Below are 56,499 nucleotides of genomic sequence, written 5' to 3'. Positions count from 1 at the left end.
TCCTTCACATCACCGGCTTTGTCCCCGAAGATGGCTCTCAAGAGTTTCTCCTCTGGCGTTGGATCAGTTTCTCCTTTAGGAGTGATCTTACCAATAAGAATATCACCTTCTTTCACCTCGGCGCCAATGCGGATGATACCGTTCTCATCCAGGTTACGAACGGCTTCTTCGCTCACGTTCGGGATTTCAGAGGTTAACTCCTCCTCACCGCGCTTCGTCTCGCGAACTTCCAGCTCAAACTCTTCAATGTGGATAGAGGTGAACACGTCATCTCTTACCACTCGCTCAGAGATTACGATCGCATCCTCAAAGTTGTATCCTTGCCAAGGCATGAACGCTACTTGTAAGTTACGTCCAAGCGCAAGCTCTCCTTGGTTTGTAGCGTATCCTTCGCACAGTGGCTGTCCTTTGGTTACCCGCTCATTCTTCTTAACTAAAGGAGTTAAGTTGATACAGGTATCTTGGTTCGTGCGGCGGAATTTGATCAGGTCATACGTCACGTACTCAGCGTCAAAGCTCACCAGCTTCTGCTCCTCAGAGAGGTCATAACGGATGATGATCTTATCTGCATCAACGAAGTGAACGTAACCATCACCTTCTGCTCTCACCAATGCTCTTGAGTCGAGAGCGGCTCTCAGTTCAAGACCAGTACCTACAATTGGAGCCTGTGGCTTCACCAACGGCACTGCCTGGCGCTGCATGTTAGATCCCATCAAGGCACGGTTCGCATCATCATGCTCCAGGAATGGAATCAACGAAGCAGCTACCGATACAATTTGGTTAGGCGCAACGTCCATATATGTATAGCGCTCTGGCTCTACTACCGGGAAGTCACCTTCAAAACGACCTTTTACTTTATCGTTGATGAAGTTACCGTTCTCATCAATGATGGCGTTCGCCTGCGCGATGTGGTGGGTATCTTCTTCTTCAGCAGTCAGGTACTTCACCTGGTGGGTTACATCTACTTTACCTTCCACTACATTGCGGTAAGGAGTTTCAATGAAGCCCATGCTGTTCACGCGGGCGTGCACACACAGAGAAGAGATCAGACCGATGTTTGGTCCCTCTGGTGTTTCAATCGTACACAGACGACCATAGTGGGTATAGTGAACGTCACGAACCTCGAAACCAGCACGCTCACGGGAAAGACCTCCTGGCCCTAATGCAGATACACGGCGTTTGTGCGTGATCTCTGCCAGCGGGTTGGTTTGGTCCATGAACTGAGACAACTGGTTTGTCCCAAAGAACGAGTTGATCACAGAAGAAAGCGTACGCGCGTTGATCAAGTCAACCGGTTTGAATTCCTCATTATCACGCACGTTCATACGCTCTTTGATGGTTCTGGCCATACGGGCAAGACCTACACCAAACTGCGCATACAACTGCTCCCCTACTGTTCTTACACGGCGGTTGCTCAAGTGGTCAATATCATCCACCACGGCTCTTGAGTTGATCAGACCAATCAGGTATTTCACAATCAGAACAATGTCCTCATTGGTTAATACTTTGGCATCCCAGTTTTTGTCAAGGCCCAGTTTCTTGTTGATTCTGTAGCGTCCTACATCACCCAGGTCGTAACGCTTATCACTGAAGAACAACTTCTGAATAATGTCACGGGCAGTTTCCACATCCGGCGCTTCTGTGTTACGCAGCTGACGGTAGATTTGCTCCACGGCTTCCTGCTCAGAGTTAGAGTTATCTTTCTGCAGGGTGTTGTAGATGATGTTGTAGTCGGCGATGTTTACGTTCTCACGGTGCAGGATGATAGACTTCACCCCTGAGTCAATGATCACATCTAAGTCATCTTCGCTCACCTCAGAGTCACGCTCCAACAAAACCTCGTTACGGTCAATAGATACCACTTCACCGGTATCCTCATCCACGAAGTCTTCTGTCCAGGTGCGCAGAACCCTTGCAGCCAGCTTTCTGCCAACCACGCCTTTCAGGGTTTTCTTATCGGCCTTCACTTCTTCAGACAACCCAAACAGGTCCAGGATGTCTTTATCCGTTCCGTAACCAATTGCACGCAACAAAGTAGTTACCGGGAATTTCTTCTTACGGTCAATGTACGCGTACATCACGTTGTTCACGTCTGTCGCGAACTCAATCCAAGATCCTTTGAAAGGGATAATTCTGGCAGAGTATAATTTGGTACCATTGGTGTGCTTGCTTTGGGCAAAGAACACCCCTGGTGAACGGTGCAACTGTGATACAATTACGCGCTCGGCGCCATTGATTACAAATGAACCCTTCTCAGTCATATAAGGAATATTTCCTAAGAAAACTTCCTGTTCAATAGTCTCAAAGTCTTCGTTATCCGTATCATTACAGATCAAACGAAGCTTTGCCTTTAAGGGAACTGAATAAGTCAACCCGCGGTCAATGCACTCATCAACTGAGTACTTGGGTGGGTCAACATGGTAATCTACGAATTCCAGAACGAAATTCTCTCTTGAGTCAGAGATCGGGAAGTTTTCAGCAAAAACTTTGAATAGACCTTCTTCCGTGCGGTTCTCGGCAGCGGTTTCCAACTGGAAAAAGTCTTGGAAAGATTGTAGCTGAACGTCCAGAAAGTCTGGGTAATCAATTACCGACTTAATGGACGCAAAGTTGATCCGCTCTGTCGTTTTACTTGTAGCCAAAGTTGTCTGATTTTAACGTTTAAACTTTGTCGTGTCGGGAAACAGCCTTTTCTCCGACAGAATATTCTAGAAAATCATTTCTAGGTACAAACAGGAAAAGACCTGACGAAATTGCCAGGTCTAACCCTTAGTGGTAATGGAAGGTAGTGTGGGATTACTTAACCTCCACTTCAGCACCAGCTTCTTCCAATTGCTTTTTCAATGAATCTGCTTCATCTTTAGCAACACCTTCTTTCAATGGTTTTGGAGCACCATCAACCAATTCTTTCGCTTCTTTCAAGCCAAGACCGGTAAGTTCTTTCACTAGCTTCACAACTGCTAGTTTAGAGGCACCTGCTGACTTAAGGATTACATCAAAAGAAGTTTTCTCCTCAGCAGCGGCTCCAGCGTCTCCACCGGCAGCACCAGCTACCATTACAGGAGCAGCAGCTGCTGGCTCAATACCGTACTCATCCTTAAGAATAGTAGCAAGTTCATTAACTTCTTTAACAGTTAAGTTAACCAACTGCTCAGCGAATGCTTTCAAATCTGCCATTTTTATTAGTAATTAAAGTTGTTTTAAAATTGAAATGTTATTGTTCTCTCTCTGATAAAGTTTTAAGCACACCAGCCAAAGTATTGCCACCGCTCTGAAGGGCAGAAATAACGTTTTTGGCAGGAGATTGAAGTAAGCCGATGATTTCACCAACCAATTCTTCTTTGGACTTGATCTTGCTTAGGGCGTCTAATTGATCGTCACCTACGTAGATGCTGCTGTCAATGTAAGCTCCTTTCAAGAGTGGCTTCTTAGCGCCAGTCTTGCGGAAATCAAGTAATAATTTTGCTGGAGCGTTACCAGTAGTAGCTTCAAATAGGATTCCTGAAGAACCTTTCAAAGCCACATCCAAAGCAGATGTATCTGTGTCTAAGGTATCAAGCGCCTTACGAATCAGAGTGTTCTTGTATACTTTGTACTCAATGCCTCTATCAAAGCAAAGTCTTCTGAATCTGTTGATAGTAGCAACGGTCAATTCTGAAGCGTCTGTGATGTAGACGAAGGAGTTTTGAGCTAATTTCTCACTCAGGTCACGTACAATGATTTCTTTCTCTTCCCGTGTCATCTCTTCTCGTTAAATTGAGGTTTTGTCAACTACTACACCAGGACTCATTGTGCTTGACAATGTGATGCTCTTAATATAAGTTCCTTTTGCAGAAGAAGGCTTTAAACGGTTAAGGGTAGCAATTACCTCAGAAGCGTTGGCAGCAATTTGATCTGGCCCGAAGGAAACTTTACCAATGCTAGTGTGGATGATACCGGTTTTATCAACTTTAAAGTCAATTTTACCAGCTTTCACTTCTTTCACCGCTTTGGCTACGTCTGTAGTTACAGTACCAGCTTTAGGGTTTGGCATTAAGTTACGAGGTCCTAAGATACGGCCCAGTCTACCTACTTTCGCCATTACAGCCGGCATGGTGATGATCACATCAACATCTGTCCAGCCTTTTTCAATCTTCTGAATATAGTCATCCAGACCTACGAAGTCAGCACCTGCGGCTTTCGCTTCATCTTCCTTGTCAGGAGTGCAAAGCACCAACACACGTACGTCTTTACCAGTTCCGTGGGGAAGCGTAACCACGCCTCTCACCATTTGATCAGCCTTGCGCGGATCAACACCTAAACGCACATCAATGTCAACGGAGGCATCAAACTTAGTGAAAGTGATTTCTTTAACTACGCCTGCTGCATCTAACAGAGAGTACTCTTTTTTAGGGTCGTACTTTGCTAAGACTGCTTTTCTGTTTTTAGAAATTCTAGCCATTTGCTTTTTAATTACTCACTCCAAGGAGCAGTTCCTTTTACTGTGATACCCATGCTACGTGCGGTACCAGCTACCAAACGCATTGCAGCCTCAACTTTGAACGCATTCAGGTCAGGCATTTTGATTTCAGCGATCTCGCGAATCTGATCCCAAGTCACAGAACCCACTTTGTTACGGTTAGGCTCTTTAGATCCGGATTTGATTTTCGCAGCATCCATCAACAATACTGGAGCGGGAGGAGTTTTAATTACGAAGTCAAATGACTTGTCTGTGTACATTGTAATCAAAACTGGGCATACTTGGCCGGCCTTATCCTGGGTTCTAGCGTTGAACTGCTTGCAGAACTCCATAATGTTAAGACCTTTAGATCCAAGTGCAGGTCCTATCGGCGGTGCTGGATTCGCGGCGCCTCCCTTTACCTGAAGTTTCAGATAACCTTTTATTTCTTTTGCCATTATTATTTATTACTACTGTTCTTTTTCTACTTGCATGTAGTTCAGCTCTACCGGGGTATTCCGCCCGAAGATCTTCACCATTACATTTAGCTTGCGACGCTCTTCAAACACCTCTTCTACTGTACCAGAGAAACCGTTGAATGGACCGTCCATTACTTTCACAGTCTCGCCAACAATAAAAGGAGTCTCTAAAGTTTCCACCTGCTCATCTGTTTCGTCAACCTTTCCTAAGATGCGGTTAACCTCTGACATGCGTAATGGAACCGGTTTCTCGTCTGCTCTACCGTTGCCAGAACCCAGGAAGCCAATTACGCCCGGAGTGCTGGTAATCAAGTGCTCTACCTCACCGTTGGAGATGTCTGCAAAGATCAACACATAACCAGGAAAAAAGCTGCGCTCTCTCACGCGTTTCTTCCCGTTCCGCATTTCATATACTTTCTCAGACGGAATGAGTACCTGAGGCACCATCTCCGTTAAATTATGACGCGCAACTTCATTCTCAAGATAAGACTTTGCTTTCTTCTCCTGGCCTGAAACCGCCCGCACTACGTACCATTTTAAATCTGCCATTTTCTCCAGCTTAAATTAGAATTGGTTGTAAAACCAATTCAGGGTGGAGTCGTAAACGAAATCCATAGCACCTACAATGATGGCGAACACAATAGAGCCAACCAATACCAACATAGAGCTTTTCTGAAGCTCTGAGTAAGTTGGCCAGGTAACCTTGTGCTGCATCTCTTCTACAGCGTCATTGAAAAATCTTGTCAGCTTTGCCATTCCTGATGCTATTAACTCTATTTGCACGGGAGGTAGGACTCGAACCTACAACCAATGGTTTTGGAGACCACTACTCTACCAATTGAGCTACTCCCGTAAAAAAATGCACGCCATTCATTCAAATGGAGTGCAAATGTATTATTCTTTTTTTAAAAAAACAAGTCCGCCCTACATTTTCAGCAAGGCGGACTTATGATTTTAATAACTAGTCAAGGATCTCAGTTACCTGACCGGCACCTACAGTTCTACCACCCTCACGGATAGCGAAACGCAGACCTTTTTCCATCGCTACTTTGTTGATCAGGTCAACAGTGATAGTGATGTTATCACCAGGCATAACCATCTCAACACCTTCTGGCAACGTGATGATACCAGTTACGTCAGTAGTTCTCAAGTAGAATTGTGGACGGTAGTTGTTGAAGAATGGAGTGTGACGTCCACCTTCTTCTTTAGAAAGAACGTAAACCTCAGCTTTGAACTTCATGTGAGGAGTTACTGAACCTGGCTTGCAGATAACCATACCACGACGGATATCGGTTTTCTCAATACCACGCAGCAACAGACCTACGTTGTCACCAGCTTCACCTCTGTCAAGGATCTTACGGAACATCTCAACACCAGTTACTGTAGACTTCAGGCCTTCAGCACCCATACCCAAGATGTCCACTTGCTCACCAGAGTTGATGATACCACGCTCGATACGGCCAGTAGCTACTGTACCACGACCAGTGATAGAGAACACGTCCTCAACTGGCATCAAGAATGGAAGGTCAGTCAAACGAGCAGGAATTGGAATGTAGCTATCTACTGCATCCATCAATTCTTCAATGGTTTTAACCCATTTCTCGTCGCCGTTCAAGCCACCAAGAGCTGAACCTTGGATAACTGGGATGTTATCGCCGTCGAAATCGTAGAAAGAAAGAAGCTCTCTGATTTCCATTTCAACCAGCTCTAACAATTCTGGATCGTCTACCATGTCCACTTTGTTCATGAACACAACAAGGGCAGGAACACCTACCTGACGAGCCAAAAGGATGTGCTCACGAGTTTGTGGCATTGGACCATCCGTAGCAGCAACTACCAGGATAGCACCGTCCATCTGAGCAGCACCGGTAACCATGTTTTTCACGTAGTCAGCGTGACCTGGGCAGTCAACGTGCGCGTAGTGACGTTTCTCAGTTGCATACTCAACGTGAGAAGTATTAATAGTGATACCACGCTCTTTTTCTTCTGGAGCGTTATCAATTGAGGAGAAATCTCTCTTTGCGGCTAGACCTTTGCCCGCTAAAACCTGAGTAATAGCAGCAGTCAAGGTTGTTTTGCCGTGGTCAACGTGCCCAATTGTACCGATGTTTACGTGCGGTTTGGAGCGATCAAAATTTTCTTTAGCCATTTTAGAAAGTATTTAGTTCTTAGGTGAAACGGTGTATTGATTATAGAAATTAATACCGCTTGAGCCAACGATGGGAATTGAACCCACGACCCCTTCCTTACCAAGGAAGTACTCTACCCCTGAGCTACGTCGGCAAAATAAAAGAATGCAGCTTTCGCTGCATTGCTCTCTTAAAAGAGCGGGAGACGAGGTTCGAACCCGCGACCTACAGCTTGGAAGGCTGTCGCTCTACCAGCTGAGCTACTCCCGCTTGTTACTGGTAACATCAGAAATCTTCGCGAAACAACCTGTAACCTTGTCTCAATTTCTGACCATTGTAAGTGTGGGGAGAGAAGGATTCGAACCTTCGAAAGCTTACGCTAACGGAGTTACAGTCCGTCCCATTTGGCCACTCTGGAATCTCCCCAATACTGTTTCAAAGAACCCTAAAACCTAGTTGCGTTGCCGTTTTCGTTCTTAGGAGCTGCAAAACTAGTGGGTTTTTCTTCCATGTCAAATATTTCTGCAAATATTTTTTTCAATCAATTCATTTGAGGGCTTACCAAGGAAGCTAATTTGGGGTCTTTTGCGGCTAATTCCTGCACCTTTTGGCGACGCTCGTCGGTCTCTGCCATGAGCGTAAGCATTTGAAACGCTGCTTGTTTTGCCTCGGCCAGGGTCTCCTTTTCCACTATGCCCACCAGGGCCTGCCAGCCCCTCTCCTGCCGGTCAATATTTTTTTTCAACAGGAACGCCCCGAAGCTCTGCACGAAGTAATACAAGTCACCGCCACGCAATTTTGAGGCATTTTTCAAATACCAGGCGTAAAGCTCTTCCTCGTCATTGGTGGTAAACGCCGAAGCCAGGGCATTTACTACATCGGGGTTCTTGTACTGAAGTAATGGCTTTAATCGGGCCAAGTCATGGTTCCCTTTGGTCCAAGCGAAGATCGCGGCACTCACCACCTGGTAAGAGGAATCATTCAACCGGGCTTCTATGATCTCCTGGGGTAATCCGTTCAAGGTACTCAGCACATAGGTGGCCGTGGCCCTTACCGCACTGTGGGGATCCGTCTCAGCCATCCGCTGGACCTGATTCTGCATGCGTGGGTTCTGCATAGATTCTTTAGACACCAACAGCTCAAGGCCAGTGGCTCTTATTTTCCAGAAGGGGTCCTGCATGGCCTTTTCCAGCACCGGGTCAATCTGCGTGACAGCGGTATCTCTCAGATGCTCCAGGGCATTAGCTTTCGCGGCAAAGGCAGTGCTGTTCAGGAACTGGGCCGACCACTCAGGCACCGATTTCTCATGGTCTATATTGGCCAGCAGCTTCTGCGCGGGGTCCACTACCACTGCCTGCGGCGCGGCTTGAAGAGGAAAGGTGAATGCCTGGCTGGCTTTCTCTAGTTGTACCTGCTCTTCCTGCCATTTCCCGTTCTGGAGCAGGGCAACAGTCAGCGGCATCTTGTACACCGTGGTACGGAGGGTATCCTGGGTTTGGTTCACCTGCAAGGTAAAGGTTCCATTCTGATAGGCATGGCTTACTTTCAGCTCGGGGTGGCCCGGGGTTAGGAACCATTGTTTGAAAAACGGCCGCAAATCGCGCCCGGTGATTTCCTCAAAAGCCAAACGCAGTTTGTCTATCTCTACCGGTGTGTACTTGTTCTGGGTAAGGTACAGGTGCAGCGCGGCGAAAAAAGCCTCCTCTCCTACCTCCTGCCGGAGCATGTGCAATACCCGCCCGCCTTTGGCGTAGGAGTGGCTGTCAAACATGTCTTCTTTGTCCAGGTAGTTGAAACGGATCAAGGGTTCTTGTTTAGTCCGAGCCTCGGCCAGGTACTCCAGCAAAGCGGTCTGGTGCGTGAGGGCGGCCTCGTCTGGGCCGTACTGGTGTTCGGCCCATAGGTATTCTGAGTAGTCGGCGAAGGATTCGTTCAAAGGAAGGTTGGCCCAGGATTCCGTGGTGACCAGGTCTCCGAACCATTGGTGGAACAGTTCATGCGCGATGATATGGTCCCAGTTCTTGTCCAGCAGCTCGCGGCGGTCCTGCTGCACAGATTCCATGAAGGTGGAGGCGGAGGTATTCTCCATGGCTCCCGAGACGAAGTTACGGACTACTACCTGCGCGTATTTATCCCAGGGGAACGCCACGCCTAGTTTCTGGGAGAAGAACTCTAGCATGGCCGGCGTCCGCCCGAAGGTGGCTTTGGCAGTAGCGGCGTACTCCGGTTCCACCCAGTAACTTACCTCTTTGTTCCGCCATTTGTCTTTGATCACGGAGAACTCCCCAATCGCCATCATCACCAGGTAAGGCGCGTGCGGCTGGGTCATGCGCCAGTGATCGGTTTTAAGCCCGTTTTTCAGATTCTTGCTAGAAACCAGCGTTCCGTTAGACAGCGTCTTGAACTTGCTCTCCACCGTGATGAAAATGTCCTGGATCATGCGCTCATTGGGCTTGTCAATGGTAGGGAACCAGGCCGAGTTCGCCTCGGTCTCGCCTTGCGTCCAGATCTGCTGGGGCACGCCTTCCTCTTGGCCCAGCGGGTTGATGAAGTACAAGCCTTTGTCTGACTGAATGGCCTGGCTGCCGTGCGCCTCCAGCTCATTGGGCTTAGCAGTGTAGGAAATGGAAACCTGAAGCGTATCGGTGCGGGAGTAGGTTTTGTCCAGCTTCAGCGTCAGTTTCTGCCGGTCATAGTCAAAGGTCAGCGGCAGGGCTTGCTTTCCTTTGCGCAACGTCACTTTATGGATGTCAAACCCCTTGGCGTCCAGCACCACCTGTTGCTGCGGGTAGAAGTAGGGCTTCAACGTCAAGGTGGCCTCGCCCAGCAGGTGCTGCTTGACCCAGTCAAACCGCACGTTCAGGCTGGTGTGCAGCAGGTCCATGAGCCGCTCAGCAGAAGGCTGGTAGGGTCCGCGGCTCGTGTGGGGCATCTCCGTGATAACGGAATCTAAGGCTACGGCAGCGGTTTCAGAGGCGACAGCGGGGGCGGCTGGCTTCTTCACGGTACAGCCTGCGGCCGAACCGCACAGCAGAATGAACAAGAAGCCACGGGAAAGGATGTGATTCATGTAATGATTTATTAACTTTGGGAACTCAAGTTGTGAATTTATTTCACACGTACGGTAAATTACTGTCTCTAACCCCGCCAACATGCTACAGGTAAAATCGGCTGCTGCCACCTGGCAAGTAGTTCTGGAGAAAAACCAGATTCTTCTCAACGATGCTCCTTTTACCTGGGATTTGCTTCCCCTCAGCCCTACTTCCTTCCACATTCTGAAAGACGGCCGCTCCTACACCGCCGAGCTGTTGCAGGCTGACCCGGAAACCAAAACCTTCCAGATCAAGATCAACGGCAATGTGCATACGTTACAGGTGCAGGATCGGATGGATCTGCTGCTGGAGAGTCTGGGCATGGGCCAGGCACTGGCACACAAGGTCAATGATATCAAGGCACCTATGCCGGGCCTCATCATTGACATTAAGGTACAGCCAGGCCAGGAAGTGAAGAAAGGCGACCCTATCTTGATCCTGGAAGCCATGAAGATGGAGAACATCATCAAGTCTCCCGGCGATGGCGTGGTGTCTGAGGTGAAGGTTACCACCAGGCAGAACGTAGAGAAAAACCAGGTATTGATCGTATTTTAAGGAAACTCCTTTTTGGGCCTGTTTTGTGAAAAGCGGGCCCAAAACGTGTATAGACCCGTGTCACTAACTATTACTATTTTATAAGCATGCGATTCAAAAGAATTCTATTGAAGCTCAGCGGAGAGTCCTTGATGGGCGACCAGCAATATGGGATTGACACCAACATGCTGGTGCAGTACGCCGAAGAGATTAAATCTGCCGTAGATCTTGGCGCCGAGGTGGCCGTGGTGATTGGCGGAGGAAACATTTTCAGGGGCGTGCAAGCCGAGTCTGTTGGTTTGGACCGCGTGCAGGGCGATTACATGGGTATGCTGGCCACGGTAATCAACAGCATGGCGCTGCAGAGCGCGCTGGAGAAAGTGGGCATCTTCACCCGTCTCTTGTCTGGTATCAACATCCAGCAGGTATGTGAGCCGTACATCCGCCGCCGCGCCATGCGCCACCTGGAGAAAGGCCGCGTAGTGATTTTCGGGGCCGGTACCGGTAACCCGTACTTCACCACCGACTCTGCCGCCTCCCTGCGGGCCATTGAGATTGAGGCCGATGTAGTATTGAAAGGCACCCGCGTAGACGGCATCTACTCCGCTGACCCAGAGAAAGACGCTTCTGCCGTGCGGTACCAGGACATCACCTTTGAGGAGGTTTTTGAAAAAGGCCTCAACGTAATGGACATGACTGCGTTTACCCTTTGCAAGGAAAACAACTTGCCTATTGTGGTGTTTGACATCAACAAAAAGGGCAACCTGGCCAAACTCATCAATGGCGAGCAGGTAGGAACCTTGGTTTCCATGTAAATAAAGGTCTTGCTGCCCCGGCAGTGGATTTTACAGAATTAAATCAGAAATTTGTGCCGCCCTTTGGCGTTTGCTACGGTGGTACCGTTTAGTCATCTTTCTAAATCAGAAAACCCAATGACCGAAGAAATTAACTTTTATTTGAGCGAAGCCGAGGAGTCCATGCAGAAATCGGTGCAGCACACTAGTGTAGAATTAACCAAAATCAGAGCCGGCAAAGCGTCTCCTGCCATGGTAGAGGACCTGCGCGTAGATTACTACGGCACGCCTACCCCCATCTCGCAGGTGGCCAACATCATGACTCCAGACGCCCGTACGCTCATGATCAAGCCATGGGAAAAAGGCATGGTGGCCGAGATCGGCAAAGCCATCAAAAACAGCGATCTGGGCCTGAACCCCATGACCGAGGCAGACGGCATCCGCCTGAACATCCCGGCCCTGACCGAGGAGCGTCGCCGAGACCTGGTGAAACAAGCCAAGAACGAAACCGAGAGCGGCAAGATCCGCGTGCGTAACATCCGCAAAGACGTGAACGACTCCCTGCGCAAACTGCAGAAAGAAGGCACCTCTGAAGACGCCGTGAAAGACGCCGAAGGCAAAGTACAGAAACTCACCGATTCTTACATTGTGAAACTGGACGAACTTCTGTCTAAGAAGGAAGCCGAAATCATGACCATCTAAGAAACGGCGTTTCAAGCCTGTTTCATAGAAATCAGGGTATAAACAGAAGGCCCCGCACTGGCAAGTGCGGGGCCTTCTGTTTTTATGGAAACTTTTGAGAGTACGCAGGGTTTACGCCGGAATGGCCGCAAGCCACCGCTGGGCCTCTCCTATGCTATCGAACACTTCTATACCAGTGGTATCATAGGTAAACCGCAGGGATTTGTCTGTGGACAACCGGCTGAACATGCTGGGCGAATACACCCAGGCAAAAGACACCATGCCCGCTTGCCGCATACGCGGAAACCAGTCTGAGCCCACCCACTCCGCCGCGCTGGACCAGATTCCCTCTACATGAGTGTTATCGTTAAGGACTTTGTAGCAATGGAATTCCGCCATGGCCTCCAGAATACGCTCGCAACCATCCTGCACAGATTGTTTAGTCTGGAAACCGATCCAATCTGCATTGATGTATTGCTGTTTCTGGTCGTAGGTGATGGAGATATAGGTATCTTGGAAGATGGCGGTAATACTCATTTGACTGGGGTAGTCCTTCAGTTTGTCTGTCTGGGAATTAAAAGCAAATTACGCTACTTCCCTGAGGTAACCAAGCATTTATACATCAAAAAACTGGATTATTCCATTGTCCAATCAAGCATAATTTAGTTTAAACGCACTTAAAAATAAAAGGTTTTCTCTTTTTATCCACAAGCCTGAAAATAGTTAAAAGTAAGTAGCCCTGTAGAAACAACTAAGGGAATTGGTCTGCCTTACCCCTTGCAGTCATTCCATCAGGCCAAGAATTTACTCCTCTGTTATAAGATGTACAGGTTACAGGAAGGCTGCAAAACAAAACCGGCGTTTTAGGCGCCTTTTAGAAAAAGGGTGCCTAAAACGCCGGTTCATGCTAGCTGATCTCTTTTGCTACATATACAGCTTCTTAGCCTGTATGTACTCCTGCACTTCCTCCTGCAACAGGTAGCGGGTAGATTTTCCCTCCTTGAGGCATTTACGGATGAAGGTAGCCGAGATGTCCAGCAGCGGAGCAGGCACTACCGTTATCTTAGCGTGGCCCTGCAGTGCTTCGGGAACCTTGGCGCTTCCTGGCCGAGGATAAACCAGCACTTCGTAGAGATCCAGAATCTGCTCGTAGTTCTTCCACTTGGGCAAGGTAGCTAGGTTGTCTTCGCCCATGATGAGCACAAACTGGTAGGTAGGATACTTTTCCCGGAGGTAAGTGAGCGTATCTATGGTGTAGCTGGGTTTGGGCATCCGAAACTCAATGTCGGTTACGCCCAGATCAGCGTTGTCGGCAATGGCCAGACGCACCATGTGCAGGCGGTCAAACTCATGCAACAGGCTGCTGCTGGGCTTGAACGGGTTCTGCGGGCTCACCACAAGCCAAACCGTATCTAAGGTGGTATTAGCGGCCATATAATTGGCCAGGATCAGGTGCCCTATATGGATGGGGTTGAAGGATCCGAACAGCAATCCTACCCGCATGGCTACAAAATAGGTTCCTCTGGATAGATAAAGTCCCGCACCAGCTTCTCGGCACGGGCAAAGGCTTCTTCCAGGTTCTCATTCACGATCACCTCATCAAACTGGTCTTCAAAGCTCAACTCGAATTTAGCCTTGAACACGCGGCTGGAGATGCTAGAGGCAGAATCTGTGTTGCGGGCCACCAAGCGCTTGGAAAGCTCCTCAATGGAAGGTGGTTTCACAAAGATGGCCAGGGCGCGGTCTTTGTAGAAGTGTTTCACGCTCAGGCCTCCTTTGACGTCCACGTCCAGGATGGCGTGTTTGCCCTCAGACCAGATGCGCTCTATTTCAGATTTGAGGGTTCCGTAAAAAGCACCCTCATATACTTCTTCCCATTCTACGAACTCATCGTTCCCTATCTTCTCCCTGAACTCTTCGGGGGTAATGAAGTAGTAATCCTTTCCGTTGATTTCAGAGCGGCCCCGGCGGTCGCGGGTACAGGCTGAGATAGAAAAACTTAGCTCTGGGAGTACGTTAACTAAATGACGGACAATTGTGGTTTTGCCGGCCCCTGAGGGAGCCGAAAAAATAATGATTTTACCTTGCATCCAGGGTAGGAAAGCTTAATACTAAGCTGTTTGGTGGATTTTTGATTTGATGGAGTCTACTAATGTAGCAGGAGTGCCTGGTCTGCGCAAAGAGGCGTTCAGGAACTTCACAAACAACCGTTGTTTGTCAACGCTCTCAAAGCAAGGAGAGCATTCGTCGGCTTTCTCAGATAGAAAAGCCTCGTCCTCTTTTGTAGCTACACCTTCCAGCCACTTCTCAAAAACGCCTTGCACCTTCTCACAGTCTGGTTCATGGCTCTCATCTGAGGCGCTTGCGCCCATCAATTCATCTGTCATAGTAGTAGTCCCCATCATATTAATTTCTATTTAGCCGTTATAGCCCATTGACTTCGCGTATTTTTCCAACTTCTCCTTCAGAAAGTGCCGGGCCCTGTGCAGGCGGCTTCTTACGGTACCTATGGGAATGTCCAGGATCTTGGCCATCTCCTCGTAGGTGAACCCTTCCAGGTCACACAAGATGATTACGGTCCGGAAGTCTACCGGCAGTGAGTTCAAGGCACCAGCCACCTCATCGCCAATCAGGTCCTGCACACTTTCCATGCGCAGGTCTGTAGTACCGCCAGAACTGTCTCCCTCTGCGTCCACGTCCTCGGAATTGTAGTAACCTTCCACCTCAGAGTAGTCTACTTTGGCGGGCTGTTTGCTCTTTTTCCGGAAGTCGTTTATGAACGAGTTCTTTAGGATGCGGAACAGCCAGGCCTTGGCATTAGTTCCGGGTTCGAAATAATCGAAGAAACGATACGCCTTGAGGTAGGTCTCCTGTACCAGGTCATTGGCGTCATCTTCATCCAGGGTTAGACGGTACGCGAAGTTGTAGAGAGGCGAAATAACCGGCATCAACTCGGCCTCAAACCGGGCGTCTTTCTCCTCTTTTGTCATTGAATTCGCTCTCTGTTCGCTCATTGGTCTTGATTTTGTACTTTTACACTTGGGATAAAAATACCTATACGCAAATATAGAAATTAAATATACATAGGTACATACGAATATTAGGGCAGATGTTTACATTAACCCTCCCTAAGGTCGTTTTTCGGGAATTCCTCCCTCCTCTTTTTTTGTTTCCGCGCTGCATGCCTCAACCTATTTCTGTTACCATACTCGCTAAAAACAGCCAGGAGTTGCTGCCGCAATGCCTTAAGGCGCTGGCCCGGTTCCCGGAGGTTATCCTGCTGGACAACGGCTCCACGGATGCCACCGTGTCCATTGCCGGCCAGTTCCCCAACGTGAAGGTGTTCCATTCGCCCTTCATCGGGTTTGGCCCGCTCAAGAACCTGGCGGCCTCCCACGCCTCGCATGACTGGGTGCTTTCCATTGACAGCGATGAGGTCCTGACGCCGGAACTAACCCAGGTCATCCTCAGCCACCCCTTAGATAACGCCAAAGCCTACCGCTTTCTGCGCCACAATTTCTATGGGAAACGTTTAATTAACGCCTGTGGTTGGGAGAATGATTATGTGCTACGCCTTTTTAACCGCAAAGTTACCTCCTTCACAGACCGCGAGGTGCACGAAGGAATCAAGACCGAAGGCTTGGCCATAGAGACCCTGCCGGGCATCCTGAACCATTATTCCTTCAAGAACACCGACGAGCTGCTGAGGAAACTGAACCAGTACACCACGCTTTTCGCCCAAGAGCACCGGTTCCGGAAATCTTCCTCAGCCTTCAAGGCCACTTACAAAGGTTTCTGGACCTTCCTGCGCAACTACTTCCTGAAGCGGGGGTTCCTGTACGGGTTTGAGGGATTCCTCATCTCGGCCTGCAACGCCAACGGGGCTTTCTACAAGTACATGAAACTGCACGAGGCCAACCGCCCCCTGACCACCAGCCTCATCATCTCCACCTACAACTGGCCAGATGCGCTGGAAGTGGTGCTAAAGAGCGTGGCCCAGCAAAATGAACTGCCCGATGAGGTGATCATTGCCGATGACGGCTCCCGCGAAGAAACCCGAGCGGTGATAGAGCGTTTTCAGCAGAACTTTCCGGTACCGCTACGCCATTGCTGGCATGAGGACACCGGCTTCCGGTTGGCCGCCATCCGAAACAAAGCCATGGCCATGGCCACTGGCGAGTACCTGCTCTCCATTGACGGCGATATGGTGCTGCACCCAAACTTCGTCAAGAGCCACAAACGCATGGCCCGCGCCAACACCTTCATCCAGGGCAAGCGCGTGCTGCTGCAACCCGAGCTCACCAAGCAGATCCTGCAAAGCAAAAAGTGGCACATCACGCCATTCTCCTCTGGCATTATCAACCGTTTTAATGCCGTTTCCTCAGAAACGCTCGCAAAACTCGGCTCCAAAAAACGCCCTGACATCAAAGCCATCCGCGGCTGCAACATGGCTTTCTGGCGCGCCGATGTGCTTCGCATCAATGGTTTCAACGAGAACATCCAAGGCTGGGGCCGCGAGGACAGCGAATTTGCCATTAGAATGCTGAACGCGGGCGTAGAGCGCCGCAACCTGCCCTTCGGTGGCGTAGGCTACCACCTGTATCATCCTGAGAATGCCCGCACCTCCCTCCCGGAGAATGACAAGATCCTCGCCTATGCCATCGCCCAGAAAGCCAAATGGTGCGAGAACGGGATAGATAAGTTTTTAAGGTAGTTTCATCAACTCCACACAAATAGCATGTTTCAACTAAACGCACATGTTTTACCTTCCATTGACTCAAGCCAGTTTGGCAAGGCGAAAGGTGCTTATGCAATAATTTTCATTAATTATGCAGACATAGATGGTGCGTATGCGCTAGCTAAATTTTACATTGAAGAGGATGGTTGGGTGATTGATGAGATAGAGGATGAATACCTCTTGTTTACCTCAGCGGAAGATGTATCAGACGAGTATCAGCAGTACTATCATGAAGCTTTAGAAACTGGATACTCCATGTTGTTTAACTGTTATGAGAAGGATGATCTTGTAGATTAAGTCCCTTGCTTGATCAAGTACAACCCAAACAAAAACGCCCGGCCTCTTTACAGAAGCCGGGCGTTTTTATGTTCATTTTCGGAAAACAGGCCGGAAACGGATATGCTTAGTAGCGGTAGTACTCTGGTTTGAACGGACCTTGAACCTCCACGCCAATGTAGGCAGCTTGCTCAGGAGACAGTTCATCCAGTTCCACCCCGATTTTGGCTAAGTGCAGACGAGCTACTTTCTCATCCAGGTGCTTAGGCAGGGTGTAAACTTTGTTCTCGTAGGCTTCAGCGTTGGTCCACAATTCAATCTGGGCCAAAGTCTGATTAGAGAAAGAGTTGGACATCACAAACGATGGGTGACCAGTAGCGCAACCCAGGTTCACCAAACGGCCTTCAGCTAAGATGATGATGTCTTTGCCTTCCAGGGTGTAAAGGTCTACCTGTGGTTTCACGGTGTCTTTGGTGTGGCCGTAGTTCTCGTTCAACCACGCCATGTCAATCTCGTTGTCAAAGTGACCGATGTTGCAGACAATGGCTTTGTCTTTCATGGCCAGGAAGTGCTCACTGCGGATGATGTTGAAGTTACCGGTAGCGGTTACCACAATGTCAGCCTCAGGAATGGCATTCTCCATTTTACGAACAGCGAAACCGTCCATCGCAGCCTGCAACGCACAGATCGGGTCAATTTCGGTAACGATCACGCGGGCACCGGCACCACGCAACGAGGCGGCAGAACCTTTTCCTACGTCACCGTAACCAGCCACCACGGCTACTTTACCGGCCATCATCACGTCCGTAGCTCTTCTGATAGAGTCTACCAATGATTCTTTACAGCCGTACTTGTTGTCGAATTTGGATTTAGTCACGGAGTCGTTCACGTTGATGGCGGGCATCAACAAGGTGCCGTTCTTCATACGCTCGTACAGACGGTGCACACCCGTGGTCGTCTCTTCAGACAAACCTTTGATGCCGGCAGCCAGCTCTGGGTATTTGTCAAACACCATGTTGGTCAGGTCACCACCATCGTCCAGGATCATGTTCAATGGTTTGCGGTCCTCCCCGAAGAACAAAGTCTGCTCAATGCACCAGTCAAACTCCTCGGCGTTCATGCCTTTCCAGGCGAACACCGGGATACCGGCAGCAGCGATAGCGGCCGCGGCGTGGTCCTGGGTTGAGAAGATGTTGCAGGAAGACCAGGTCACCTCAGCGCCCAAAGCCACCAAGGTCTCAATCAACACAGCCGTCTGGATGGTCATGTGCAAGCAACCCGCGATACGGGCACCCGCTAATGGCTGGCTTGCGCCGTACTCCTCACGGATGGCCATCAAACCTGGCATCTCCGCCTCGGCCAGTTTAATTTCTTTTCTTCCCCACTCAGCCAGGGAAATATCTTTTACTTTGTACTTCAGATAGGTTTCTACCATTGTAGTTCAGGTTTTACAGAAGAACCGCAAAGGTACACAAATAGTTTATCACTCTCAACACATGGGTTTGGTCGTGTGTTTTCGGGCTACTTTTAATGAATCTGGCGTAAAACAAGGCAAAGCCAAGACCCACCGCGCTCATTCTGCAACATCCTTACTCTATGCCGCTACCCCTTACCCCCGCTGAACGGGCCTTTGTAGAAGAAAACCTGTCTGTCGATCCGGCGCAACTGGTGCTGCAGGCCAAGCGTTGGCCCCAGTTGGATGTGCCTAAACTGGCGCAGCAGATCCGGGCCCGGCAGAAGGCGAAAAGCAAAATCCCTACCTGGACGGCCAACCTGGACCTGCTGTTCCCTGCCAACCTCTCCGTGGAGCAGAGTTCCTCTGACCTGACCGCTACTTTCAAAGCCAACCTGGTGTCTGGCGAGACCCTGGCCGACCTGACGGGCGGTTTCGGGGTGGACGCGTACCATTTCGCGCAACAGTTCCGGCACGTTACCTACGTGGAGCGGCAACCAGACCTGGCCGGCATTGCCGGCTTCAACTTCACCCAATTGGAGATGAAGAACATCACCGTGGAAGTCACCGAGGCCGAGGCTTTCCTGCATGCTTTGGAAGAACCCGTGGATGTGATTTTCCTAGATCCCGCCCGGCGCGGCCAAAGCCAGGAGCGCGTGCACCTGCTGCAGGACTGCGAGCCAGATGTATTGGGCCTGTTGCCGATGCTGCTGCAGAAAAGCAAAGCCGTCCTACTCAAGACCGCGCCCATGCTGGACATTGACCTGGCACTGCAGCAATTGAGTCACGTGGCGCAGGTGTGGGTGATTGCCGTGCAAAATGAATGCAAAGAGGTTTTGTATTTGCTCAAACCCGAGGCTACGGGAGGCCCGCTCCTCACCGCTGTCCACCTAAGACCCGAGCACCCCGAGGAGCCGCTCACTTTCACCAAGGAGGAAGAGGAGAACGCCCTCGTTGCCTACGCAGAGCCCCAGCGGTTTTTGTATGAGCCCAACACCGCCTTACTGAAAGCAGGGGCCTATAAATGGTTGTCTCAGCGCTACGGCCTACACAAGCTGCACCGCAACAGCCACCTGTACACCTCCCAGGAACTACAAGAGGCGTTTCCGGGCCGGATTTTCGAAATCATTGCCCAACCAAAGGCCAGCGCCAAAGAGCTGCAGCAACTCCTGCCTGGCAAAAAGGCAAACATCACTGCCCGAAATTATCCGCTCACCGTGGCGCAGCTCCGGGAGAAAATCAAACTGAAAGAAGGTGGAGACCATTATCTTTTCGCCACTACTGATCTGCACAACAAACCCATTCTGCTCCTCTGCCGGAAAGCTGTTTAATTGTTAATTGCTTATTGTTGATTGTTTGAGCAATTAACAACAAGCAATCAATTATGAATAGTTTGGCTTGGCCTTGCTCACCCATCGGCTGCCTTTGAGGCTGAAGCGCCAAGGAAGCAGCGCATCGGCCCCGGCGTAAGCCACGCCCACCCGCGGACCGGCAATGATCTGGTCCTCCGGCACGGTGACGCCCCGGTCTTCAAACCAGATCTCGTTTCCAGATAAATCGGTGCCGTTGTGCTGGGTGGAGATGCCCAGCGCCTGTGTTAAAAGGCCAGGGCCTGCGGTAAGGCGAGATTCTACCTTAGCCAGCCCTCGGCGGAGCCGCATCTCCTCTATTCCTTCCAAGGGTTCAATAGCCCTGATGAGCACGGCATCGGCGGTGCCTTCCACGTTGGTCACGATGTTGAACAGGGAGTAGATGCCGTAAATGAGGTACACGTAGGCCACGCCGCCCTGCTGGTACATAATCTGGGTGCGTTTGGTGCGCCGGCCCAAGTGGGCGTGGCAGGCGGCATCTGAGGTGCCGGAGTACGCTTCGGTTTCCACCACCATGCCGCCAGTGAGCACGCCATCAAAGGAAGAGAAGAAGTACTTGCCAATCAGGTCGCGGGCAATGGTAACCACGTCGGGCCGGGCGTAGAAGTCAGCGGTAAGTTTTTGCTGAAGGGGCATAGGCAGGCAGCTATTGGCGGATGAAGACTTCGGTGGCGCCATCGGCGATGACGTTGCTGATGACCAGCGTATTCTCGCCGCAGAACCAGAACTGGTATCCTACGGGCGGCAGGCTCTGCCCCACCAATTTGAAGGGTTTGCGCTCGCCCTGCAGCTTGCCGTTCACATGCTCTTCATACTCGCCGTTCTGATAAAAAGTAAGGGTTTTGGCATCACCGATCTGCTCACCCGTCAGGAACTCGTCTTTCTGGCCGCCCATGTAGTTTGTCTGCAAGCCGCGTAGTTCCCATTTACCCGGTAACTGTGACACGGCCGTGGCAGAATCTGTGGAGGTGAATTCACAGAGCGCCACTGCGGTATCTTTGTTTTCTTCTTTGGGAGAAGAGGCCTCAGCCGGTTTTTCGCCGTTCCCCTGGCAACCGGCCAGGGAAGTTCCCAACACCAGCAGCGCTGTATTTATCTTTTTCATAGCAGAGTCTAGTTGAACCTTAGCAAGAACGCAAAAAGAAAAAGGGCAGCCAAGTGACGGTTAGGTCTGGCTGCCCTTTTCGCAGGTACGTTCGGTGCTTCAGGGGTTAGCGCTTTTTCTCCACCGCTTTCTGGATGTTGAAGTAGAGCTCGGTAAGGTTGAGTTTGTTTGGGGTCTGCAGGTTTACCAGGTCATATTTATTCTCTACCAGTTGCGGCCGGCCTTTCTGCCGAAGACCCACCACGGTGAGGAACATATATTCATCACGGGGCGCGTTCAGCACCACGGCGGTTTCCTTGCTTCGGCCGTTACCGCTGGCTTTGATGGCGGTCATGAGGCCCTCAAACTTGGTGAGCCACTTCTGGCTTTCTACCTTGTTGTTCAACTCGCCATAAGCCATGTGCATGAGGTACATCACGTCCAGGTTAAAGGGGTCCGTGGCCAGCAGCTTTTTACCGGTGGTTATGATCTCCGGGAACCGCTCGTACAGCAGCATTTCATTCAGGGCATCTGACTGGTCATTGGGCTTGTACGGGTTGTAGCCCGACTGCAGGGTCCAACCGTAGTAGAGGTGCTTGTACTCGTCTAGGGTGAGTTTGGGATCATTGGCGTGGTAGCGCTTGAGCAGGTTGGGATAGTACATCTTGGACTTGGACGAACTCACCGCCGTCTTGATGGCGCTATAGTCAATTTTAGAAACAGTCTGGGCCTGGCCTTGCAAAAGGAGGCCCAGGGACAGCAGACTAAAAATAAAGAATTGTTTCATGTGGGTGATAAAGGGAAATTGAGAAGATTAGCCCATGGCAAATACAGTGCTAGAAACTAAAGGGCAGATAAAAAGTTGCACAACCAGAATCATACCGGTCAGCGATCAGGTCTGTTTTCGGCCTGTTTCTTTTAAAACAACGCTGAAACCAGATGTATATGCTGCCCGGCGCTAATTTTAAATCTTTGAATTTCAATTGTTCCAGCTCACCTTTTAGATCATCTCCCGGAAAATCCACCGGAAAATTCTTTCATCAGAAAAGGTGTCCTTGAAAAAGAGAAACTTCACATTGTCCTTTTCAGAACCGCATGCAGGCCATCTGCTTTAGTAATAATATTATTTACTGAAAGTTCGATTTCCGTTTTAGAGCCGTTTTTTGAAAATCAGCCTTGAAAAGGAATTGACCCTTTTCTGTTTCTGCTTATCTTCTTAGAAAACAGGCTTAAAACGATTGCTTACAAAATTTCAACGGGGCTATAGCGGCCTATCTGAAACTTCCCGTACCTTTGCCCCCGATATTGGTGACAGCCTCGGTCTTCTTCCGATGATGTCTTAAAAGGGAATCAGGTGCAAAACCTGAGCTGTTCCCGCAACTGTTATCTTCAAACCAGTTCTGCCCACCACACGCCACTGTCTGCTTTGCCAGATGGGAAGGCCGGGCCGAAGAAGAGAGCCAGGAGACCTGCCAACATCCAACATTCACCTGGAGGCTTTCGGGAAAAAAAGCAGCAAGGATGGTGGCCCCAACGTGGGCTGGCGTTTTCGTTTATCTCTTTCTCTGCAGTCTTCCCAGGTTGGCAACCCTGAGGAATATGGTACGTCGTCTTTTTCTGTTTGCGTTGGCTACGGTGGCCACAGAGCTTCTGGCGCTGCGGGAAAGCCATGCCCAACTGAAGGACACCGTGCAACTGGCACCTGTCACCGTTTCTGCCCAGCGGTACACCCGCTACGCCGCGGGGTCACGGGTGCAAACGGTAGATTCTTTGCTTCTGCAACGGCGGCCGGGCCTCACTCTGGCCGATATGCTCCAGCAACGCAGCCCGCTGTACCTTAGAAGTTACGGCAACGGCATGACGGCCACTGTGGCGTTCAGGGGCACCTCGTCCAGCCACACGGCCGTGCTCTGGAACGGCTTTAACATTGCCTTGCCTACCCTGGGCATGTCAGATTTCGCCTTGTTACCCCCCTCCATCAATACGCAGGTGAGCCTTCAGCACGGACCAAGCGGTGCCTTACACGGGAGCGGGGCCGTGGGAGGAGCTGTTCTTCTGGACAACCCGGTATCGTTTGCCCCCCAGCAGCAGATACAGGTACAACAGGAATTGGGCAGTTTCGGGCATCAACGGACTGCCGCCAGCGGATCTTTCGCCAACGGCCGTCTTGCCCTCACCTCCACTTTCACCCGCACCGCCGACGACAATGATTTTCGGTTTGAGAACACCACCGCCTTCGGGTCTCCGTGGGAAACCCAGCAGAACGCCGCCTTTGACCAAACCAGCCTGGCCCAGGAAGTACACTACAAACTGGCCCCAGCACAGCGGCTCACGGTAAGGGGCTGGTACGTGAAGACTCATCGGCAGATACAGCCCTCCATGGGCAGCGCCAATACCCACGCCCAACAAGACGATGAGAACCTGCGCCTCATGGGCGAGTGGCAGGGCCAGTTGGCCGGAGGCACCACCACCGTGCGGGCCGCTTATTTCAATGACATCCTCAATTACCAAGACGATGGGGTCCTTTCCCTCTCCAAGGTGAACACCTCCCAAAGCCAGGTAGAGCACGAACGGACCTTGCTGCCCAACCTGTTGCTGCAACTAGGCGGAGAAGGACAGTTGTTCAAGGCCGATGTAGGCGGTTACGGCGGAAAAGTGAGCGAACAAAGATTCTCGGCTTACGGTTGGCTCCGCTATGATCCGCTGCCTATGCTGCAGGTAAGCCTTAACGTGCGGCAAGCCTGGGTGCAGGGCTTCAACCCGCCGCTCACGCCCACGGTGGGTGCCAACCTCCAAGTCTTAGAACAGGGCGGCAACACTTTAGCAGTGAAGGCAAATGTCTCACGCAGCTACCGGGTACCCACCCTCAACGACCGGTTCTGGCGCCCTGGCGGAAATCCAAGCCTGAAACCCGAGAGCGGCTGGGGGTACGAGGGCGGCCTGGTGCACCAACATAAACAAGGATCGCTGACCGGCACCACCGAACTGACCGGCTACGCCCTGCAGGTGAAAGACTGGATTCAGTGGCAACCCTCCCCCACCGGCGGCTACTCTGAGCCGGTGAACCTGCAGCGGGTAAAAGGCAACGGTGCCGAGCTGGACAGCAGATGGCAGTACAGACTGGATGAGCACCGTTCCCTATCGGCTGGACTGGCTTACGCTTACACCATCTCTGAGCAGAAACTCCCGGATGAACGGGCCCAGCTACAGAACCGGCAGCTGTTCTATGTGCCCAAGCATAAGGTTGCCACCTGGGCCGAGGTCCGGTACCGTACCTGGTGGCTTTCTTCTGATGCTACTTTCACCGGTCGCCGCTTCACAGACAATGACAACAACAACTGGTTACCGGCCTACGCGCTGGTAAACGCCAGCCTGGGTAAAACCTTTGCCTGGCGCTCTTTTGAGGCCCAGCTTATGGCCCAGGTGCAGAACCTTTCCAACACCGTGTACCAGACCATGGCGTACCGGGCCATGCCGCCGCGCAACTTCAGAGTATCCCTGGCCCTAAGATGGGCCACCCAACCATAAACGTTACATTTTTATCCATTTACCACCTCTATGAAAGTTAATACCCTTAAGAAGTACTTCCTGTATCTGATACTAGGCACCAGCAGTATGTTGGCCTCTTCCTGTGACAGCGAAAATGATTTAGAACCGAAAGGCGCCTACGAGCATGGCGTGTTCATCCTGAACGAAGGGCAGTTCAGTACCCCTACCGCCGAGGTGAGCTACCTATCCCCAGATGCAAAGACCCTGGTGCCGGACCTATTTAACAAGGTGAATAACCGTCCGTTGGGCGATGCCGCCCAATCTATCACCTTTGTGGGAGACAAAGCCTACATAGCCGTAAACGCCAGCGAGAAGATTGAAGTGGTGAACGCGAATACGTTTGCCTCCATCGGGGTTATCAACGGCCTGAAAATCCCTAGGTATATGGCCGCCTTGAATTCCTCAAAAGCCTACGTGACCGAGTATGTGGGCTACGCCTTCTCAGGCTACACGGGCACTGGCCGGGTTGCTGTCCTGGACCTCAACACCAATACCGTGACCAAGACCATCAACGTGGGCCTGCTGCCCGAGGGATTGCTGCTTTCCAACAACAAACTGTACGTGGCCAACGGCTCTGGCAACACCATCTCGGTGATCAACACCTCTACTGACGTTGTGGAAAGTACCATCAACGTGGGGGAATCGCCTAAGCACCTGGTGCTGGATGCCAACAACAAGATCTGGGTTCTGCGCGGCGGGTATGGTACGCCGGGCGCTTTGGTGAAGATTGATCCGGCCAACAACAACGCCACTACTTCTTACACCTTCCCGCTGGGCACCAGCGGACCGGGTTACCTGACCATCAACGGAGCCAAAAACACGCTGTACTTCACCTACAACAGTGCGGTGTATGCCATGCCTGTTACCGCTACGTCTGCGCCAACCACGGCCCTCATCCATCGCACTGCGTACGGCTTAGGCATTGACCCGCAGACCAACATCCTGTACTTGGGAGTTGGTGGCTACACCTCTAACGGATGGGCCGTGCGTTACCAACCCACAGGTGCCGTGATTGACTCTTTCCAGGTAAGAATCCTGCCTAACGGTTTCTCGTTCAGATAAGCAGTTTCAGGGCCGTTTTCTTTAAATCGGGCGTAAAACAGCAAGCCGCCAGCTTCTACTTGAGGCTGGCGGCTTGCTGTTTATAGGGGCAAGAGAATCTTACGTGCGTTTAGGGCTTGTTTTGCCAGAAATGGGCCTAAAACAGAAAAGCCTGCCTTTTTTGAGGGCAGGCTTTCCGGGAGGTATAACTTTTAGTTATTGTCTCGGTCTTGCTTCTGCTCGGCTGCGCCGCCCACGCCTTGGTTACTTACCCCGGAGTTGCGCTCTCTCACCTTGTCTTCCTGCTGGTCGTAGATGTTCTGATTGGTAGAGTCGGTGGCGTTGGTGTTCACGGGATCCTGGGTTTCATCAGAGACGCCGGGTGCGTTGTTCTCGGTAGGGCTTTTGTCTTTGAAATCACTTTCCTCCACGTTCACCTGGCCTTCGCTGGTGCCGGTGCTGCAGGAAGTGGAGCCCAAGAGCAATGCGCCTCCCAACAGAAAGGCACAGGAAACTTGTTTTATAGAAATGGTTCGCTTTTTCATAGGTCTGGTTCAATAGGTGACGTTTTCAGGGCTCGGCTAAAAACCTGCAGGCCCACACTTGAGGATAGTACGCGCATGACTGTATTTGAGTTAGCCCGTGGGCGCCTTTCCGCTATAATTTGGTTTCTGCCGGGGTCTGGCTAATCTTAACTAATTCGTCTCCGTACAACAGTACACGCCAGGGAATCCTGGCAGAAGCATTTGTTTAAGTTTCACCTCAACTAAAGGAGAAAGAACCATGACCAAAGGAAAAGGCGAAGATAGCCCTAAGCAGCATAGACAAGACCAGGACAGAAGCTGGCGCGACATCAACAGCCAGGATGACCAGCTCAACAACAGCAACCGCCATAACAACAACCCGCCCTACGAAGGATCGCCGGAAACCCGGTCTAATCCTGGCACCCCAGGCAGCGGAAACCAGAAATCCAGCAACAATGACCAGGGCGGCCTGGACACTGGCGCCGGCGTGAGCGGCCAGCCCAACAACGAGCACAACCACAACCCAGACCAGGGCAACAATGCGCCTAAGTTCCAGGACGGCCCGGTGGCCGGCGGTGCCGATAACACCCGCGGCGAGAACGTTCCTTCCAGAGAAGGCCACGGCGGCGGCGCCAAAAAAGGCAAGTTTGACCCAGAGCAACACAGTCCGCAGGGATCAAATTCCAACCCATCAGACACCCGTGGGTCAGACTCTTCAGACAAAGAGTTCATGAACAACCAGCCTAACGCCAGCACCCTCAAAGGGCACAAAGACAAAGAAGGCTTGGGCAACGAGAAAGAATAATTTCTCTCTTAAATAAAAGGACAGCAGGTGATTTAGGCCTGTTTTCCGCAAAAGACCCGGGAAACGCCCCGGGTCTTTTGTTTTAAACATCTTGAGAAGTAACGTTTGGGCAGGAAACCAGCTTTGCCGTATCTTCGCGGGAGCGACTGCCTGGGCAGGCTCTAACCATTCTTTTCTAGTGTACCATGGCCAAAGAGGTAAAAAGACATCCGTTCCAGCGTGACTGGCGCCGCGACCTGCTTATTGTCGCGCTCATCAGTATGCTGCTGGCCATGGCGCTGCTGCTGTACGCCTTCGGGCTCACCAGCGATTTTATATACCGGCTGTTCAACGCGTTCCTGGGTATTTTCATCCTGGTGGCGGGTACCGCCTTCGTGATTGTGCCCGGCGTGAACTGGGTTTTCCTGCGCTTATCCGGAAAACTGCCTAAAAACACCCCCAAGTCTACCAAGCCTACTTCACCCCGACCAGCGGCCCCCAAAAGAAACGTGCCCAAAGCCAATTGGTCTGAGGACTGAAATAGGAGTTTTGAGTCCTGAGCTTTTGGAGGAGGATTACACTCTTTCTGCGTTTTCTTTGTTACAAGGGAGAAACATCAGCACATTTTCTAATCAGCACATTACCTTAGCACCATGGAACATCACCTGTACATCAAAAACATGGTTTGCCCGCGCTGCATTGCTACCGTGACGGAGGTGTTGCAACAGCAGGGGTTGGCGGTGCAGGAAGTGAAACTGGGCGAGGCCGTAGTGACCAGTGACCAGGAACCAGATATGGCCGTTCTCTCCCCCGCGCTGGAGGCCCACGGCTTCGAGCTGCTGCAGGAGAAAGACGAACAGCTCACCGATCTCATCAAAACCACCCTGCTGGAGTACCAACGCCACCTGGAGGAAGAATACCAACCCATCACCACCTCGGTGTACCTGGCAGAGAAGCTAGGCATGTCTTACCAACACCTGAGCAAGGTATTCTCCCAGCACACCGACACCACTATTGAGAAGTACCTCATCCGCCTGAAGATTGAGCGGGTAAAGGAACTCATCTCCTACGGCGAGCTTACCCTCAGCGAGATTGCCTTCCGGCTGCAGTACAGCAGCGTGCAGCACCTTTCCAACCAGTTCAAGAAAGTGACCGGCATCTCTGTCACAGACTTCAAGAAGAACCCCACCATTGCCCGCACTCCGCTAGACGATCTGGCCTAAGCAAGGATTCTGTAACACCCACCTTCTAATTTTATAAGAACCACCCACCCGTGTGGGCGTACTAGTACTATGTGCCTGCCCCATCAGGAAAGAACCTAAGGTCTTCCTGCCCGGATAGGCGAAATAAAGTGTGCATGTGAATGAATGTTGTACCCCTTATCCCAACCTTATGCACAATTCACCCATAAGATCTGTATTAGACGCCCTCCACGAGTGTATTTTAGCCTGTGAACACTGCGCCACTTCCTGCCTGCAGGAAGAAGACGTAAAAATGATGGCGCGCTGTATCCAGACGGACCGTGACTGCGCCGATGTCTGCCGCCTTACCTTAACCCTTCTGGCCCGGGGCTCGGCGCACGGCAAGCATTTGCTGCGCGAGTGTATTGAGGTCTGCGAAGTCTGCGCCACCGAGTGCTCCAAGCATGAACACGCCCACTGCCAGCAATGCGCCGAAGCTTGCCGCCGCTGCGCCGAGGCCTGTAGGTCTGTGACGGTTTAAAGGTTGTCAGAAACCCAAAGAGCAGAGCAGCCGGTATTCCCGGCTGTTTCTTTTTTATTCCGATTTGGTTTTACGTGTTTTCAGGCCTTTTTTAGGAAATCAGCCCAAGAACAGATCTCTGCACCTAATATTTCCTGTTTACTTGCCAATTTCATCGGCTGGAGTTCTGGCGCTCTGAGCATGCAGGTAAAACTCAATTTTGTAACTCTGGTGCTTTAAAATGTAACTAGCTATCTCCCCTTTTGGCTTTTCTTTGCCTCAACTGCCAGATTCTCCTGCTGGCTACGTATGAAATAAACCAAATGAATCTTGCCCTATGGCGCATTCACATTCCCACGGACACGCACACTCCCACGCGCACCACGGACACCAGCACGGCCATGGCCTGCCTGCCTCCGGTCACCTGAACAAGGCTTTTCTGCTGGGCATCGGGTTGAATATCCTGTATGTGGTGGTAGAGGCCGGGGCTGGCTGGTGGTACAATTCCCTGGCGCTGCTCACCGATGCCGGCCATAACTTCACCGATGTCATCAGCCTGCTGCTGGCCTTTTTCGCCCTGAAACTGTCCCAGCGCAAACCTACTGATAAGTTTACCTACGGCTACGGGAAAAGCACCACGTTGGTCTCTTTGCTTAACGCCATGCTCCTGCTCCTGGCAGTAGGCGCCATCGGCTGGGAGGCGATCAATCGGTTGGGTACCGCGCCCGCCCTCAACGGAACCGCCATTTCCATTGTCTCGGGCATCGGCATTCTCATCAATGCGGGCACCGCGCTGCTCTTCTTCCGCGACAAAGACCATGACATCAACGTGAAAGGCGCCTACCTGCACATGGCCGCCGATGCCCTGGTGAGTCTGGGCGTGGTGGTAGCCGGGCTGGTAATGTACTACACGGGCTGGTTCTGGGTAGACGCTGTCATGAGTTTGGTGATTGTGGCCGTCATTGTCTGGGGAACCTGGGGCTTGCTGGTAGAATCGCTTCGGCTTACCCTGGACGCCGTGCCGCACGGCATTGACTTAGCCGCCATCCGGACCTATCTGGAGGAGGTGCCCGGCGTGGCCGAGGTCCATGACCTGCACGTCTGGGCCATGAGCAGCACCGAGAATTCCCTCACCGCCCACCTGGTGGTGGAAGAAGGCTACCCCGATATCCAGTTAACCCACATCAGGGCCGAGCTGCGCGACCATTTCCACATCCCGCACGTGACCCTGCAGGTGGAGCGCGGTGCCGAGGGCCACGCCTGCACGGAGGCCGGTGTATACCATTAAGCAAAATCTAGGGGATTAATCATGATATCGGTCAAGTCTTGGTTTCAGGGTTCTTTTCTCAAAAGCAGGGCAAAAACCTCAACCCCATTCTTTTTCAATCGCGTATAGAAGAGGAGACCAAACCTCAAGCCTATGCGTACCGAATATAAACCGGCCATTGATGCGTTGTTGGCCTGCATCGCGGCCTGCGACCACTGCGCCACCGCCTGCCTGCAGGAAGAAGAAGTCAAAAAGATGGCGCGCTGTATCCACCTGGACCTGGACTGCTCCGCTTACTGCAGCCTCACCGCCTCGTTTCTCTCCAAGGGGTCTGAGCACGCCCGGCTGGTGCTGCGCCAGTGCGTGGAGATTTGCGAGGCCTGCGCCGTGGAATGCGAGCGCCACGCCCAAGAGCATTGCCAGGCCTGTGCCACGGCCTGCCGCCGATGCATTGAAGTCTGCCAGGAACTGATCCCTAAACCCGATCCCGTGGCTGATTTGCTTTACGCCGCCGCGCCCTAATCTGCCGGTATACGTTTTCGGCCTGTTTTCTCCCAAATGGCCCTAAAATGAAGAAGCTCCCTCTTCTGCCTAAAGAAGAGGGAGCTTCTTCATTTATAATAAAGTAGGGGCAATCCCTTGTGGCTGCCCTTTTTGGTGCCGAAAAACAAAGGGCAACCACAAGGGATTGCCCCTACAGAATCAGAATCACCCCGCTTGCGCGAGCTTCCAGCTCGTGTCCGCACGCATTCCTGAACCCATATCCAGCGTGAACCTTCGTCAATGAAAGCTAAAATCTTGTACCTCTTCTAGAGAATTGTATAAGGCCTTGGATAAAGCCTGTTTTTAGCTTTGTTTCTCCATTTGGATAAAAAGAGATGCAGAAAATGCAGGTAATCTACGACGTACTGGTAATCGGGGCGGGTCAGGCGGGCCTGGCTTTGGGGTACTATTTGCAGCAACAGAAAAAGGACTTCCTACTGTTGGATGCTTCTGCTAGAGTGGGCGACTCTTGGCGGAACCGCTATGATTCCCTGCGGCTGTTCACCCCTGCCCCTTACTGCAACCTACCGGGTTGGCCCTTGCCATTCCCCAAAAACCACTACCCCACCAAAGACGAGATCGCCGATTACCTGGAACAATATGCCCAGCGGTTTCAACTGCCTTTGGCTTTAGAACAGAAGGTATTGTCCTTGACCAGAACGAACGGCGTTTTCCAGGCACAAACCAGCACACAGCTGTTCCAGGCCAGGCAAGTGGTGATTGCTACCGGTCCGTTTCAGACACCGTTTGTTCCTTCTTTCAGTTCTAATCCTGATGAGCGGGTTCTTCAACTGCATAGTTCCCAGTACCTAAACCCAGCGCAGATTCCTGCTGGCAAAGTTTTGGTGGTGGGGGCCGGCAACTCTGGGGCGCAGCTTGCCGTGGAGTTGGCCCAAACGCATGAGGTGCATCTGTCTGTGAGAAAGCAGCCCCGGTTCTCTTCGCTCCAGGTACTGGGGCAAAGTGTGTTCTGGTGGGCCACTAAGACCGGAGCAATTTATGCGCCGCCCACGTCCTTCCTCGGGAAAATGGCACTAAGACAAGCCGATGTGGTGTACGGCCGCGAGTTGGAAAAACTCCTGCGGAAAGGGGACATTCAACTCCGACCCGAAATCAAAGGTTTCAACCAGGCACAAACCATTTTCCAGGATGGCAGCCAAACTACCTTCGGGAGTATTCTATGGGCAACGGGGTTCAAGCCGTGTTATGACTGGCTGCAGATTCCTGGGGCCATTGCGGCCAACGGGTCGCCGGTCCACCAAAACGGCATCAGCCCGATAGCGGGGCTGTTCTACCTAGGCCTCTCCTGGCAACGGAGCCGAAGCTCTGCCTTGTTATTGGGCGCCGGAAGAGATGCCTGGTACATCGCGCAGCAGTTAAGCTGAAGTCATTATCGCCTGCGCTTTCTTCAGACGTAACCATGAATGAACGTCAACCCACCCCTACCCCTCCTAGGAGGGGAATTTTCCTCTTTAGCCGCCTCTGCATGTAGCGGCGTTTCTACTGTATGTGAGTTTCGCCAGTACCGTACTTTACTCTGTACCCTACTTTATCTGGTACTCCCCTCCTAGGAGGGGTAGGGGTGGGTTTCTCACGCTCCATAATCTCCGTTTTCAGCCTATTTCCCAAGACAACCCGCCAAAACAGCCATTGCTTAAAATTATGTAACTCCGGGTATACAATGCTGTAACGCCCTGGCCTCTTGCCTGTCGTAAATTTGTCATAGAAATTGAAACTGACGTTAAACGATCCAAATATGGCACCCCTTACAGAAGTGAAAACCAAACCCGCCATAAGGAACACCTTTCCTATAGATGGCATGAGCTGCGCCGCCTGCGCCGTGAGCGTGGAGTCTATGCTGCAGGCCCAACCTGGCGTGCAGAGCGCCGCGGTGAACTACGCGAACAAAACCGCGCTGGTAGAATACGCCCCCGGCACTGATCTGCACCTGCTGCAGAAAGCCATCCAGGACATTGGCTATGACCTGCTGCTGGAGAAAGAGGACGCCACCCAGGAAGCCCAACAAGCGCGCGAGGAGGAAGCTTATTCCCGCATCAAAACCAAAACCATCTGGGCGGCGGGTCTTTCTTTGCCCGTGGCCGTCATCGGGATGTTCTTCCACCACATGCCGTACGCCAACTGGATCATGCTGGCCCTCACCCTGCCGGTGGTGTTCTGGTTCGGCCGAAACTTCTACGTGAACGCCTTCAAACAGGCCCGCCACGGCAAAGCCAACATGGACACGCTGGTGGCCCTGAGCACTGGCATCGCATTTTTGTTCAGCGCCTTCAACACCATCTACCCGCAGTTTTTCCTCTCCCGAGGGCTGGAGCCGCACGTGTATTTTGAGGCCGCCACGGTCATCATCGCGTTCATTCTGCTGGGTAAACTGCTGGAGGAAAGAGCCAAATCCCGCACCTCGGGGGCTATCAAAAAGCTGATGGGTTTGCAGCCGAAATCAGTGAAGGCGCTGCGCAACGGGCAGGAGATTGAATTGCCTATAGAAGAAGTGCTGGTAGGCGATGTGCTGCTCATCCGGCCAGGCGAAAAGATTCCGGTAGATGGCCGCGTAGTGAACGGTTCCTCGTTTCTGGACGAAAGCATGATCAGCGGCGAGCCTATTCCGGTGGAGAAAACCGCCCGCGACCAAGTGTTCACGGGCACCATCAACCAGAAAGGCAGTCTGCAGATACGGGCGGAGAAAGTAGGCGCCGAGACGCTTTTGGCCCAGATTATCAAAATGGTGCAGGAAGCGCAGGGCTCCAAAGCGCCGGTGCAGCAACTCACCGACAAAGTGGCCGGCATCTTCGTGCCCATCGTCATCGGGATTGCCCTGCTCAGCTTCGTGGCCTGGTATTTCCTGGGTGGCGACAACAACGTGACGCATGCGCTGCTGGCGCTCATCACGGTACTGATCATCGCCTGTCCGTGTGCGTTGGGGCTGGCCACGCCCACGGCCATCATGGTTGGCGTGGGTCGGGGCGCCGAAAACGGGATTCTGATTAAAGACGCCGAGAGCCTGGAAACCGCCCACAAACTCACCGCCGTGGTGCTGGACAAAACCGGTACCATCACCAAAGGCAAGCCCGAAGTCACTGAGTTGGTCTGGGCTACCCCAGCGGATGCCCAAACAGAGCTGGCTCCGGTGTTGCTGGCCATGGAAAACCAATCGGAACACCCGCTGGCCGAGGCCGTTTCCAAATACCTGGCGGAGCAAGGCGTGAAAGCGGCGCCTCTAGTTGCTTTTGAAAGCGTGACCGGACGCGGGGTGCAGGCGCAGTACCAGGGACAGACTTTCTGGCTGGGCAACGAGAAGTTGATGCAGGAAAACGGTCTCCGGTTTACCCCTGATGTAGAGAAAACGGCCCAAAAACTGAAAGCCGAGGCCAAGACGGTGGTTTTCGCCGGTACGCAGGGCCAGGTAGTGGCGCTCATCGCCATTGCCGATGCCATCAAAGAAACCTCGGCGCAAGCCATTAAGGAACTGCAGAACCTGGGCCTGAACGTCTACATGCTCACCGGCGACAATGCCCAGACGGCCGCCGCCGTGGCGAAGCAGGTTGGCCTGCAGCACTTCAAAGCCGAGGTGATGCCCCAGGACAAAGCCGATTTCATCCAGGAACTGCAGCGCCAGGGCCAAGTAGTGGGCATGGTTGGCGACGGCATCAACGACTCGCAGGCACTGGCCCTCGCGGATGTGGGCATCGCCATGGGCCGCGGCACCGACATTGCCATGGATGTGGCCAAGGTGACGCTCATGCACTCAGACCTGCGGGCCATCGCCCGGGCCATCAAACTGAGCAAAGCCACGGTGCGCACCATCCACCAGAACCTGTTCTGGGCGTTCATCTACAACGTGATCGGGATACCGGTGGCGGCCGGGTTGCTCTACCCTGTCTGGGGCTTCCTGCTGGATCCTATGCTGGCCGGGGCGGCCATGGCCCTGAGTTCCGTCTCTGTGGTCACCAACAGTTTGCGCCTCCGGACGTTAAAACTTTGAAGTAATTGCTGATTATCCTTTTAATACTTGTTGAATCTAAATTTCTAATTACACCCATATGAGTACCCTTAAATTCAAAACCAACATTAAGTGCGGCGGCTGCATTAGCGCCGTGACTCCCGCGTTAGACAGTACCTCCGGCATCCAGAACTGGGCCGTTGATACCGCCAACCCAGACAAAATCCTGACGGTGGAAGGCGATATCACGCCAGAGAAAGTGATCCAGGCGGTGACCAAAGCGGGTTATTCCGCCACCCCGGTACAAGCGTAAAAAGCTTGTTCACTTCAACTAAAAGGCCACTTGAAAAATCAGGTGGCCTTTTGATTTTAGTAGGCTGGCATCGTATTGTAGGCTTTAAGGATGTAATTCTTCCTAGTGAAATCCAGGTGGGCAGCCTTCAGTTTCTGGCTTCTTTTTCAAAAATCGGCATTAAAACAGGCAGGCATTTTTACCCAAAGGGATAAGTAGTCAGATTTATGAATAAGTTTGCGGGCGCATCGTTTACAGGTAAACTCCCCCATTGGCATGGCAAAATATCTTCTGTTAGGGTTCTTCCTCTTGTTAGGGTTCATCAGTACTTGCCAGGCCCAGACGGGAGATTCCCTCAAAACCCAAAACGGGGCACATAGGTACCTGCTGCTGTCCAAAACCGGAACCCTGAGTCGGTTCAGAATTTACCCAGGCGAGACGATCACGTTCAAACGGTTCAAGGACGAAGGCCTGCGCACCCAAACCCTTTTGGATGTGAGGGGAAACTCTTTCTACATTGAAGGACTGGAGGTTCCGCTGAAGGACGTAGAGAAAATCAGGCTCCGGAACCACACCGGCGGCCGGAAAGTAGCCAACTTTGCCGGGCTGTTCCTCAAAACCGCGGGCACCATCTTCACCCTTGTGGGCGCCGTCAATACCCTCACCAACCTCAATGACAAAGCCGACCGGCAGGATGGTTTGCAGACCATGGGCTCTGCCGTGCTGCTATATGCCGCCGGAGAAGGCCTGCACGTCTTAAGAAAAGGCACCTACACCCTCAATGAAAAATGGACCCTGAAAGTCATGGAGATGTACTAACCTCTCCTTTCTTTCAGCGTCCATTCTTTGTTTCTGGCCTCTTTCTGCAAAAATAGGCTAGAAAAGAAATCTCTCTTACTGAATTATCTTTCTGCTGTAATTACCTACCACGCATATCGTCCCCCTTTGAAGGGGGGTAGGGGGATGACAAGGCCTTTTGAAGAACCGTCCTTCTTTTGAAACAAGGCAAGGGCAACCACAAGGGATTGTCCCTACAAAACCATTCCATCCTCAGCAGAAGAAATCATCCCCCTACCCCCTTCAAAGGGGGACGGAACGCGTGCTGCTGTTAAACCGTGCTGTCCTTTACTTAAGAGCTGCAGGAGAGCATGGAGCAGCCGGCTTTCTGGCTGGCCCAGTCGGGTCGTTTGGCGAAGAGCTCGTCGTGGTGGCGGGAGTACGGGTCTTTCATGGCTGCCTGCAGTTTCAGGAAGAGCTGGTTCTCGCCGCGCTCCAGTTCCTCTATGGCTTGGTGCAGCAGGTAATTCCTCAGGATGATCCTAGGATTGGCTTTCTGCATGCGCTCCCTTGACGCTTCACGGGTACCGGTGTTGGCTTTCAGACGGGTGGCGTAATCCTGCACCAGGGTGAAGAGCATGGTGCGCTCTCCTGCCTCCACTTCCCGGTAGAAGCTATCTTGGAAATGCGTGATCACCTCGGCCTCGGTGCCTACTTCCTCCGGCAGGTCGATGAGCAACTGGAAGAAGATGGTCATGTCCAGGTTAAGGGTGTAGAGGGTATCGGTGAAGCGGGTAATCAGTTCCTGATCGCCTTTCGTTACCTGGTCCAGCCCCAGCTTGTTGGCCATCATGGCGTAATACTTCTCGTGGAAGAGATCGCTGTAGGTTTCCAGCACGGCGATTAGTTCCTCGGTGCCCGGCAGAAGCGGCGCGATGGCGCTGGCCAGGCAACCCAGGTTCCAGTACCCAATAGACGCCTGTTTCCCGAAGGCATAGCGGCGGCCGGGTAAATCGGTGGTGTTGGGGGTGAAATCAGGGTCGTAGTCGTCCAGGAACGAGTACGGCCCGTAGTCAATAGTGAGACCCAGGATAGACATGTTGTCGGTGTTCATGACGCCGTGCACAAAGCCTACGCGCATCCAGTCTACCATGAGGGCGGCCGTTTTCTCCAAGATTTCTTTAAACCAGGCCAAAATCCGGTTTTCACCGGTGATATGCGGATAGTAGCGGTCAATGGTCCAGTCTACCAGCTTCTGGAGGTTCTCGTTCTCTCTTCTGGCGGCTGGCATCTCAAAGCTCCCGAACCGCAGGAAACTAGGAGCTACCCGCATCACAATGGCACCGGGCTCAAAAGCGGGGTTGCCGTTGTAGAACATATCGCGGAGCACTTTGTCACCGGTAGACACCAGGCTCAGGGCGCGGGTAGTAGGTACGCCCAGGTAGTGCATGGCCTCGCTCATGAGGTATTCCCGCACCGAGGAGCGCAGCACCGCCCGCCCGTCGGCGCGGCGGGAGTACGGGGTGAGACCGGCGCCTTTCAGCTGCAGTTCCCAGGATTTCCCGTCAGGGGCCACCCACTCGCCCAGCGTAATGGCTCGGCCATCGCCTAGCTGACCGGCCCAGTTCCCGAACTGATGCCCAGCGTAGCAGGCGGCGTACGGGTACATAGACGGGGCTACGTAGTTTCCGCCTAGAATGTCAATGTCTTTCTGGCCGGTAGGCTTTTCAATACCCAGGTCCTGCGCCAACTCCTCTGACCAGGCCAACAGCTCGGGTTTGTTCACGGGCGTGGGAATGGCTTTGCTGTACAAGACGCCGGGCGTCTGGCGGGGTTTGGTGTTGCCGCTGTCATCGCCGTCAAAGGCGGCCACAAACTCGTTTTTATATTCTTTCGTGCTTAAAGACTGCATACGTTTCTGAAGATAAGTGCGCTTATGGCTGGTTTCGCTTTGTTTAAAGCAGACACCAGCGGAGCTTTCTTTTAACAGAAATTAAGGGAAAGTAGTTGAGTTTAGCCATCATCTTTTTCAGAGAGGGAGTTTCTTTTGAAAGTTCCTGTCCTACCCTGCTTGAGTTTATTCACCAGACCTATCATCGGTTGACAAACAAAGGTAAATTTGTTCTTAGTCCATTGAAGAGGAGACTGTATTCGTCTGGCTTCGGCAAAACATGCAAGTTGCGGAAAATACCTACGTGAATCTTTCCTATCTTTAAACCCACTACTCGCCTTGTTTACAATATTTTAACTATAACCAGTTTAAAATATCAATTTGTTTACACCAGGTGCTTATTGGCAGAAGGGAGGCTCTATTATGACGTACTGTTTAGGAATAAAAGTGAAGGAGGGGCTGGTTGCCATCGCAGACACCAGAATTACCGCGGGCTCTGACACCACAGAGAAAAAGAAAATATACATTCAGCAACAGGGGCAGCATTCGCTCTTCATCATGACCAGCGGGCTCAGGTCGGTGCGGGACAAAGCGGTGCTTTACTTTCAGGAGCTCATGGAAAGTGGGCCCGAGCACAACAAGTTGTACAAAGCGGTGAATGACTTTGGGGCGCAGGTAAAAAGGGCGGCTAAAGAAGACAAAGAAGAATTGGAACAGGCGGGCCTGCGGTTTAACCTGCACACCATCATTGGCGGACAGTTGAAGGACGACGAAGAGCACAAACTCTTCTTGCTCTACCCCGAGGGCAACTGGGTAGAACTGGGCCAAGGTGCCCCGTTTGTGGTCATCGGGAACTCAGGCCATGGCAAAGCCATCCTGAACCGCACCCTTACCGACGAATCTTCCATGCAATTGGCCTTGAAAACCGGTTTTTTATCTTTTGACTCTACCCGTGTCAGCGCTAATGACGTAGACTTTCCTATTGATGTCGTGCTTTACCGTGCCAACAGCTATGAGATGGTAGAACACCGGTACACCAAAAAAGACTTGGAAAGTATCTCTGAACAATGGGCCTCTGAACTTAAAACTGCCTTGAACAAAATTCCGAATACCTGGATGGAGGCTGCTTTCAACAAGATTCCCGTGCCTACCGAAGACCATCTATGAAAGTAGCGGTGACTGTCAAGATGAAGTATGAAATCCTTTCTTCTTCCTCTGTCATCTTAAGCATATTACCTTTTAAGTCTGACGCACAAACGGTATGGGACGAAGCCTTTCAGGCGGTGCCCGGCGTCACCATGCAGGAAGTGCCCGCGGCAGCGGGCGAAAAGCGGATGAAGATCATTGACGTGCCAGACGCTGGTACCGTTTCTTTTTCCTTCTCAGCCAAGGTGGAAAACATAATGAAAACTATTCCTGCCGAACAGCTGGTGGATGTGGCCATTCCGTTGATGCCCGCCTCGGTGCTGCGGTACCTGCACCCCAGCCGGTATTGCCAGTCTGACCGGCTGTACAAGTTTGCGTACCATAAATTCGGGCACCTTTACCACGGCTTTGACAAAGTCATGGCCGTGCGCGATTGGATTCACGAGAATGTAGAATACAGCGGCGGCTTCACCACGCCCCATACCTCGGCCTTTGACACCATCACCGAACAGGTGGGCGTTTGCCGTGATTTCGCGCACCTGGGCGTGGCCCTGTGCCGCGCGCTCACCATTCCGGCCCGCTATGTGACGGCGTATTCCTATCAACTGCAGCCCCAAGACTTCCACGCCTGTTTTGAGGCCTACCTGGGTGGCCACTGGATTCTCGTTGACGCTACCAAAATGGCACCCCTCAACGGGATGGTCAAGATAGCCTCCGGCGCCGATGCCACCGAGACCGCTTTTGCCAGCACCTTCGGCAACCTCCAGTTCCAGGACCATGAAGTGAACGTCACCCTGCTGGATTCTGACTTTGAAGCCGTAGACAGTGATAGCACATTACAAGGCTACTCCTTTTCCTGAATTCAGGCCAGTGAGTTTTTTTGTTTATAGTGCGATTTACCGGAAAAGAGGCTAAAACCAGAGCTAATCCGGTTTTAGCCTCTTTTCCGGTAAACGGGCAAGAATCAGAAGCACTTGTTTCTGAAGCCTTCCCGAGGAGCTTTCATCTTATTTATTTTTCCTGGATACCCACGGCATCAGCTTCCAGACTTCCATCAAGGTCACGGCCCCGAAGGCCAGTCCGGCGGCTTTCTGCCATTCTTCCCACCCGAAATCCGCGGGAATGGAGAAGATAGGCCTGATGGCCGGTAACACCGTGAGCCCGTACAGCCCGAAACAGAGCAGCACCGCTCCCCACAGATATTTGTTCTCGAAGAACCCGGCCCCGAAAGCGGTTTGGGTGTTGGACCGCGCCGCGAAGGTCTGCAGCGTGCGGGCCAAGATCAACGTGGTAAACGCCATGGCCACGCTCATCTCCGGCGATTGCTGTAAGCCCAGCCACTGAGAGACAATCACGGCCGTGCCGATGAGCAGTCCCCGCATGAGCACAGAACGCAGGGTGTCGCCGGCGAAAATGCCTTCGTTGATGTCCCGGGGTTTGCGCTGCATCACGTTGGGCTCCGGCTTTTCCACGCCCAGGGCGATGGCCGGCAGTGAATCATTGAGCAGGTTGATGAACAGCAGTTGGATGGGCGTGAACGGGTTTATCCAATCCAAAGCCAGGGCAAACAGGATCGCGATAATGGCACCGAGGTTCCCGGCAAACAGGTAGGCAATGGCTTTCTTGATGTTATCGAAAACGGTTCGGCCCACGGCCACGGCACTGATGATAGACACGAAATTGTCATCGGTGAGGATCATGGCCGAGGCGTCTTTGGCCACATCGGTGCCGCTGCCCATGGCAATCCCAATGTCGGCTTGTTTCAGGGCGGGGGCATCGTTCACGCCGTCGCCGGTCATGGCCGTGATTTTGCCTTTGCGTTGCCAGGCCCGCACAATCCTGATCTTATTTTCCGGCGACACGCGGGCGAACACGGCAATATGCTCCAGTTTTTGGTCCAGCTCCTCCTCTGATAGGTCATCCAGTTCCTGACCGGTCAAGGCAATGTCGTGCTCGTCCATCAGCCCGATGTCCCGCGCAATGGCCTGAGCGGTGGTTTTGTGGTCGCCGGTGATCATGACCGTGCGGATGCCGGCGTGTTTGGCTTCTTCAATGGAGGCGTACACGGCTTCGCGGGGCGGGTCTATCATGGCTTTCATGCCCACAAACACCAGGTCGTTTTCGTCTTTAAAGGAGATGGAGGAGCCATTGGCCAGCGGTTTGTAAGCGAAGGCCAGCACGCGGAGCGCCCGGTTAGAAAAGCTCTCGTTCTGCTCCCTGGCTTCGGCCTGTAGCTCCGGGGTGAAGGGTTGCTCCTCGCCGTCTACCAGCACGCGGGTGCAGCGGGAGAACACCACATCGGGGCCGCCTTTGGTCAGCATGAGCCGTTGGCCTTCAATGGTGTGCACGGTAGACATGAGCTTGCGGTCAGAATCGAACGGCAACTCGTCCTCGCGCCCGAACTCCTCCCGAAGCTGTTGGTACGGCTGGTTTTTCTTGTTGCTGAACGCGATAAGGGCTACCTCGGTAGGGTCGCCCAGTTCGGCGCCGTCTTCGTTGATCTGGGCATCGTTGGAAAGGACGGCCACCTGCATGAGCCGGCGCTCCTCCATCGTCCAGCGCGAGGGGTCATCGGGGAACTCGTCTTCTGATTTGCCGGGCACATAGTAGTCTACTACGGTCATTTTGTTCTGGGTGAGCGTGCCGGTCTTGTCGGTGCAGATGACGCTGGTGGAGCCCAGGGTCTCCACGGCGGGCAGTTTGCGGATGATGGCGTGGCGCCGCGCCATCTTGTTCGTGCCTACCGCCAGCACAATAGTCACGATGGAGGAAAGCGCCTCGGGGATGGCGGCTACGGCCACGGCTACGGCAAACATAAAGGCTTTGAGCAAGGCTCCGGTGGTGTCCTGGGTCTCGGTACCGGTCCAGACGCGGAAGGCCTCCACCCCGAAGATGACAACGCAAAGCGCCAGAATGACCCAGCCCAGCTTCTTGCTGAAATCGGCGAGTTTGCGCTGCAGGGGCGTTTGTTTGGACTCGGCGGAAGCCAGCAGATCGGCGATTTTTCCTATCTCGGTTTTGGTGGCGGTGGCGGTGACCACAAAGGTGCCTCGGCCGTACACCACCAGCGCGCCGCTGTACACCATGTTCTTGCGGTCACCCAGGGCCACTTCTTCCGGAATGGTGTTCACGTGTTTTTCCACGGGCAGAGACTCGCCGGTGAGCATGCCTTCATCGGTGCGCAGGGAGCCGCTCTCCAGCAAACGGCCATCGGCGGAGACGAAATCACCGGCCTCCAGCACTACCAAGTCGCCGGGCACCAGTTCGCGGGCGGGAATGGTGTTGGTGATGCCTTCGCGCAGCACTTTAGCCGAGGGAGCCGACATCTGCCGCAGGGCATCCAGAGCGCCTTCTGCTTTCTTGGTTTGCACCACGCTCACAATGGCGTTGAGCACCAGCACGGCAAAGATGATGACCGCTTCTATGACCTCGCCCAGGGCCAACTGCACGGCGGCGGCGAACAGCAACACAATCACCATGGGGTCTTTGAAGGTATCCAGCAGCAGTTTCAGGACAGAGTCTTTCTCGGCTTCCTTCAGTTCATTGTAGCCGTGGGTCTGGAGCCGGGCTTGGGCCTCAGAGGTGGTGAGTCCCTGCGGGGAAGACTGAAGTTCCTGTAAAATCTCCTGTGTGGGGCGCTGGTAGAAATCCATGGAAACTGGGTTTGGTTTGAGATAGAATAAGCAGAAGTGCCAGCCTGCTTACCCGGTACTACGGATAAAAACGACAAGCTTCCGGTTTCTAGTTGCAATTCAGCCCGCGATGGTGCCTGATTCTGAGATGATTTGCCAAAAACAGCCCCAAAACGGATTACCCCAGCAGGGCTTCCAGGCCGGCCTCGGCGCGGGACGCCACAAACTCCACTACCCTCAGTTCTACCAAATCCTGGTACACAAACGGGTCTTCCTGCATGAACTCTTCTATCTGGGTTTTGCTGTCTGCCTTACAGAAAATGAGGCCGCCGTCACGGGGTACCTTTCGGCCCGAGGCCAGGAACAAGCCGCTGGCGAAGCCTTTCTCCACAAACGCCATGTGCACAGGCAGGAACGGTTCTATCTCTGAAAACGGCGCTTTGTAGGTGAGTTCAATCAGGAACATAGGATCAAGAAGGTTAGATGCGGGTAAAACTACAGCATCTTTCGTCTACTTTTTGTTTTAGTGTCGTTTTCTGGAAATCGGCCTTAAAACAGAATACTCATCTAGGCGCAACTCCAAAACAAGCTCATCTACAGTGCCGCTGCCAGCATGGTCTCGCCAAATAAAAGCAGGCTGGCCAGGGAGGCCGCTTGTTGCCTTATCTCGCGCAAAGCCGTGGATTCATACAGCATACCTTTCATGGGAGGACCTATGGTGAACAGGTTTTCCACGGGCAGACCCGCCGCGTTGAGAATGTTGCCCTCCTTGGTTGCGGTGATGCCCATTTTGAGCTCGTCTGCCTGGATCATGCCTTGTTCCTGCAGGTGCTGGATCAGCGGGTCCTGGCTTTTGGTGTAATCACACAGCGGTCCGGTGCAGTTGATGACCATGCCCACTTCCAGCATATGGGTTTCTGCGCTGTGTCTTTCCCTGATCTTTACCTGGGCCACTCTTCCGTTGGAATATAGGTCTACCAGCGATGCGGCTTTGACTACCAATTGCCCTTTCTCCTGCAGTTGTTGCAGCATAAGCGAGGAAGCAAGCGGCATGCGGTGCCGATGGATTTCCCAATAGGGCTTTACATGGCGCAGGAACTGTTTTTTCTCCTGAAGTGTAAAATTCTGCCAAATTCCGGAGAGGGAATCCCGCAGGGCATCTACCACGCTGTGCCAGGAATATCCTTCCTGGGCGGCTTTCCTGATCTCTTTTCTAAGCAGGCGCATGGCTTTCAAGGGTGAAAGAGGATTCTGCAAACGTACCGGAGCCAAAGGGTAAGGCACGGTGTCTACCTGATGCGCCTGCGGAAGCAAACCGTGCCGGGACACCACGTAGATCTTGCCCTGGTGCCCTTTCTTTATCAGGCTGCCCACCAAATCTACCATCGTCAGGCTGGAACCCAGCAGCAGCAAAGGGGCCTGGAGCGGCAGTTCATCCAATATTTCCGGGGACCAGGGCGAGGCTTTGTACAGAGAGCATCCGTAGAAAGCTCTGTTGGAAATGGGAATATCTGCCGGCGGAAGGTTCCCGAGCGCCAGCACCACTTTCTGCACCATCAGCCAACTTCCGGTAGTGAGGGATACCACAAAGGAAGGACCGCCGCTTTTTTGCTCTAAAGAAATCACCTCCTGGTTTACCCGCACCAACTTCACCCCCTCGCAGGCCTTGGCTTCGGCGGAGGCCAGGCAATCTTCCACGTAATCCCCGAAGATGCACCGCGGGATAAAAGCCTCTTGAGTCACCGGCGTGGGCAACTGACTGGCATAGGAGGTTTGGTGCTCTCGGAGCCAATCCACAAAATGGTCCGGTACTTCTGGGAACAAGGTCATGCGGGCCGCGGGCACGTTCAGGGGTTGGAAAGGCAGACTGCTGCTGTAGGCCACCCCACGGTGCAGTTTCCGGGCTTCCTTTTCAATCAGGTACACCGTGGTGGGGGTTCGGGCCGCCCGCAGCAGGTGAATAGCCGTCAGGGTGCCACTTAACCCTCCTCCAACGATGGCAATGCTTGTTTGCTCCATATGGACTAATATAAGCTATAAAGAGAAAGCAATTGGGGTAATGTGCCGAAACGAAAGCCGGTGGAATTGGCGAAAAGAAGCTGTTCAGCGAGTCCGTACTTATACGAGGTCTGCCGAAGGTGGTTAGCGCGGCACGTTTGATTCATCCTCCTAATCCTGAGAAGCTTTTCTCCGTGCCTTGCTTTTGGTTCTACCTTCCTGCTCGGTTTATGGCTGCGGACGCCTTTCCATCGAACTCAAATGCAGAAGCGGCTGTTTCTCATGCAACTGCCGTGATCGCCGTTTCGGGGCTGTTTTTTAGAAATCATCCTTTAAACGGCGCTACAAACTCTAGCCTTAAGACTCAATACTCCTTTCACTACCTTTGCCCAAAATTGAATCCCTTGACCTCCGCTCCTAAAATCCTGCTCATCACGCCGCCGCTCACCCAATTGAACACGCCCTACCCCGCTACAGCCTATATCAAAGGTTTTCTGCGCGGCCGCGGGTTTGACGTGACCCAAGCCGATTTTGGGTTGGAGTTGGTTTTGCGCCTGTTTTCTAAAAAAGGCCTGAACCAGGTATTCCAGGCGATTCTGGACGGCACCTACGAACTGTCTGACAACAGCCAGCGCATGCTGCGCCTGCGCAAAGCCTATCTGGACACCATTGAGCCGGTGGTTCGTTTTCTGCAGGGCCGCGACAGCACCCTGGCGCATCCCATTGCCATGGGCTCTTTCCTGCCCGAGGCCAGCCGTTTCCTGCAGTTAGCCGATTTGGAGGAAGCCTTCGGGGCCATGGGCATCACCGACAGAGCCCGGCACCTGGCCACCTTGTACCTGGAGGATCTCGCCGATTTGATCAAGGAGACCGTGTGCCCGCACTTCGGCTTCAGCCGCTACGCCGATAAACTGGCCCTGAGTGCCACGTCCTTTGACCCGCTGGAAGAAGAACTGCAAACCGCGCCCAATTTGGTAGACCAAATGCTGCTGAATTTGCTGGACGAGCGGATGCAAGAGGTACAGCCCGACGTGGTGGGTTTCTCTGTGCCGTTCCCCGGCAACCTGTACGCTGCGCTTCGGCTGGCCCAGTTCATCAAGCAGAGATACCCGCACGTGCAAACGCTCATGGGCGGCGGCTACCCCAACACCGAACTGAGAAGCCTGCGCGAGCCGCGCATTTTCAAATACATTGACTTTATCACGCTGGACGACGGGGAAGGCCCATGGCTAAAATTACTGGAGTATTTCCAAGGCCAACGCGAAGTAGAGCAACTGCAACGCACCTTCCTGCTCCTGAACGGCGAGGTACACTATCTCAACGGCTCCACGGATGCCGACATCCCCCACACGGAGGTGGGCACGCCTGATTACAGCGACCTGAAAATACACGAGTACCTGAGCGTGGTAGAGGTGCTCAACCCCATGCACCGCCTCTGGTCAGACGGCCGCTGGAATAAACTCACGGTGGCCCACGGCTGCTACTGGAAACGCTGCTCCTTCTGTGACATCACCCTGGATTACATTTCCCGTTACGAGGCCGCGCCCGCTACCCTGCTGGTAGACCGCATTGAGCAGATCATCGCGCAGACCGGGCAAACGGGTTTTCACTTCGTGGATGAGGCTGCCCCGCCTTTGGCCTTAAGAGATTTGGCCATTGAACTGCTGCGCCGAGGCGTGAAGATTACTTGGTGGGGTAACATCCGTTTCGAGAAAACCTTCTCCGCTGATTTGTGCCGCTTGTTGGCGGCTAGTGGTTGTATTGCGGTATCCGGTGGATTAGAAGTGGCCTCTGACCGCCTGCTGGCGAAGATGGAGAAAGGCGTAAGCATTGCCCAAGTGGCCCGCGTTACCCGCGACTTCACCGCTGCCGGCATTATGGTGCACGCGTACTTGATGTACGGCTTCCCTACCCAGACTGCGCAGGAGACCATTGACTCTTTGGAAGTGGTGCGGCAGCTGTTTGAACAGAATGTGATTCAGAGCGGGTACTGGCACCGGTTCTCCATGACCGCGCACAGCCCCGTGGGTAAGAACCCAGAGAAATACGGCGTGGTGAAAGTGGGTCCGGAACCCGGCTTGTTCGCCGATAATGATTTGTGGCACGAAGACCCGCAGGGTGCCGACCATGAGCTTTTCGGGGCTGGTTTGGCGAAAGCCTTGTATAACTACATGCACGGCATCGGGCTGGAAGAGCCGCTATCTTTCTGGTTCGACTTCAAGGTTCCACGTGCCTCCCATCCCAAGAACATGATTGCCCAGGCGGTGGAGGCCATCGGCAAACCGGATTCTGAGAAGCAGAACCTGCGCGTGCTGTGGCTGGGCAATGCCCCGGAGATAGAAGTGGTGACCAAAACAAAGAAAGGCCGTACGTTCCAGAACGCTCTGCTCACCTTTATTGAGAAAACCGAGGAGTATGAGATCAGGACTGTGCCGGAGGTTGGCCAATGGCTGCACACCTGGCTTGCCCGCCTGTCAGAGGACTTCGGCACCAAATACCTGCTCAAAGACATGGCCACTGATTACCCCGAGGGCCAGATGTTCACCTTCCAGGAGTTCCTAATCACCGATACCTGGTTGGACCTGCGGGAACGCGGGTTGTTAGTTGTCTAAACTGAATCAGGGCTGTTATCATCAAAACAGCCCCGATTCAGTTTTATGGGTTCGCCAGAGAATTTACTTGTTGAACAATTTCATATACTCGCTAATTGGGCCTAAGCCCATGTCTGCCCGGCGTTTGTCTAGGTTGGCTTCGTCCTCTACTTTGTAGAGCTCGTACTTTTTGGTCTCGGGGTTCATCTGCAGTTGGCTTCCGTAGAGTTGGGGCAGGCCACGGTTCATGCGCACGCGGTCTTCCATAAGGGCCAGACTGCTCTTGGAAGCTTCGCCTTTGGCAGCAGCTTCGCGCAACAAGGGCAAGTACTTCTCCATGAGCTCCCGGTCAGAGTGCTGAATCACCAGAAATGCGGCTTGGCTGGCTTGTTGCCCTACCAGGCTTTTGCCCGGCCAGCCATGTTTCTCTATGATTTCAATTAGCTGTTGTTGGTTGACCTTGTCCTGAGCCTCTATTTTATCCCAGGTGTCTTTCCATTGCGCCGATTCCATGCCGTGATGCTTCTGCACAGAATCCAGCATACCCCGGTAATGTTGGTCGGTTTCGTAGATTTTCTCCAGTTGGGCTTTCAGGGGTTTGTTGTAGTTGGCTTCCAACTTGATAAGCTTAGCCTCCAGGTCCTGCACCAGTTTGGTCCAGCGTTTATCTGCATGCAAGCTGGTGAGATCGGTGTCTTTCTGGAGGTGGTTTTTGTTTTCCCAGCCTTTCGCTACGGCTTGATTGAGGTAGGTAAAAGCCTTGTTTTTATCGCCGGCCAAGGCCCAGGAACAGGCCGCGTTGTAGTAGTCGGTGCTGGTGCCTTTGCCGGTTTTCAGGAACTGATCGTAGAGTTGGCCTGAGGCTTTGTAGTCTTTGGCCTGGTACTGGGCAAACGCCTCGGTGGACGTTTGGGCCAATGCAGAGTGCCCAGCACCCAACAGCAGAAACAAGCAGAAAGAGTAGAGGAATTTCTTCATAAGGGCTAGTTATTTTCCTGGGTTAAGGTAAGAAGAATAACTATCCGTGGTAAAAGTTTAACATTCTTTAACTTGTACAGAATGTCTTGAGCATCACACCTCCCGCTGCATGTATAGATCGCGCTGCACGTCTTCGCCTAAGACAAAGGTCAACTCGCCCGCTTCTCTGAAACCGTATTTCTGGTAAAACCGGATGGCCCGCTCGTTGCTTTCCCACACGGTGAGCCAGACCACGTCATGCCCGTTCTGCTGCGCGCGTTCTAAGCTCATTTTCATTAAAATATCGCCTAAACCCCGGCCAGTCCAGGCCTGGAGCAAATACAGGCGGCTGATCTGGAAAGGCTTTTGGCCTGAGATCTCTTCAGGTGCCGGCGAAGTGTTCCATTTCACGTAGGCCACGGCTTCTCCTTCCACTTCCACAATCAGGAATTCAGAATCTGAATCGGTTAGTTCTGCGGCCTGGAGTTCCGGAGTGTACATGGTAGGCCGAAACGCTTCCATATCCTCGGGCCGGTTGTAGGCGGCAAAGGTTTCGTCAAAGGTGCGCCAGCCCAGATCGGCGAGCAAGTGGGCATCTTTTGGGGTAGCGGTTCTGAACGTGAATACAGCGGAAGGGGAAACGGACATACAACTAAATCTAATCTGGCCGCAAAGATACGCCAGAGTTCGGCAGAAAATTCCATGACTTTCTGCCTGCGGAAAGCAGGTTTCCGTTTAGCGCCTGTTTCCAGAAAATCAGCCTGAAAGCAGGAGAGTTATCTGCTAATTTTCTTTATTTCCCAGAATGACACCTGTCCGCCAACCCATCGGCTTGCCATCCGTTTGTTATTTAAATTGATTCTGACGCCCTTTTTGGGTAATATGCCTTTCCAAAAACCGCACTTATTTTTTGTTTATATGGCCGTAGAAAAAGACTTGACCCAACCTCTGCCCAATGGGGAGGACGGGAAACGCCCTGATGAAGCCCGCCGCAATTTCCTGAAACAATCTTCTATCCTTACTGCCTTCGCGTTAACGCCGGGGGTGGCCGTCAAAGCCGCCGATCTGAAGTTTGAGGAGAAAGTGGCCGCCGCTTTTGAAAAGGTGAACGTGACGCTGGAGATCAACGGCAAAAAACGCAAACTTTCCGTGGAGCCGCGCACCACGCTGCTGGATTTGCTGCGCGAGCAGATGCACCTGACCGGCACCAAAAAAGGCTGTGATTACGGCCAGTGCGGCGCCTGCACCGTGCACGTAGACGGGCAGCGCGTGCTGTCTTGCCTCACCCTGGCCCCCATGGTAGACGGCAAAGAAGTCACCACCATAGAAGGCCTCGCCGATGGCGATAAACTGCACCCCATGCAGGAAGCCTTCATCAAGCATGACGGTTTCCAGTGCGGCTACTGCACCCCGGGCCAGATCATGAGCGCGGTAGCCTGCATCAGAGAAGGCCACGCCGATTCTGACGATGAGATTAGGGAGTACATGAGCGGGAACATCTGCCGGTGCGGCGCTTACCCCAATATTGTGAACGCCATCAAAGAAGTTAAAAACGGAGGACAGCGGGTATGATACAGTTTCAGTACGTAAAGCCCAGCAAGCAAAAGGCGGCTATTGACACAGTTGCCAAAGACGAGACCGCCATGTTCATTGCCGGAGGCACCAACCTGGTAGACCTCATGAAACGCGGCATTGTGAACCCCGAGAAGTTGGTGGACATCAACAAGCTGCCGCTCCGAAAAATTGAGAAAGAAGACGGGCACGTGCGCATTGGGGCCTTGGCCTTGAACGGCGCCGTAGCCGAAGACAAACTGATTCTGGAGAAACATCCGCTGCTTTCGCAGGCCTTGAACGCGGGTGCCTCGGCGCAGCTCAGGAACATGGCCACCGTGGGCGGAAACATTATGCAGCGTACCCGGTGCAATTATTTCTATGACACGGCCATGCCCTGCAACAAACGCGAGCCCGGCTCGGGCTGCGGCGCACTAGAGGGCTACAATCGCATGCACGCCATCTTCGGGCACAGTGATAAATGCATCGCTGTGAACCCCAGTGACATGAACGTGGCCTTAATAGCCCTGGATGCGGTGGTGTTGGTTTCCGGACCGAAAGGTGACCGAAAAATCCCGTTTGCCGAGTTCCACCGCCTGCCCGGCGATACACCCCAGATCCATACCAACCTGCAGAAAGGCGAACTGATCACGTCTGTAGATGTACCGGAGCATCCTTACACCAAGCATGTGAACTACCTCAAAGTACGCGACCGAACCTCCTATGCCTTTGCGCTGGTATCGGTAGCGGCGGCGTTGGATATGGACGGCAGCAACATCAAATCGGCGAGATTAGCGATGGGCGGCGTGGCGCATAAACCTTGGCGCCTGAACGAAGCCGAGCAGTTTCTGGCCGGGAAACCCGCCAACGAAGCCACGTTCCGGCAAGCGGCCGAGATTGCCATGCGCGGCGCGAAAGCGTTTGAGCACAATAAATTCAAGTTGAAGCTAGGTCCTAACACCATTGTGCAGGCCCTGAAAAACGCGGCAGGCGCCGTATAATCCCTCACCTTATGAAAGATTATTTCTTCCAAGATACCGTTGGCAAGCCGATGGACCGGGTAGATGGCCGCCTGAAAGTAACGGGTGCCGCCAAATACTCTGCTGAATACGAGTTGCCCAACATGGCGCACGCCGTGCTGGTAGGCAGCACCATTGCCAAAGGCAGCATCAAAAGCATTGATACTAAAAGAGCCGAGAATGCGCCGGGTGTACTAGCCGTACTGCATTACCAGAACTCCCCCAAAGTGCCGGGCTATGCCCAGGAGGCGCACCCCACCGAGCCCAAGCCGGCCGGCAAACCGCTGCAGGTCTTCATTGACAACCAGATCCATTTCAACGACCAACCCATTGCGGTAGTAGTGGCCGATACGCTGGAGCGGGCCATGTACGCGGCCAAATTGGTGAAAGCGCAATACAATGTAGACAAGCACGCCACTGATTTTAACCAAAACGTGCCCAAAGCCGTCTTGCCTACTGCTGCTAAGCGTAATCCCAAGCACGGACTGGCTGACTACGTACGGGGCAAAGAAGACGCGTACAAGAATGAGCCGCTGAAAATTGAGAGCGAGTACGTGATTCCTACGGAGTTCCATAACCCCATGGAGTTGCAGTCCATCATCGCGCACTGGGAGGCGGATAACAGACTCACCGTCTATGACAAAACGCAGGCGGTCATTGGTACCCAAAACGCTTTTGCCAAAGATTGGGGAATCCCGGTCGAAAACGTGAAAGTGATTGCCACATTTGTGGGCGGGGCGTTCGGGAATGGATTGCACACCTGGCCGCACGAGACCGCCGCCATTATTGCCGCGAAGAAAGTAAACCGCCCCGTGAAACTGATGCTCACCCGCGAGCAGATGTTTACCATGGTGGGTTACCGGCCGCATGCCTGGCAGAAGGTAGGTATGAGCGCTACTAAAGACGGTAAAATCACTGCCATCACGCACGAGGCCATTGGGCAGACTTCTTCTTACGAGGAATTCACCGAGTCTACCTTGCAGCAGACGCGCATGATGTACACCAGCCCCAATGTGACTACCCGCTATCGCATTCTTCCTTTGGACGTGAGCACGCCCATCTGGATGCGTGGTCCGGGCGAAGCCACGGGAGCTTTCGCGCTGGAGAGTGCGTTAGACGAGATGGCGTACGTGCTGGGCATTGATCCGCTGGAATTCCGTTTGATCAACCACACCGACAAAGACCCGGAGAAGAACCTGCCTTGGTCTACCAAGTACCTGAAGGAAGCCATGCAAATGGGCGCCGAGCGGATTGGCTGGAGCAAACGCCAGCTGAAACCCGGCCAAGTGAAGAACGGCGAATGGCTTGTAGGCTACGGCATGGGCGTGGGTACCTTCGGGGCAAACCGCGGCCGGGCTAAAGTAAAAGGCACCTTGCACAAAGACGGTACGCTGGTGATGCAAAGCGCCACCACCGACATCGGGCCGGGAACCGGCACCGCCATGGTGCAAATTGCCGCGCAGAACCTGGGCTTGCCGCCAGAGAAAATAGTGTTTGAGTTGGGTAGTTCGCTGTACCCGCCGTCGCCCAGCCAGGGTGGATCGGCTACGGTAGCCACGGTGGGTTCGGCGGTGCATGCGGTATGCCAGGCCTTGAAGCAGCGCTTGACCAGCATGGTGGCCGGCAATGCCGATACCAGCTTCAAAGGCGCCACGGTGGAGAACCTGACGTTCAAAGACGGGTATGTCTCCCTCACGGCTTCTCCTTCGGCGCGGCTTTCCTTCACGGACATCCTGAAACAGCAGAACTTGCCGGAGTTGGAGGTATCTGAGGAATCTTCCCCAGACAACAGCCTGCGCCAGAAATACTCCATGTACTCTTACTCGGTGCATTTTGCCGAGGTGCAGGTACATCCGTTGACCGGCCAGGCCCGCGTGACCAACATGGTGTCCTGCGCCGATGCCGGCACCATCATCAACGCCAAAACGGCCGGTAACCAGATGATTGGCGGCGCGGTAGGCGGCATTGGTATGGCCCTCACCGAAGGCGGCGTGATTGACCACCGCTTCGGGCGGTACGTGACCAAAGACTTTGCCGAGTACCACGTGCCTGTGCACGCCGATGCCCCCAACATCTCGTCTTTGTTCGTGAACAAACCCGATTTGATCAATAATCCGAACGGGACCAAAGGGATTGGGGAGATTGCAATCATTGGGGTGGCCCCGGCCATTGCCAACGCCATCTTCAACGCCACCGGTAAACGGATCAGGGAATTGCCTATCACGCCAGACAAGCTGATTTAAGCTATTCTTTCATAAACGGAAAAGCCGCTCTGCTAAGTAGAGCGGCTTTTCCGTTTTAAGGGTGTTTTAGTGAAATCAAGCTAAAACTAATATCGGAACCCCGGGAAATACTTGATGTCAAACTCCATGTAATCCTCATCGTGGCCGGTTTTAGAGACGGTGTCACCACCATCGTCTACAATCTTTTTCACCTCTATGAGTCCATAGATAACCCAAGGATTACCGTAATGGTTATGGGCTTTGAAGGCATAAACGTCTCCTTCCTGCACGTTCTCCACAATGCTCACGGCAGGTCTATACTGCTGTTTCATGCCTAAAGCAATTTGATTCGGTTGGTTCCAGTTCTTGGCCCCGCTTGGCACTTTCACGAAGGTAGCTTGCTGGTCTCCGTTCCGCTCACCTGCGGAAAAACTATGCTCAAAACGGTTGTCAAACCAACCCCGAGGCGGCATCTTGTTCGTTAACAAGGCAGTAAAGGTGTAAATATTCTCACTTTGTAATCCTTGCCGAGGGATATCAGCTGCGGCGGTCAAGTCTGTGATGATGAGTGAATTTCTGGAGTTTCCCCAGTGATTGTACAGCCTCACCCCCTGGTACACATACGGTTCGGCAATGGTCAACTTGATTTCAGGGACTTTACCGGTGCCAGGGTCTTTGTAGATGGTGCCGCTGTTATCCTCGGCTTCCACCGTGAGGGTGATGGTCTCGCCGGGTTTGGCCTGCACCACATAACTGTTGACCAGGTACTCCAGCGTGTATTCGCTAACCCATACCCCATCCTTTTGGGTGAGCTCGCCACTATTGCCTACCAGCAAGGGCCATTCCCGCCCGCGCAGGTTATCATAGACCTTGAAGTCTTTTATCCCCTTGTTCGTCTCAAACTTGAATTTGTAGCGGATGGTATCTCCCGTGTACACGCGCATTTCCGTGGTCGGATGGTCTTTGGGCAAATACCCGTCATTGGTATACTTGGAGTACACCACCGTAGAGGTAAGCTGCGAAAAAGGGGCGGGAGTTGGTTCCTCTTCATCGGTGCAGGAAACCATTAAATAAGGAGCGGCCAGAAGCCAGAGCAGGTGGAAAAGTTTTTTCACGGTAACATAAGGGTTAGATGGAGCGATCCCTGTCTCTTAGATTCCAACTGCACCTGATATGTTCCCACCACACGTTCTAAAAACAGGTAATTCTACAAAGCAAAGACCATTCCAAGGGCCTTTACCCCTAATCCCAGAGTAAGTGCTTTTGCCTGATGCTGTACCAAACAACTGATGCCCAACCAGATAATTTCAGCAGCTTCTGCAAAAAATTGTCTTACCCTGCAACCTCTTCCTTCATCTTGGAAACACTCTTATAACCGTCCCTATCAGTTTGTCTACTCTATGAAACCATTTTTGGCGCTTCTCTCCGTTTTAGGCCTGTTTTTAACAAAAGCAGCCGGACAGGCAGTCTGGACTCCTGGCCCACCCCTTAGCCCCACTTTTGCCAACACCACCAGCATCGCGGTGAGCCCGGTGAACGACAAGATCTTCGTGGGGTCAACCGATGCCGGTATCCTCAGGTCTGATGAAGGCCTGACCTGGCACCAGGTGTTGCCGCACGCAGTGGTCAGTATCATGGCGAAGGCAGACGGAACCCTGCTGGCCGGCGGAAAAGGAACCGTCTACCGCTCCCTGGACCATGGCCAGACCTGGAGTTCACATTCGGTTAGCAGCGCGTTCTCCATCCGGAAGATTGTGTCAGACAGCCAGGGAAAACTGTATTTGGTTACCGGAGACCTGGGCGAAGACGGCAGCAATGAAGAGTTCTACGTGGGCGATGGCGTTTTCACCTCCACGGATAATGGCCAAACCTGGACGAAGGATAGCCAAGGCATGACAGGCACCTTGAGCGCCTGGAATTTAGCTGTCGGGAAGAACGACCAGGTGTACGTGGGCACCCATGACGGCAACGGGCGGCAAGACACCAGAATAGGTTTATTCACGCGCCAAAAGCAGCAAACCACTTGGCAGCCCATTGACATTAAGTTCAGGGAGGTGACCACCTTCAATGTGGCGTACCTGCATTCTATTGCGGTAGATGAAAATGACAGCCTATATATTGGAGTGGCAGGGAGTGACCACAGTGCGGCTGTGGGAGGAACCCTGAAATCTGCGGACGGTGGTAAAACATGGCGGCCCTTGTTTCTCACCAACAATACCTCCTGGAACTATTGGGATCAGCCCGTGGCCCACAGCTTTTACGTAAGCAAAGACGGCACGCTCTGGACCAGCAACTGGCCAGGCCGCGGCATTCTGGTCTCCAGAGACAAAGGATTGACCTGGGCGAGCGATATGCAGAACATCGGGACTCCGCCCTACGCCTCCAGTCTGCAGCACTTCCAGTTTGCCGAAAGCAAGGGCAACAGAATCTTCGTGTTGCAGCCCTTTGACAACTATATCTATTCCAAAATCTACCTGTTAGGCACAGACAAACCTTCAGATGCTTCCAAGCTCACGCTGGACGCTTACCCCAATCCCTTTCAAGAACAGTTAAGCCTTCGGTTTACCGTTTCTTCGTCTTCAACGGTGCAGCTTCAAGTGACAGATGCCAAAGGAGCCAACGTGTACAACCAAATGCACCAGGCCTCCGCCGGAGTTAACACGTTGCGCTGGAAACCTTCTCAGGCGGCTCCCGGCGTCTACTATATTTCCCTGAGAACCGACACGTACCAGAGAACCCAAAAAGTAGTTCTACTGCCCTAGTACTGAATTCCCAAAAAAGAGCCTCGCCTGTTTTAAAGCCAATTTTATAAAAACGGCTTCAAAACAGGCGAGGCTTCCTTTTACATATATCTAATGCTTAATCGCGCTTGCTTTTCAGGAGTTTGCGCAGCTCGGCTAGTTCATCGCGGAACTTGGCGGCTTGCAGGAAGTCCAGCTCTTTGGCGGCGGCTTCCATCTGCTTCTCGGTCTTCTTGATGACTTTCTCCAGCTCGTCTTTCTTCATGTACTGCACCACCGGATCAGCGGCCACAGACATCAGGTTTTCATCAGGGCCGGCGTAGGCCTTCGGTTCGCGCTTGTTGCTATCGGCCACCGAGGTCTGCTCCATGATCGCTTCTTTGGACTTGAGCACGGTGCGCGGCGTAATGCCGTGCTCCAGGTTGTACTCCATCTGCACGGCGCGACGTCGGTTGGTCTCGTCAATGGCCCGCTGCATGGAACCGGTCATCCGGTCGGCGTACATGAGCACCTTGCCGTTCTCGTTCCGGGCGGCCCGGCCGATGGTCTGGATGAGGGAACGCTGGTCGCGCAGGAAGCCTTCTTTGTCGGTGTCCAGGATGGCGACCAAACTCACCTCTGGTAAGTCAAGGCCTTCACGCAGCAGGTTCACCCCAATGAGCACGTCAATCACGCCCAGACGAAGTTCGCGCAGAATCTCTACCCGCTCCAGGGTTTTCACCTCAGAGTGGATGTATTTCACTTTAATATTGAGGCGCTCCATGTACTTGGTGAGTTCCTCGGCCATGCGCTTGGTCAGCGTGGTCACCAGAATACGGTCGCCGGCTTTGATGCGGTTGTCCACCTCATCCAGCAGGTCATCTATCTGGTTCTGGCTGGGCCTGATCTCGATCTCTGGGTCTAGCAAGCCCGTAGGCCGGATGATCTGCTCCACCACCACGCCTTCGGATTTCTGGATCTCATAGTCTCCGGGCGTGGCGCTCACGAAGATGACCTGGTGCATCACGCTCTCAAACTCATTGAAGGTAAGCGGACGGTTGTCCATGGCGGCGGGCAGCCGGAAGCCATACTCCACCAGCGCCGTCTTGCGGGAGCGGTCACCGCCCCACATAGCGCGTACCTGCGGCAGCGTGGCGTGGCTCTCGTCAATCACCATCAGGAAATCATCTGGGAAATAGTCCAGCAGACAGAACGGGCGGGCACCGGGTTCGCGGCGGTCAAAGTAGCGGGAGTAGTTCTCAATACCG

The 56,499-nt window shown here is 52.9% G+C and carries 53 protein-coding genes, 4 tRNA genes and 1 riboswitch (2 of these 58 only partly in view); of the genes, 26 read left to right on the top strand and 31 right to left on the bottom strand.

Annotation, left to right across the window (positions count from 1 at the left end):
- The 13 genes from rpoB to FOA19_RS17565 all read right to left on the bottom strand — a co-directional run.
- Nucleotides 1-2,642, bottom strand: partial view of a DNA-directed RNA polymerase subunit beta gene (rpoB, locus tag FOA19_RS17625; RefSeq protein WP_149092176.1) — the 5' portion only. It extends 1,231 nt beyond the left edge of the window; only the first 2,642 of its 3,873 coding nucleotides appear in the window; it begins with the start codon at nt 2,640-2,642; its stop codon lies beyond the left edge, outside the window.
- Between the two features lie 154 nt (nt 2,643-2,796).
- Entirely contained in the window at nt 2,797-3,177 is a 381-nt protein-coding gene (gene rplL, locus FOA19_RS17620) for a 50S ribosomal protein L7/L12 (protein ID WP_149092175.1), read from the bottom strand.
- Between the two features lie 37 nt (nt 3,178-3,214).
- Nucleotides 3,215-3,742, bottom strand: a complete 528-nt coding sequence (gene rplJ, locus FOA19_RS17615; RefSeq protein ID WP_149092174.1) for a 50S ribosomal protein L10 — start codon at nt 3,740-3,742, stop codon at nt 3,215-3,217.
- 9 nt (nt 3,743-3,751) lie between these two features.
- Nucleotides 3,752-4,441 (bottom strand): 50S ribosomal protein L1, encoded by a 690-nt coding sequence (gene rplA, locus FOA19_RS17610; protein WP_149092173.1) that lies wholly within the window; start codon nt 4,439-4,441, stop codon nt 3,752-3,754.
- An 11-nt stretch (nt 4,442-4,452) separates the two neighbouring features.
- Nucleotides 4,453-4,896 carry a 50S ribosomal protein L11 gene (gene rplK / locus FOA19_RS17605; RefSeq protein WP_123131288.1) on the bottom strand — a complete coding sequence of 148 codons (444 nt, stop codon included), beginning with the start codon at nt 4,894-4,896 and terminating at the stop codon, nt 4,453-4,455.
- A gap of 12 nt (nt 4,897-4,908) precedes the next feature.
- Nucleotides 4,909-5,466 (bottom strand): transcription termination/antitermination protein NusG, encoded by a 558-nt coding sequence (gene nusG, locus FOA19_RS17600; RefSeq protein ID WP_149092172.1) that lies wholly within the window; start codon nt 5,464-5,466, stop codon nt 4,909-4,911.
- Between the two features lie 15 nt (nt 5,467-5,481).
- Nucleotides 5,482-5,673: a preprotein translocase subunit SecE gene (secE, locus tag FOA19_RS17595; RefSeq protein ID WP_149092171.1), complete on the bottom strand. Its 192-nt coding sequence runs from the start codon at nt 5,671-5,673 to the stop codon at nt 5,482-5,484.
- Nucleotides 5,674-5,697: 24 nt separating this feature from the next.
- Nucleotides 5,698-5,770 (bottom strand) — tRNA-Trp (locus FOA19_RS17590).
- A 108-nt stretch (nt 5,771-5,878) separates the two neighbouring features.
- Nucleotides 5,879-7,066 (bottom strand): elongation factor Tu, encoded by a 1,188-nt coding sequence (tuf, locus tag FOA19_RS17585; RefSeq protein WP_149092170.1) that lies wholly within the window; start codon nt 7,064-7,066, stop codon nt 5,879-5,881.
- A gap of 62 nt (nt 7,067-7,128) precedes the next feature.
- Nucleotides 7,129-7,200, bottom strand: a tRNA-Thr gene (locus FOA19_RS17580).
- A gap of 43 nt (nt 7,201-7,243) precedes the next feature.
- A tRNA-Gly gene (locus FOA19_RS17575) sits at nt 7,244-7,316 on the bottom strand.
- Nucleotides 7,317-7,389: 73 nt separating this feature from the next.
- Nucleotides 7,390-7,472: transfer RNA gene (locus FOA19_RS17570), tRNA-Tyr, on the bottom strand.
- Nucleotides 7,473-7,587: 115 nt separating this feature from the next.
- Nucleotides 7,588-10,116 carry a M1 family metallopeptidase gene (locus FOA19_RS17565; protein WP_190300454.1) on the bottom strand — a complete coding sequence of 843 codons (2,529 nt, stop codon included), beginning with the start codon at nt 10,114-10,116 and terminating at the stop codon, nt 7,588-7,590.
- Nucleotides 10,117-10,198: 82 nt separating this feature from the next.
- On the opposite strand from FOA19_RS17565, the gene FOA19_RS17560 reads away from it, so the two are divergent.
- From FOA19_RS17560 to frr, 3 genes are all read left to right on the top strand, one after another.
- On the top strand, nt 10,199-10,693 hold the full coding sequence (locus FOA19_RS17560) for an acetyl-CoA carboxylase biotin carboxyl carrier protein subunit (RefSeq protein ID WP_149092168.1): 495 nt from the start codon (nt 10,199-10,201) through the stop codon (nt 10,691-10,693).
- A gap of 86 nt (nt 10,694-10,779) precedes the next feature.
- The gene (gene pyrH / locus FOA19_RS17555; protein ID WP_149092167.1) at nt 10,780-11,487 is read left to right on the top strand and encodes a UMP kinase; all 708 of its coding nucleotides are present in this window, start codon (nt 10,780-10,782) and stop codon (nt 11,485-11,487) included.
- Nucleotides 11,488-11,604: 117 nt separating this feature from the next.
- Entirely contained in the window at nt 11,605-12,168 is a 564-nt protein-coding gene (gene frr, locus FOA19_RS17550; protein WP_149092166.1) for a ribosome recycling factor, read from the top strand.
- A gap of 111 nt (nt 12,169-12,279) precedes the next feature.
- Here frr and FOA19_RS17545 read toward each other — a convergent pair whose 3' ends face one another.
- From FOA19_RS17545 to FOA19_RS17525, 5 genes are all read right to left on the bottom strand, one after another.
- Nucleotides 12,280-12,684 (bottom strand): hypothetical protein, encoded by a 405-nt coding sequence (locus FOA19_RS17545; RefSeq protein WP_149092165.1) that lies wholly within the window; start codon nt 12,682-12,684, stop codon nt 12,280-12,282.
- A gap of 387 nt (nt 12,685-13,071) precedes the next feature.
- Complete coding sequence (gene nadD, locus FOA19_RS17540) at nt 13,072-13,650, bottom strand: nicotinate (nicotinamide) nucleotide adenylyltransferase (protein ID WP_149092164.1); 579 nt, start codon at nt 13,648-13,650, stop codon at nt 13,072-13,074.
- 2 nt (nt 13,651-13,652) lie between these two features.
- On the bottom strand, nt 13,653-14,237 hold the full coding sequence (gene gmk, locus FOA19_RS17535) for a guanylate kinase (RefSeq protein ID WP_149092163.1): 585 nt from the start codon (nt 14,235-14,237) through the stop codon (nt 13,653-13,655).
- Between the two features lie 21 nt (nt 14,238-14,258).
- Complete coding sequence (locus tag FOA19_RS17530; RefSeq protein WP_190300453.1) at nt 14,259-14,534, bottom strand: hypothetical protein; 276 nt, start codon at nt 14,532-14,534, stop codon at nt 14,259-14,261.
- A gap of 30 nt (nt 14,535-14,564) precedes the next feature.
- The gene (locus tag FOA19_RS17525) at nt 14,565-15,161 is read right to left on the bottom strand and encodes a sigma-70 family RNA polymerase sigma factor (RefSeq protein WP_062543958.1); all 597 of its coding nucleotides are present in this window, start codon (nt 15,159-15,161) and stop codon (nt 14,565-14,567) included.
- A gap of 167 nt (nt 15,162-15,328) precedes the next feature.
- Here FOA19_RS17525 and FOA19_RS17520 point away from each other — a divergent pair, with 167 nt between their 5' ends.
- Complete coding sequence (locus FOA19_RS17520) at nt 15,329-16,861, top strand: glycosyltransferase family 2 protein (protein ID WP_149092161.1); 1,533 nt, start codon at nt 15,329-15,331, stop codon at nt 16,859-16,861.
- Nucleotides 16,862-16,885: 24 nt separating this feature from the next.
- Nucleotides 16,886-17,182: a hypothetical protein gene (locus FOA19_RS17515; RefSeq protein WP_149092160.1), complete on the top strand. Its 297-nt coding sequence runs from the start codon at nt 16,886-16,888 to the stop codon at nt 17,180-17,182.
- A 106-nt stretch (nt 17,183-17,288) separates the two neighbouring features.
- Here the strand turns inward: FOA19_RS17515 and ahcY are convergent, their stop codons facing one another.
- Nucleotides 17,289-18,596 carry an adenosylhomocysteinase gene (ahcY, locus tag FOA19_RS17510; protein ID WP_149092159.1) on the bottom strand — a complete coding sequence of 436 codons (1,308 nt, stop codon included), beginning with the start codon at nt 18,594-18,596 and terminating at the stop codon, nt 17,289-17,291.
- 161 nt (nt 18,597-18,757) lie between these two features.
- Here ahcY and FOA19_RS17505 point away from each other — a divergent pair, with 161 nt between their 5' ends.
- Nucleotides 18,758-19,945 (top strand): THUMP-like domain-containing protein, encoded by a 1,188-nt coding sequence (locus FOA19_RS17505; RefSeq protein ID WP_149092158.1) that lies wholly within the window; start codon nt 18,758-18,760, stop codon nt 19,943-19,945.
- A 51-nt stretch (nt 19,946-19,996) separates the two neighbouring features.
- Here the strand turns inward: FOA19_RS17505 and FOA19_RS17500 are convergent, their stop codons facing one another.
- From FOA19_RS17500 to FOA19_RS17490, 3 genes are all read right to left on the bottom strand, one after another.
- Nucleotides 19,997-20,620: a DNA-3-methyladenine glycosylase gene (locus FOA19_RS17500; protein WP_149092157.1), complete on the bottom strand. Its 624-nt coding sequence runs from the start codon at nt 20,618-20,620 to the stop codon at nt 19,997-19,999.
- 10 nt (nt 20,621-20,630) lie between these two features.
- The gene (locus FOA19_RS17495; protein WP_149092156.1) at nt 20,631-21,089 is read right to left on the bottom strand and encodes a hypothetical protein; all 459 of its coding nucleotides are present in this window, start codon (nt 21,087-21,089) and stop codon (nt 20,631-20,633) included.
- A gap of 106 nt (nt 21,090-21,195) precedes the next feature.
- Nucleotides 21,196-21,855: a DUF4919 domain-containing protein gene (locus tag FOA19_RS17490; RefSeq protein ID WP_149092155.1), complete on the bottom strand. Its 660-nt coding sequence runs from the start codon at nt 21,853-21,855 to the stop codon at nt 21,196-21,198.
- Between the two features lie 514 nt (nt 21,856-22,369).
- A riboswitch (cobalamin riboswitch) is annotated at nt 22,370-22,548 on the top strand.
- A gap of 119 nt (nt 22,549-22,667) precedes the next feature.
- Here FOA19_RS17490 and FOA19_RS17485 point away from each other — a divergent pair.
- Both FOA19_RS17485 and FOA19_RS17480 read left to right on the top strand, forming a co-directional pair.
- A complete protein-coding gene (locus FOA19_RS17485) occupies nt 22,668-24,596 on the top strand; it encodes a TonB-dependent receptor plug domain-containing protein (protein WP_190300452.1) in 1,929 nt (642 codons plus the stop codon).
- 30 nt (nt 24,597-24,626) lie between these two features.
- Nucleotides 24,627-25,679, top strand: coding sequence for a YncE family protein (locus tag FOA19_RS17480; RefSeq protein ID WP_149092153.1), 1,053 nt, complete (start codon nt 24,627-24,629; stop codon nt 25,677-25,679).
- Nucleotides 25,680-25,870: 191 nt separating this feature from the next.
- On the opposite strand, the gene FOA19_RS17475 is transcribed toward FOA19_RS17480, so the two are convergent.
- Nucleotides 25,871-26,203, bottom strand: coding sequence for a hypothetical protein (locus FOA19_RS17475; protein ID WP_149092152.1), 333 nt, complete (start codon nt 26,201-26,203; stop codon nt 25,871-25,873).
- Between the two features lie 238 nt (nt 26,204-26,441).
- Between FOA19_RS17475 and FOA19_RS23590 the strand changes: the two genes are divergently transcribed.
- The 11 genes from FOA19_RS23590 to FOA19_RS17425 all read left to right on the top strand — a co-directional run bounded on the left by FOA19_RS23590 (nt 26,442) and on the right by FOA19_RS17425 (nt 35,546).
- Nucleotides 26,442-26,987 carry a hypothetical protein gene (locus FOA19_RS23590; RefSeq protein ID WP_223808969.1) on the top strand — a complete coding sequence of 182 codons (546 nt, stop codon included), beginning with the start codon at nt 26,442-26,444 and terminating at the stop codon, nt 26,985-26,987.
- Between the two features lie 185 nt (nt 26,988-27,172).
- Nucleotides 27,173-27,505 (top strand): hypothetical protein, encoded by a 333-nt coding sequence (locus FOA19_RS17465; RefSeq protein WP_149092151.1) that lies wholly within the window; start codon nt 27,173-27,175, stop codon nt 27,503-27,505.
- A gap of 114 nt (nt 27,506-27,619) precedes the next feature.
- Nucleotides 27,620-28,189: an AraC family transcriptional regulator gene (locus FOA19_RS17460; protein WP_149092150.1), complete on the top strand. Its 570-nt coding sequence runs from the start codon at nt 27,620-27,622 to the stop codon at nt 28,187-28,189.
- A 169-nt stretch (nt 28,190-28,358) separates the two neighbouring features.
- Nucleotides 28,359-28,688, top strand: a complete 330-nt coding sequence (locus FOA19_RS17455; protein ID WP_149092149.1) for a four-helix bundle copper-binding protein — start codon at nt 28,359-28,361, stop codon at nt 28,686-28,688.
- 316 nt (nt 28,689-29,004) lie between these two features.
- Nucleotides 29,005-29,955: a cation diffusion facilitator family transporter gene (locus FOA19_RS17450; RefSeq protein WP_149092148.1), complete on the top strand. Its 951-nt coding sequence runs from the start codon at nt 29,005-29,007 to the stop codon at nt 29,953-29,955.
- A gap of 132 nt (nt 29,956-30,087) precedes the next feature.
- A complete protein-coding gene (locus tag FOA19_RS17445; RefSeq protein ID WP_149092147.1) occupies nt 30,088-30,456 on the top strand; it encodes a four-helix bundle copper-binding protein in 369 nt (122 codons plus the stop codon).
- A gap of 356 nt (nt 30,457-30,812) precedes the next feature.
- Nucleotides 30,813-31,862, top strand: coding sequence for a flavin-containing monooxygenase (locus FOA19_RS17440; protein WP_149092146.1), 1,050 nt, complete (start codon nt 30,813-30,815; stop codon nt 31,860-31,862).
- Between the two features lie 371 nt (nt 31,863-32,233).
- Complete coding sequence (locus FOA19_RS17435; protein WP_149092145.1) at nt 32,234-34,477, top strand: heavy metal translocating P-type ATPase; 2,244 nt, start codon at nt 32,234-32,236, stop codon at nt 34,475-34,477.
- Nucleotides 34,478-34,535: 58 nt separating this feature from the next.
- Nucleotides 34,536-34,748, top strand: a complete 213-nt coding sequence (locus FOA19_RS17430; RefSeq protein WP_149092144.1) for a heavy-metal-associated domain-containing protein — start codon at nt 34,536-34,538, stop codon at nt 34,746-34,748.
- A 5-nt stretch (nt 34,749-34,753) separates the two neighbouring features.
- Complete coding sequence (locus FOA19_RS23420; protein WP_190300451.1) at nt 34,754-34,942, top strand: hypothetical protein; 189 nt, start codon at nt 34,754-34,756, stop codon at nt 34,940-34,942.
- A 61-nt stretch (nt 34,943-35,003) separates the two neighbouring features.
- The gene (locus FOA19_RS17425) at nt 35,004-35,546 is read left to right on the top strand and encodes a hypothetical protein (protein ID WP_149092143.1); all 543 of its coding nucleotides are present in this window, start codon (nt 35,004-35,006) and stop codon (nt 35,544-35,546) included.
- Between the two features lie 310 nt (nt 35,547-35,856).
- On the opposite strand, the gene FOA19_RS17420 is transcribed toward FOA19_RS17425, so the two are convergent.
- A complete protein-coding gene (locus FOA19_RS17420; protein WP_149092142.1) occupies nt 35,857-37,416 on the bottom strand; it encodes a protein adenylyltransferase SelO in 1,560 nt (519 codons plus the stop codon).
- A 402-nt stretch (nt 37,417-37,818) separates the two neighbouring features.
- Between FOA19_RS17420 and FOA19_RS17415 the strand changes: the two genes are divergently transcribed.
- Both FOA19_RS17415 and FOA19_RS17410 read left to right on the top strand, forming a co-directional pair.
- Entirely contained in the window at nt 37,819-38,562 is a 744-nt protein-coding gene (locus FOA19_RS17415; protein ID WP_149092141.1) for a peptidase, read from the top strand.
- Entirely contained in the window at nt 38,559-39,401 is an 843-nt protein-coding gene (locus tag FOA19_RS17410; protein WP_149092140.1) for a transglutaminase-like domain-containing protein, read from the top strand. The genes FOA19_RS17415 and FOA19_RS17410 overlap by 4 nt, the downstream gene beginning before the upstream one ends.
- A 147-nt stretch (nt 39,402-39,548) precedes the next feature.
- Here FOA19_RS17410 and FOA19_RS17405 read toward each other — a convergent pair whose 3' ends face one another.
- The 3 genes from FOA19_RS17405 to FOA19_RS17395 form a co-directional block, all read right to left on the bottom strand.
- A complete protein-coding gene (locus FOA19_RS17405; RefSeq protein ID WP_149092139.1) occupies nt 39,549-42,194 on the bottom strand; it encodes a cation-translocating P-type ATPase in 2,646 nt (881 codons plus the stop codon).
- A gap of 157 nt (nt 42,195-42,351) precedes the next feature.
- On the bottom strand, nt 42,352-42,639 hold the full coding sequence (locus FOA19_RS17400) for a YciI family protein (RefSeq protein ID WP_149092138.1): 288 nt from the start codon (nt 42,637-42,639) through the stop codon (nt 42,352-42,354).
- Between the two features lie 128 nt (nt 42,640-42,767).
- Nucleotides 42,768-44,192 (bottom strand): FAD/NAD(P)-binding protein, encoded by a 1,425-nt coding sequence (locus FOA19_RS17395; protein ID WP_149092137.1) that lies wholly within the window; start codon nt 44,190-44,192, stop codon nt 42,768-42,770.
- A gap of 383 nt (nt 44,193-44,575) precedes the next feature.
- Here FOA19_RS17395 and FOA19_RS17390 point away from each other — a divergent pair, with 383 nt between their 5' ends.
- Nucleotides 44,576-46,783, top strand: a complete 2,208-nt coding sequence (locus FOA19_RS17390; RefSeq protein WP_223808968.1) for a B12-binding domain-containing radical SAM protein — start codon at nt 44,576-44,578, stop codon at nt 46,781-46,783.
- A 63-nt stretch (nt 46,784-46,846) separates the two neighbouring features.
- Here FOA19_RS17390 and FOA19_RS17385 read toward each other — a convergent pair whose 3' ends face one another.
- Nucleotides 46,847-47,740, bottom strand: a complete 894-nt coding sequence (locus tag FOA19_RS17385) for a DUF6624 domain-containing protein (protein WP_149092135.1) — start codon at nt 47,738-47,740, stop codon at nt 46,847-46,849.
- A 93-nt stretch (nt 47,741-47,833) separates the two neighbouring features.
- Nucleotides 47,834-48,367, bottom strand: a complete 534-nt coding sequence (locus FOA19_RS17380; protein WP_149092134.1) for a GNAT family N-acetyltransferase — start codon at nt 48,365-48,367, stop codon at nt 47,834-47,836.
- Between the two features lie 351 nt (nt 48,368-48,718).
- Here FOA19_RS17380 and FOA19_RS17375 point away from each other — a divergent pair, with 351 nt between their 5' ends.
- From FOA19_RS17375 to FOA19_RS17365, 3 genes are read left to right on the top strand one after another with little or no spacing between them, the layout of a single operon-like run.
- Complete coding sequence (locus tag FOA19_RS17375; RefSeq protein ID WP_394344112.1) at nt 48,719-49,291, top strand: (2Fe-2S)-binding protein; 573 nt, start codon at nt 48,719-48,721, stop codon at nt 49,289-49,291.
- Complete coding sequence (locus tag FOA19_RS17370) at nt 49,288-50,271, top strand: FAD binding domain-containing protein (RefSeq protein WP_149092132.1); 984 nt, start codon at nt 49,288-49,290, stop codon at nt 50,269-50,271. Before FOA19_RS17375 ends, FOA19_RS17370 begins: the two co-directional genes overlap by 4 nt.
- Before the next feature lie 11 nt (nt 50,272-50,282).
- Complete coding sequence (locus FOA19_RS17365) at nt 50,283-52,532, top strand: xanthine dehydrogenase family protein molybdopterin-binding subunit (RefSeq protein WP_149092131.1); 2,250 nt, start codon at nt 50,283-50,285, stop codon at nt 52,530-52,532.
- A gap of 86 nt (nt 52,533-52,618) precedes the next feature.
- On the opposite strand, the gene FOA19_RS17360 is transcribed toward FOA19_RS17365, so the two are convergent.
- Complete coding sequence (locus tag FOA19_RS17360) at nt 52,619-53,626, bottom strand: hypothetical protein (protein WP_149092130.1); 1,008 nt, start codon at nt 53,624-53,626, stop codon at nt 52,619-52,621.
- A 285-nt stretch (nt 53,627-53,911) separates the two neighbouring features.
- Here FOA19_RS17360 and FOA19_RS17355 point away from each other — a divergent pair, with 285 nt between their 5' ends.
- Entirely contained in the window at nt 53,912-55,273 is a 1,362-nt protein-coding gene (locus FOA19_RS17355; protein ID WP_190300450.1) for a T9SS type A sorting domain-containing protein, read from the top strand.
- Between the two features lie 97 nt (nt 55,274-55,370).
- On the opposite strand, the gene uvrB is transcribed toward FOA19_RS17355, so the two are convergent.
- Nucleotides 55,371-56,499, bottom strand: the 3' portion of a protein-coding gene (uvrB, locus tag FOA19_RS17350; protein WP_149092128.1) for an excinuclease ABC subunit UvrB. 905 nt of this gene lie beyond the right edge of the window; 1,129 of the gene's 2,034 nt are visible here — the last part of the coding sequence; its start codon lies off the right edge, out of view — the gene reads right to left on this strand; it ends in the stop codon at nt 55,371-55,373.

Source organism: Rufibacter hautae (genome assembly GCF_008271695.1).
Classification (GTDB): Bacteria; Bacteroidota; Bacteroidia; order Cytophagales; family Hymenobacteraceae; genus Nibribacter; species Nibribacter hautae.
The sequence above is the reverse complement of the archived record's forward strand: the minus strand, read 5'-3'. Positions and strand labels throughout refer to the sequence as shown.

What these genes read in the sequence shown, in the direction of transcription:
- rplL (WP_149092175.1), bottom strand. Translation starts at nt 3,177, where the DNA reads ATGGCAGATTTGAAAGCATTCGCTGAGCAGTTGGTTAACTTAACTGTT.
- rplJ (WP_149092174.1), bottom strand. Translation starts at nt 3,742, where the DNA reads ATGACACGGGAAGAGAAAGAAATCATTGTACGTGACCTGAGTGAGAAA.
- rplA (WP_149092173.1), bottom strand. Translation starts at nt 4,441, where the DNA reads ATGGCTAGAATTTCTAAAAACAGAAAAGCAGTCTTAGCAAAGTACGAC.
- rplK (WP_123131288.1), bottom strand. Translation starts at nt 4,896, where the DNA reads ATGGCAAAAGAAATAAAAGGTTATCTGAAACTTCAGGTAAAGGGAGGC.
- nusG (WP_149092172.1), bottom strand. Translation starts at nt 5,466, where the DNA reads ATGGCAGATTTAAAATGGTACGTAGTGCGGGCGGTTTCAGGCCAGGAG.
- secE (WP_149092171.1), bottom strand. Translation starts at nt 5,673, where the DNA reads ATGGCAAAGCTGACAAGATTTTTCAATGACGCTGTAGAAGAGATGCAG.
- tuf (WP_149092170.1), bottom strand. Translation starts at nt 7,066, where the DNA reads ATGGCTAAAGAAAATTTTGATCGCTCCAAACCGCACGTAAACATCGGT.
- FOA19_RS17565 (WP_190300454.1), bottom strand. Translation starts at nt 10,116, where the DNA reads ATGAATCACATCCTTTCCCGTGGCTTCTTGTTCATTCTGCTGTGCGGT.
- FOA19_RS17560 (WP_149092168.1), top strand. Translation starts at nt 10,199, where the DNA reads ATGCTACAGGTAAAATCGGCTGCTGCCACCTGGCAAGTAGTTCTGGAG.
- pyrH (WP_149092167.1), top strand. Translation starts at nt 10,780, where the DNA reads ATGCGATTCAAAAGAATTCTATTGAAGCTCAGCGGAGAGTCCTTGATG.
- frr (WP_149092166.1), top strand. Translation starts at nt 11,605, where the DNA reads ATGACCGAAGAAATTAACTTTTATTTGAGCGAAGCCGAGGAGTCCATG.
- FOA19_RS17545 (WP_149092165.1), bottom strand. Translation starts at nt 12,684, where the DNA reads ATGAGTATTACCGCCATCTTCCAAGATACCTATATCTCCATCACCTAC.
- nadD (WP_149092164.1), bottom strand. Translation starts at nt 13,650, where the DNA reads ATGCGGGTAGGATTGCTGTTCGGATCCTTCAACCCCATCCATATAGGG.
- gmk (WP_149092163.1), bottom strand. Translation starts at nt 14,237, where the DNA reads ATGCAAGGTAAAATCATTATTTTTTCGGCTCCCTCAGGGGCCGGCAAA.
- FOA19_RS17530 (WP_190300453.1), bottom strand. Translation starts at nt 14,534, where the DNA reads ATGACAGATGAATTGATGGGCGCAAGCGCCTCAGATGAGAGCCATGAA.
- FOA19_RS17525 (WP_062543958.1), bottom strand. Translation starts at nt 15,161, where the DNA reads ATGAGCGAACAGAGAGCGAATTCAATGACAAAAGAGGAGAAAGACGCC.
- FOA19_RS17520 (WP_149092161.1), top strand. Translation starts at nt 15,329, where the DNA reads ATGCCTCAACCTATTTCTGTTACCATACTCGCTAAAAACAGCCAGGAG.
- FOA19_RS17515 (WP_149092160.1), top strand. Translation starts at nt 16,886, where the DNA reads ATGTTTCAACTAAACGCACATGTTTTACCTTCCATTGACTCAAGCCAG.
- ahcY (WP_149092159.1), bottom strand. Translation starts at nt 18,596, where the DNA reads ATGGTAGAAACCTATCTGAAGTACAAAGTAAAAGATATTTCCCTGGCT.
- FOA19_RS17505 (WP_149092158.1), top strand. Translation starts at nt 18,758, where the DNA reads ATGCCGCTACCCCTTACCCCCGCTGAACGGGCCTTTGTAGAAGAAAAC.
- FOA19_RS17500 (WP_149092157.1), bottom strand. Translation starts at nt 20,620, where the DNA reads ATGCCCCTTCAGCAAAAACTTACCGCTGACTTCTACGCCCGGCCCGAC.
- FOA19_RS17495 (WP_149092156.1), bottom strand. Translation starts at nt 21,089, where the DNA reads ATGAAAAAGATAAATACAGCGCTGCTGGTGTTGGGAACTTCCCTGGCC.
- FOA19_RS17490 (WP_149092155.1), bottom strand. Translation starts at nt 21,855, where the DNA reads ATGAAACAATTCTTTATTTTTAGTCTGCTGTCCCTGGGCCTCCTTTTG.
- FOA19_RS17485 (WP_190300452.1), top strand. Translation starts at nt 22,668, where the DNA reads ATGGTACGTCGTCTTTTTCTGTTTGCGTTGGCTACGGTGGCCACAGAG.
- FOA19_RS17480 (WP_149092153.1), top strand. Translation starts at nt 24,627, where the DNA reads ATGAAAGTTAATACCCTTAAGAAGTACTTCCTGTATCTGATACTAGGC.
- FOA19_RS17475 (WP_149092152.1), bottom strand. Translation starts at nt 26,203, where the DNA reads ATGAAAAAGCGAACCATTTCTATAAAACAAGTTTCCTGTGCCTTTCTG.
- FOA19_RS23590 (WP_223808969.1), top strand. Translation starts at nt 26,442, where the DNA reads ATGACCAAAGGAAAAGGCGAAGATAGCCCTAAGCAGCATAGACAAGAC.
- FOA19_RS17465 (WP_149092151.1), top strand. Translation starts at nt 27,173, where the DNA reads ATGGCCAAAGAGGTAAAAAGACATCCGTTCCAGCGTGACTGGCGCCGC.
- FOA19_RS17460 (WP_149092150.1), top strand. Translation starts at nt 27,620, where the DNA reads ATGGAACATCACCTGTACATCAAAAACATGGTTTGCCCGCGCTGCATT.
- FOA19_RS17455 (WP_149092149.1), top strand. Translation starts at nt 28,359, where the DNA reads ATGCACAATTCACCCATAAGATCTGTATTAGACGCCCTCCACGAGTGT.
- FOA19_RS17450 (WP_149092148.1), top strand. Translation starts at nt 29,005, where the DNA reads ATGGCGCATTCACATTCCCACGGACACGCACACTCCCACGCGCACCAC.
- FOA19_RS17445 (WP_149092147.1), top strand. Translation starts at nt 30,088, where the DNA reads ATGCGTACCGAATATAAACCGGCCATTGATGCGTTGTTGGCCTGCATC.
- FOA19_RS17440 (WP_149092146.1), top strand. Translation starts at nt 30,813, where the DNA reads ATGCAGAAAATGCAGGTAATCTACGACGTACTGGTAATCGGGGCGGGT.
- FOA19_RS17435 (WP_149092145.1), top strand. Translation starts at nt 32,234, where the DNA reads ATGGCACCCCTTACAGAAGTGAAAACCAAACCCGCCATAAGGAACACC.
- FOA19_RS17430 (WP_149092144.1), top strand. Translation starts at nt 34,536, where the DNA reads ATGAGTACCCTTAAATTCAAAACCAACATTAAGTGCGGCGGCTGCATT.
- FOA19_RS17425 (WP_149092143.1), top strand. Translation starts at nt 35,004, where the DNA reads ATGGCAAAATATCTTCTGTTAGGGTTCTTCCTCTTGTTAGGGTTCATC.
- FOA19_RS17420 (WP_149092142.1), bottom strand. Translation starts at nt 37,416, where the DNA reads ATGCAGTCTTTAAGCACGAAAGAATATAAAAACGAGTTTGTGGCCGCC.
- FOA19_RS17415 (WP_149092141.1), top strand. Translation starts at nt 37,819, where the DNA reads ATGACGTACTGTTTAGGAATAAAAGTGAAGGAGGGGCTGGTTGCCATC.
- FOA19_RS17410 (WP_149092140.1), top strand. Translation starts at nt 38,559, where the DNA reads ATGAAAGTAGCGGTGACTGTCAAGATGAAGTATGAAATCCTTTCTTCT.
- FOA19_RS17405 (WP_149092139.1), bottom strand. Translation starts at nt 42,194, where the DNA reads ATGGATTTCTACCAGCGCCCCACACAGGAGATTTTACAGGAACTTCAG.
- FOA19_RS17400 (WP_149092138.1), bottom strand. Translation starts at nt 42,639, where the DNA reads ATGTTCCTGATTGAACTCACCTACAAAGCGCCGTTTTCAGAGATAGAA.
- FOA19_RS17395 (WP_149092137.1), bottom strand. Translation starts at nt 44,192, where the DNA reads ATGGAGCAAACAAGCATTGCCATCGTTGGAGGAGGGTTAAGTGGCACC.
- FOA19_RS17385 (WP_149092135.1), bottom strand. Translation starts at nt 47,740, where the DNA reads ATGAAGAAATTCCTCTACTCTTTCTGCTTGTTTCTGCTGTTGGGTGCT.
- FOA19_RS17380 (WP_149092134.1), bottom strand. Translation starts at nt 48,367, where the DNA reads ATGTCCGTTTCCCCTTCCGCTGTATTCACGTTCAGAACCGCTACCCCA.
- FOA19_RS17370 (WP_149092132.1), top strand. Translation starts at nt 49,288, where the DNA reads ATGATACAGTTTCAGTACGTAAAGCCCAGCAAGCAAAAGGCGGCTATT.
- FOA19_RS17365 (WP_149092131.1), top strand. Translation starts at nt 50,283, where the DNA reads ATGAAAGATTATTTCTTCCAAGATACCGTTGGCAAGCCGATGGACCGG.
- FOA19_RS17355 (WP_190300450.1), top strand. Translation starts at nt 53,912, where the DNA reads ATGAAACCATTTTTGGCGCTTCTCTCCGTTTTAGGCCTGTTTTTAACA.